Here is a 57671-nt window from a genome sequence, read left to right as displayed (position 1 = left end):
CACATGGTACGTAGATCCGCATGACTTGCAGATACGACGTCCGGTAAGACGCGCCATCAGCTTGTCACGATCTACCTTCAGGTTAATGACATGCTCCAGCTTTCTGCCAAGCCCGTTCAGCAGTTCTTCCAGCGCTTCCGCTTGCGAAAGGGTTCTTGGAAAACCGTCCAATAAAAAACCATTTTCGCAATCGGACTGCTGCAGGCGCTCACGAACAATGCCAACTGTAACATCATCAGGCACCAGGAGGCCTTTATCAATATACTCCTTCGCTTTCATTCCAACAGGAGTACCCTGCTTCATCGCCAGACGAAATGCATCGCCTGTCGAAATATGCGGAATGCCGAATTCATTAACGATAACCTCAGCTTGTGTCCCTTTACCTGCTCCAGGAGGCCCCATGAATAAAACGTTCATGTTTTTTTCACTCCCTCCTAGAATCTCCTTACAAGAAACAGCATAATAGGCGCCAGGAGAGCTAAAGTTCAAACTCGGCCTGGTACCTATCTACTATTTATTAATAAAGCCTTTATAGTGCCGCTTAATCAATTGTCCCTCAATCGTCTTCATCGTATCCAGTGCAACACCAATTACGATCAGAATCGAGGTTCCGCCGATTTGTACAGTCTTAGGCAGGTTAGCCAAAGCGCCCAAACCAACTGGAAGAATTGAAATCACAGCCAGGAACAGAGCTCCTGTCATTGTCAGACGCGTCAATACCCGTGTCAAATACGTTTGTGTCGCTTTACCCGGACGAATGCCCGGAATAAATCCGCCATTTTTCTTCATGTTCTCAGCAAGCTGCTGCGGGTTCATCTGCACGAAGGTGTAGAAGAACGTGAATCCGATAATCATCACAACATAAAGCACCATACCTAATGCATGGTCAATAGCGAGGTTCTGGCTCACCCAGCGTGCCCAGCCATGAGTTGACCAGAAGCTGGCAATGATAACCGGGAATTGCAGAAGCGAGACAGCAAAGATGACTGGAATAACGCCCGCCGAGTTAATCTTCAGCGGAATATGTGTATTCTGGCCACCATACATCTTATTGCCCACCACGCGCTTAGCATATTGCACTGGAATTTTACGAATCGCTTGTTGGATGTAAATTACACCAATAACGATAAGTACGCAGACCAATACGATTGCAATCGCCTTTACCACATTCATGAAGGTTTGTCCTTCAACGATAAATTCGGAGCGGGCAATACTCTGGATATGAGACGGGAACGCAGCGACGATCCCGGCAAAGATAATCAGCGAAATCCCGTTGCCGATCCCTTTGTCTGTAATCTGCTCACCAAGCCACATCAAGAACGAAGTACCTGCTGTCAACACGATAGCGATGACAAGATAACTCGCAAATGTTGCGTTAGGCACCATCTCAGTACCATACAAGCGGTTGAATCCGATCGAAGTCGCAAACGCTTGAATCAATGCCAGAACTACCGTACCGTAGCGGGTAATCTGGGCCATTTTCTTCTTGCCATACTCCCCTTGTTTCGCCCATTCCGCAAATTTCGGAATGACATCCATAGAGAGTAGTTGAACAATAATGGACGCCGTAATATACGGCATGATCCCGAGCGCAAAGATGGAGAAGTTCTTGAGAGCACCGCCCGAGAAGGTGTTCAGGAACCCGAACAAGTCGCTTCCTGCATTGTTGACCGTCTCAAACACCCGGGTATCAACACCCGGAACCGGAACGAAGGATCCGATCCGATAGATGATAAAGATAAACAATGTAAACAGAATACGTGTGCGCAGGTCCTTCACGTGCCAAATGTTCTTAATGGTTTTAAACATTAGATCACCTCGGTTTTACCGCCGGCAGCCTCGATTTTCTCTACCGCAGATTGAGAGAACTTATTAGCTTTAACCGTCAATTTGACAGTAACTTCACCGTTGCCAAGAATCTTGATGCCGCTTTTAGCGTTTTTCACGATACCTTGATCCATCAACAGTTCAGGAGTAACCTCTGTACCCGCCGCAAAGCTGTTAAGTTCCTCGATGTTCACAATCGCATACTCTTTCCGCGTCGGATTGATAAATCCGCGTTTTGGCAAGCGACGATACAACGGGTTTTGACCGCCTTCGAAGCCCGGACGAACACCACCGCCGGAACGAGCGTTTTGACCTTTGTGACCACGCGAAGATGTTTTACCCATACCGCTACCAGTACCGCGGCCAACGCGTTTGCGTTCGTGACGGGAACCAGCAGCTGAGGAAAGCTCATGTAACTTCATCGTTCGTTGCACCTCCTTATTTATTGTTGGCATTAGCCCATAACGTTAACCCGCTTTATGCGGGTCAGTTAGTACTGAATGCAGTTATCGCTTCAGATTACTCCGCAATCTCTTGAACCTTAACCAGATGGCTTACTTGGTTAACCATGCCACGAATAGCAGGATTATCAGTATGAACCACGGTTTGGTTAATTTTGCGAAGTCCCAATGTTTTCACGGTAGTACGTTGGTTCTCCGGACGTCCGATCAAACTACGCACGAGGGTAATTTGCAATTTAGCCATGAGAATTCCCTCCTTAACCGAGTAGTTCTTCGACGGATTTACCGCGTAATTTCGCAACATCTTCAGCGCGTTTCAGACGGGAAAGACCCTCCAAAGTCGCGTTGACCATGTTGATGGAATTCGAAGAACCTAAAGATTTTGTAAGAATGTCGCCTACGCCTGCAAGTTCGAGAACCGCACGAACAGGACCACCGGCGATAACTCCTGTACCTTCTGATGCTGGTTTCAACAGAACGCTACCAGCGCCAAAACGTCCAGTTACCAAGTGAGGGATTGTAGTCCCTACGATTGGTACGTAGATAAGATTTTTCTTCGCATCGTCAATACCTTTGCGAATCGCATCTGGAACCTCGCCAGCTTTACCGATACCAGCACCAACCCAGCCTTTGCCGTCACCGACAACTACCAGTGCGCTAAAGCTAAAACGACGTCCGCCTTTAACTACTTTAGCAACACGGTTAATGTGTACTACTCTTTCAGTCAGTTCTAAAGTGTTCGGATCTACACGCAAGTGATTTACCTCCTTTTATAAATATTTTAGAATTCAAGACCTGCTTCACGAGCTGCTTCTGCCAAAGCTTGAATTCGTCCATGATACAAGTAACCGCCGCGGTCGAATACCACAACTTTCTTGCCTTGCTCTTGTGCACGCTTAGCGATCATTTCTCCAACTTTACGTGCGGATTCAACGTTAGCGCCGTTTTTGATTTCACCGTTCAGTTCTTTTTCAACTGTCGAAGCGGATACGATCGTTACACCAGCCACATCATCGATCAATTGAGCATAGATGTGTTTGGAGGAACGGAATACGTTCAGTCTTGGACGTTCAGCCGTACCAGTCACTTTTTTACGTACACGCAGATGTCTTTTCAGACGTGCTTTATTCTTATCGCCTTTAGTGATCATGACTTTCATTTCACTCCCTTCGGTTTACCTTCAAACCATTTCGATTATGCTACCCTCAGGCAAGCACAATAAGAAGAAACATTATTTCTTCTTACCAGCTTTACCTTCTTTACGAATAATACGTTCGCCTTCGTACTTAATACCTTTACCTTTGTAAGGCTCAGGTGCACGTACAGCACGAACTTTCGCAGCATATTCGCCTACGCGTTCTTTGCTGATCCCTTTAACGATGATCTTTGTGTTGGCAGGGACTTCAAATTCGATTCCTGCTTCCGGAGTGATTTCTACCGGATGGGAGTAACCCACGTTGAGTACCAGTTTCTCGCCGGATTTGCTTGCGCGGTATCCGACACCAACTAGTTCAAGAGTTTTGGAATAACCTTCAGTTACCCCGCTCACCATGTTGCTCACTACACTGCGAGTAGTACCGTGCAGAGAACGATGCAATTTATTATCAGAAGGACGTTCTACGAGGATTTGGTTGTCTTCAACCGTTACCTTAATGTCCTTATGAATCTCACGAGTCAAAGTGCCTTTAGGGCCCTTCACTGTAATGACGCTATTATTAAGTGTGACATCCACACCACTAGGTACTGTAATTGGTTTGCGACCAATACGTGACATTTGCTGCACCTCCTTGTTTTGTGACGTTAATTACCAAACGTAGCAGAGAACTTCTCCGCCGGCTTTCGCTTGACGAGCTTCCTTGTCGGTCATAACTCCCTTGGAAGTAGAGATAATCGCGATACCCAAGCCGCCGAGAACGCGAGGAACTTCGTTGCTCTTTGTATAGACGCGAAGACCTGGTTTACTGATTCTTTTCAAACCAGTAATAACGCGCTCGTTGTTGGATCCGTATTTCAAGAAAACACGAATGATCCCTTGTTTATTATCATCGATATACTCCGCATCACGGATGAAACCTTCGCGTTTCAAGATCTCAGCGATTTGTTTCTTGATCGTGGATGCAGGCATTTCCACCGTCTCGTGACGAACTGTGTTCGCATTACGAATACGTGTAAGCATATCTGCAATTGGATCTGAAATGTTCATTCATGAAACCTCCTTCCCGTTGTTGATGGTTTACCAGCTTGCCTTCTTAACGCCAGGGATCTGGCCTTTATATGCTAATTCGCGGAAGCAAATTCTGCAGATTTTAAACTTTTGCAATACTGAGTGTGGACGACCACAACGTTCGCAGCGAGTATAAGCCCGCACTTTGAATTTTGGCGCACGTTGTTGTTTAACTTTCATTGAAGTTTTTGCCACTGAACCTGACACCTCCTAAATAATTTCGGAGCTGTTATGCCATTTATTATTTAACAAATGGCATTCCGAGCCCTGTAAGCAGCTCGCGGGACTCTTCGTCCGTTTTAGCTGTTGTAACGATAACGATATCCATACCACGTACTTTGTCTACTTTGTCATACTCGATCTCAGGGAAGATCAATTGTTCCTTAAGACCAAGTGTGTAGTTACCGCGTCCATCAAACGCTTTGTTCGATACGCCGTGGAAGTCACGAACGCGTGGAAGCGTTACGTTGAACAATTTGTCGAGGAAATAATACATGCGTTCGCCGCGAAGAGTTACCTTCACACCGATTGGCATGTTCTCACGGAGTTTGAAACCAGCGATGGATTTCTTAGCGCGAGTGATTACTGGCTTTTGACCAGCGATAAGTTGCATATCATTAACTGCAGAGTCAAGCACCTTCGAGTTAGCAACAGCATCACCAACACCCATGTTGATAACTACTTTCTCAACTTTCGGCACTTGCATCACTGTAGAGTAGTTGAATTTTTGAATCAAAGCAGGTGTTACTTCGTTCAAATAGCGTTCTTTTAATCTAGCTGCCATGAATCATGGACCTCCTTTCTTATCATTCCTGGATTAATCGATCACTTCACCGGACTTCTTAGCTACACGAACCTTCTTGCCGTTGTCCAATACTTTGTAACCGATACGAGTTACTTTTCCGCTCTTAGGATCAACGTGCATTACGTTCGATACATGAATCGGAGCTTCCTTCTCGATAATGCCGCCTTGTGGATTCAATTGGTTCGGCTTTTGGTGTTTCTTCACCATGTTCACGCCTTCCACAAGAACGCGGTTCTCACGAGGATAAGCGGCGATGACGCGGCCTTTTTTGCCTTTGTCTTTACCGGAGATCACGATAACCGTGTCATCCTTCTTAACATGAAGCTTATTGTTGTGGGATTCCAAAATCTTTTTCAATCTAGGCATCTATTTACACCTCCTGTTTCGCACAGCTTAACGTACCACTGGGATACGCTATCTTTATTAGATAACTTCCGGAGCCAAGGAAACGATTTTCATAAAGTCTTTATCGCGAAGTTCGCGGGCAACTGGTCCAAAAATACGAGTACCACGTGGGCTCTTGTCTTCTTTAACAACTACCGCTGCGTTCTCATCAAACGCGATGTAAGAACCGTCTTTACGACGTACGGAACGTTTTGTACGAACAACAACCGCTCTGACTACATCACCTTTTTTGACAACGCCGCCTGGTGTTGCTTGTTTCACAGAACAAACGATCAAATCGCCAATTTGTGCTGTGCGACGACCAGTACCACCCAAAACGCGAATGCACATCAGTTCCTTCGCGCCAGAGTTATCAGCCACATTCAAACGTGTAAATGGTTGAATCATCGTTATATCCTCCCTTCAATCGAAACTACGGTGCTATTAAATAACAATTGCTTTTTCGACAACTTCAACGAGTCTCCAGCGCTTGTCTTTAGACAACGGACGTGTTTCAGCAATTTTAACAGTATCACCGATTTTAGCTGTGTTATTTTCATCATGCGCTTTAAATTTCTTCGTATATTTCATGCGTTTATGATAAAGGTCATGTTTCTTGTAGGTTTCTACTGCTACAACAATGGTCTTATCCATTTTGTCGCTTACGACTTTACCAATTTGCACTTTACGGGCGTTACGTTCGCTCATGGTTAGCCTCCTTCCTGAACATTCGCGCTTGGTCCGAGCCAGGCGCAATATTAGCTAATCCCAAGTTCTCTTTGACGTAATACGGTTTTAGCACGAGCTATTTCCTTACGCACATCACGGATCCGAGTCGGGTTATCAAGCTGGCCAGTAGCCAATTGAAAACGGAGGTTAAAGAGTTCTTCTTTAAATCCTGCAACTTTTTGTTCAATCTCAGCAGTGGTTAAGTTGCGAAGTTCATTAGCTTTCATTTGCTTCACCACCCAATTCTTCACGTTTCACAAACTTAGTCTTGATTGGCAGTTTGTGAGCGGCAAGACGCATAGCTTCACGAGCAATTTCCTCCGATACACCGGCAAGTTCAAACATGATCTTACCCGGTTTCACAACTGCAACCCACTTCTCTACGTTACCTTTACCGCTACCCATCCGAACTTCAAGAGGCTTTTGAGTAATCGGCTTGTCAGGGAAAATTTTAATCCATACTTTACCGCCCCGTTTGATATAACGCGTCATTGCAATACGCGCTGCTTCAATTTGACGGTTTGTAATCCAAGTTGGCTCAAGAGCTTGCAGACCGTATTCACCGAAGTTCAATTCAGTGCCGCCTTTTGCTTGGCCTCTCAGACTACCGCGTTGTTGCTTGCGGTGTTTTACACGTTTTGGTACCAACATGATTAGTTGCCTCCTTCCTGAGCAGCTGGTTGTTTCTTAGCCGTAGGAAGAACCTCTCCACGATAGATCCATACTTTCACGCCAATACGTCCATAAGTCGTATGTGCTTCTGCCGTACCGTAATCGATGTCGGCGCGGAGCGTATGAAGTGGAACAGTTCCTTCACTGTAGCCCTCTGTACGAGCAATTTCAGCACCGCCGAGACGACCGCTGACTGCTGTCTTAATCCCTTTCGCTCCTGAACGCATAGTTCTTTGGATTGCTTGCTTCAAAGCACGACGGAAAGAAACACGACGTTCCAATTGTTGTGCGATGCTCTCAGCAACGAGAATTGCGTCAAGATCAGGGTGTTTAATTTCAGAAATATTGATGTGAACCTTCTTGCCACCTGCGATCTTCGTAATTTCATTACGCAGATTTTCAACTTCCGAACCACCTTTACCGATAACCATACCTGGTTTCGCAGTGTGGATCGTCACATTCACACGATTAGCCGCTCTCTCGATTTCAATGCGAGATACTGCGGAGTCTTTCAATTTATTCTTCAGGTGTTCACGAATTTTAACGTCTTCAAGCAAGAGATCACCGAAATCTTTGCCTGCATACCATTTGGATTCCCAATCACGGATAATCCCTACTCGTAATCCGACCGGATTTACCTTTTGGCCCACACGTTTTCCCTCCTTATTTTTCGGATACCACCAAAGTAATGTGGCTTGTGCGTTTGTTGATCCGGCTAGCACGTCCCATTGCACGAGGGCGGAAACGTTTCATTGTCGGACCTTGGTTTACGTAAGCTTGCGTAATAACCAATTTATTTACATCCATAGAATAGTTGTGTTCAGCATTAGCAATCGCCGAATTCAGAAGCTTCTCCAAGATCGGGGATGCGCCCTTTGGAGTATGGCGGAGAATTGCGATCGCTTCGCCAACTTGCTTACCACGGATCAAGTCAACTACGAGTTGAGCTTTGCGGGGAGCAATGCGAACAGACTTTACATGTGCTTTAGCTTCCATGTGTTGTTACCTCCTCTCAAACGAAGAACTTATCGTTTAGCGTCTCGTTTTCTTGTCGTCATCCGTATGACCTTTGTAGGTACGGGTTGGAGCAAATTCACCAAGTTTATGTCCTACCATGTCCTCTGTTACGTATACAGGTACGTGTTTGCGTCCGTCGTATACACCAAAAGTATGGCCGATGAATTGTGGGAAAATTGTCGAACGGCGCGACCAAGTTTTAATAACCACTTTCTTGTTCGATGCGCTCGCTTCTTCCACCTTTTTCAACATATATCCGTCAATAAAAGGTCCTTTTTTAAGACTACGGCTCATTTAATATCCTCCCTTCATACTGCTTGTTTCGAACTATAATTCACTGCCGTGAAGTGATCCGCGAGGCGCGGATTACTTCGTGCGGCCACGAACGATATACTTATCAGATGCTTTGCCTTTTTTACGCGTCTTGTAACCAAGGGTTGGTTTGCCCCAAGGAGACAATGGCGATTTACGGCCGATCGGAGCACGACCTTCACCACCACCATGAGGGTGATCGTTAGGGTTCATAACAACACCGCGAACTTCAGGACGTTGGCCCTTCCAGCGATTGCGGCCCGCTTTACCGATCTTGATCAATTCATGGTCTGCATTACCTACAGAACCGATTGTAGCGCGGCAAACTTTAAGAATTTTACGCATTTCGCCAGAAGAAAGACGAACGGTTACGTATTTGTCTTCTTTACCGAGCAATTGAGCTTCAGTACCGGCAGCACGAACGAGTTGTCCGCCTTTACCTGGTTTCAGCTCGATGTTGTGGATAACTGTACCCACCGGGATGTTCTCAAGTGGAAGTGAGTTTCCGATTTTGATGTCGGAACCTACGCCAGACTCGATAACGTCGCCTACTTTAAGCCCTTGTGGAGCAATAATGTAGCGTTTTTCACCGTCAGCATAGTTGATCAAAGCGATGTTAGAAGTCCGGTTCGGGTCGTACTCGATAGTAGCAACGCGGCCTGGAATTCCATCTTTGTTCCGTTTGAAGTCGATGATACGATATTTACGTTTGTGTCCACCGCCATGGTGACGCACAGTAATTTTACCTTGGTTGTTGCGACCAGCTGTTTTGCTCAGTGGCGCAAGCAAGGATTTCTCCGGAGTATCTGTGGTGATTTCTTCGAATGTCGATACGGACATTCCACGTCTTGCCGGAGATGTCGGTTTATACTTTTTGATAGGCACTAGATTTCCCTCCTTACTTTAGACAATTTTATACCGATTCAAAAAATTCGAGCGGTTTGCTGTCCGGAGTCAAAGTCACGAACGCTTTCTTCCATTCCGGAGTATAACCGAAATGACGTCCATAACGTTTTGGCTTGCCAGGAACACGCAGAGTATTCACATTGCTCACTTTAACTTTGAAGATCTCTTCAACCGCTTTTTTAATTTCGGTCTTGTTGGCACGAATGTCGACTTCGAACACATATTTAAGTTCGTTCATGTAATCAGCAGTACGTTCTGTGATTACCGGACGCTTAATAATATCACGAGGATCTTTCATTACGCGAGCACCTCCTCTACCTTCTGAACTGCTTCCTTCGTAATGATCAGTTTGTCGTGCGAGAGCACGTCAAGAACATTAATGCCGTCAGCTGCTACAAATTTAACACCAGGGATATTACGAGCGGAAAGTGCTACATTGTCGTCATAGCTAGGAGCTACAACAAGCGCCTTGCGATCAACCTTCAGGTTGTTCAAGATGGCAGCAAATTCTTTAGTCTTAGGTGCATTCAAGCTCAAAGCATCAAGTACGATAATGTCCTGATCGATAACTTTAGCAGACAAAGCCGATTTGATCGCCAGACGACGAACTTTTTTCGGCAATTTGTAAGCATAGCTGCGTGGAGTCGGTCCGAATACGATACCGCCACCAACCCATTGCGGAGAACGGATCGAACCTTGACGGGCACGTCCTGTTCCTTTTTGCTTCCAAGGTTTACGACCACCGCCGCGAACTTCGGAGCGTCCTTTTACTTTATGGGTACCAAAGCGAAGGGAAGCGCGTTGCATAACAACAGCTTCATGAAGCACATGAGTGTTCGGTTCGATACCGAATACTGCATCGTTCAATTCTACCTCGCCAACTTGGCTACCGCTAACATTAAAAACTGCTACTTTTGGCATTTTTTGTTCCTCCTTTCTTCAGTTAATTATTTTTTGATGGTTTCTTTAACTTTTACGAAACTATTTTTAGGACCTGGGATCGAACCTTTAACGAGCAGTACATTACGTTCTGCATCAACCTTCACGATTTCAAGCTTCTGAATCGTTACAGTTTCGCTACCCATATGTCCTGGAAGACGTTTGCCTTTAGGAACACGGTTCGCTTGGATGGAACCCATAGAACCAGGTCTACGATGGTAACGGGAACCGTGAGCCATAGGGCCGCGGCTTTGTCCCCAGCGTTTAATTACGCCTTGGAAACCTTTACCCTTCGAAATACCTGTTACGTCAACAAATTCGCCCTCAGCAAAAATATCAACTTTGACCTCCTGGCCAACTTCATATCCTGCCAAGTCAACACCGCGAATTTCGCGAACGTAGCGCTTAGGCGTTGTATTTGCCTTTTTCGCATGACCAGCTTCCGGCTTAGTTACTCTGCTTTCTTTCTTATCGGAGTAGCCAAGTTGGATCGCTTCATAGCCATCGTTCTCTACGTCTTTCTTTTGCAGAACTACGTTAGAGCTTGCTTCAATAACTGTAACAGGAATGACATTACCTTCTGGGGTAAATACTTGAGTCATCCCGAGCTTTTTCCCTAAGATACCTTTCATGTTGACACCTCTTTTCCTCTTTCGTTTCCATTCAAAAATGGATATTACAATTTAATCTCGATATCTACACCGGACGGCAGGTCCAAGCGCATCAAGGCATCCACAGTTTGTGGAGTCGGGTTCACAATATCGATCAAGCGCTTATGAGTGCGCATTTCGAATTGTTCCCGGGAATCCTTGTACTTGTGTACCGCACGGAGAATAGTAATCACTTGTTTCTCGGTTGGAAGCGGAATCGGTCCAGATACACCAGCACCCGAACGTTTTGCCGTTTCAACGATTTTCTCTGCGGATTGATCAAGAATTCTGTGGTCGTAAGCTTTCAAACGAATACGAATTTTTTGCTTTGCCATTTTATTCCCTCCTTCTATCGCCCAATTTGAGATCGGACATACTCCATGGAAATTTTCCAACCACCTAACCCATGGCAAAGGGGCCGGGTGTGTCAGTAACCTCCCACTTCATCGCAACGTCACAGAACAACATTCATTATTATATAGAAAAGCTGTGCTCATTGCAAGCAAAATTTATTATATTTATCTTATTATTCTGAATCCTTTGATTTTGGGGATGACGCATTCGATGTGCCTTCCGTTCTGGCAGCCTGAGACATCAGTTCAAACCGATTTCTTCTATATATAAAGGAATGTTTAATTCGGATTTCCACAGTTGCAAGCTCATTCGAGCTGCGCTGCACAAACTCTATAATATGAAGAAACACATCTCTTCTTGAATCTGATGCTCATTTTCTGACCAAACCAACTGCTTACAACGCAACTGCAACAACCTCCATACTTTTGTTGTCATTCTTAAGGGCTGCTAAAGTTGGTTCATGATTTGTACAGCTATAAATCCGGCTTCCTCTGATAGCTTCTTGACCTCGTGGGCTACCATTCTAGATCCCCGCCCTTGTTCACCGCCACCCGCTGTTCTCGCTGCTCTCACGGTCACATCCTCCAACAGGCCATACATGCAAAAAGACTCGTTCCATAAGGAACGAGTCTCTAAGAAGCATAAGCTTAAATTATTTGCTGATGGATACAACAGCGCCGGATCCAACAGTACGTCCGCCTTCACGGATGGAGAAGCGAGTTCCTTCTTCAATCGCGATTGGGGAGATCAGGGAAACAGCAACTTCGATGTTGTCGCCAGGCATAACCATTTCAGTACCTTCTGGCAGGTTGATAACACCTGTAACGTCAGTTGTACGGAAATAGAATTGTGGACGGTAGCCAGTGAAGAAAGGCTTATGACGTCCGCCTTCTTCTTTAGTCAATACGTATACTTGAGCGGTAAACTCAGTATGCGGATTAACGGAAGCTGGCTTTGCCAATACTTGACCGCGTTCGATTTGGTTACGGTCAACACCACGGAGCAATGCACCGATGTTATCGCCTGCTTCAGCGGAATCAAGCAATTTACGGAACATTTCTACGCCAGTAACGACGGATTTCTTAGTTTCTTCGCGGATACCCACGATTTCGATTTCGTCGCCGACTTTAACAGTACCACGCTCTACACGGCCTGTAGCAACTGTACCACGGCCAGTGATGGAGAATACGTCCTCGACAGGCATAAGGAATGGCTTGTCAACTGGACGCTCTGGAAGCGGAATGTACTCGTCGATGATTTCAAACATTTCAACGATTTTCTTAGCCCAGTCGCCGTCTGGGTTCATGAGAGCTTCACGAGCGGAACCATGGATGATTGGAGTATCATCGCCTGGGAATTCATATTCGTTCAGCAAGTCACGAACTTCCATTTCAACCAATTCAAGAAGTTCAGCGTCTTCAACCATGTCGCATTTGTTCAAGAATACAACGATGTAAGGAACGCCTACGTTACGGGACAACAGGATGTGCTCGCGAGTTTGCGGCATTGGGCCGTCAGCTGCGGATACAACCAGGATTGCTCCGTCCATTTGAGCAGCACCAGTGATCATGTTTTTAACATAGTCGGCGTGCCCTGGGCAGTCAACGTGTGCATAGTGACGGTTAGGAGTTTCATATTCAACGTGGGAAGTGGAGATTGTGATACCACGTTCGCGCTCTTCTGGAGCTTTGTCGATTTGATCGAATGCTACAGCAGCACCGCCATAAGTTTTGGACAACACAGTTGTGATCGCTGCAGTCAGCGTAGTTTTACCATGGTCAACGTGACCAATTGTACCGATGTTAACATGCGGTTTTGTACGTTCGTATTTAGCCTTTGCCATTTTAAACATTTCCTCCTTAAAAATAAGATTAATATGTTGGACTAACCTGGGAGCAAATCCTTATTCAGGTCATCTACTCCCGGCTAGAAAATACAGAAAATTATTCTGCACCTTTGTGTTTCGATACGATCTCTTCGGAGATGTTACGAGGAACCTCTTCATAGTGAGACAATTCCATCGAGAACACGCCGCGTCCTTGCGTACCGGAACGAAGAGTTGTGGAGTAACCGAACATTTCGGAAAGAGGCACTTTCGCGCGGATGATTTGAGCGCCGCCACGTGAGTCCATACCTTCGATACGGCCACGACGGGAGTTCAGCATCCCCATAACATCACCCATGTACTCTTCCGGAACAGTAACTTCAACCTTCATGATTGGCTCAAGCAGAACCGGTTGTGCTTTTTCCTTAGCAGCCTTAAGCGCCATGGAACCAGCGATCTTAAACGCCATTTCACTGGAGTCAACGTCATGGTACGAACCGTCTACGATTGTAGCCTTCACGTCCACTACAGGGAAACCAGCGAGAACACCGTTCTTCATTGCTTCTTCGATACCTTGTTGAGCAGGTGCGATGTATTCTCTAGGAACCGAACCACCGACAATCTTGCTCTCGAATTGGTTGCCTGAACCTGCTTCAAGCGGCTCGAACTCAACCCATACGTGACCGTATTGACCACGACCACCGGATTGGCGAACGAATTTACCTTCAACACGCGCAGGAACCTTGAATGTTTCACGGTAAGCAACCTGTGGTTTACCCACATTGGTCTCTACCTTGAACTCACGGCGCATACGCTCGATGATGATATCGAGGTGAAGCTCACCCATACCAGCCAAGATCGTTTGACCTGTCTCTTCGTCCGTATGAGCACGAAGGGTAGGGTCTTCCTCAGTCAATTTACCGAGGGCAACGCTCATCTTGTCTTGGTCCGCTTTTGTCTTAGGTTCAACAGCGATTTCGATAACCGGATCAGGGAAGTTCATCGATTCCAGAATTACTGGAGACTTCTCATCACACAGTGTATCACCAGTTCCTGTGTCTTTCAAACCAACAGCTGCTGCGATATCACCAGCGTATACTTCGCTGATCTCTTTACGGCTGTTAGCATGCATTTGCAGGATCCGTCCAATACGTTCGCGCTTGTTCTTCGTTGCATTCAGTACATACGAACCGGATTGCAAAATACCGGAGTATACACGGAAGAACGTAAGCTTACCAACGTAAGGGTCTGTCATAATCTTAAATGCAAGCGCGGAGAACGGCTCTTCATCAGAAGAATGACGTTCAACCTCGGTACCGTCATCCAAGTGACCTTGAATGCTTGGTACATCGACCGGCGCAGGCAAGTAGTCTACGACTGCATCAAGCATAAGCTGGATGCCTTTGTTGCGATAAGAGGAACCGCACACAACCGGGAAGATCTTAACTTCTACTACACCTTTACGAAGAGCTGCTTTCAGTTCTTCAACAGTGATTTCTTCACCTTCAAGGTATTTCATAGTCAATTCTTCATCAAGTTCTGCAACCTTCTCAACCAATTCTGCACGAAGTTCTTCAACTTTCGCTGCATAATCCGCAGGAATTTCAGTTTCCTCGATATTTTGACCTAAGTCATCTTTGTACATATATGCTTTTTGAGCGATCAAGTCGATAATACCGACAAAATCATTCTCAGCACCGATAGGCAATTGGATAGCTACTGCGTTTGCTTGCAAACGCTCGCGCATATCGTTAACTACGTTAAGATAATCTGCGCCGATAATATCCATTTTATTGACATAAGCGATACGAGGAACGCTATATTTGTCAGCCTGTCTCCAAACCGTTTCAGACTGAGGCTCTACGCCTTCCTTCGCACTGAACACGCCTACTGCCCCGTCCAATACACGCAGGGAACGTTCAACTTCTACTGTGAAGTCAACGTGTCCCGGGGTATCGATGATATTTACGCGGTGCCCCTTCCAAGCAGCGGTCGTAGCAGCGGACGTAATTGTAATTCCGCGCTCTTGTTCCTGCTCCATCCAGTCCATCGTCGCGGAGCCTTCATGAGTCTCCCCAATCTTATGGTTAATACCGGTGTAGAACAAGATACGTTCCGTCGTGGTAGTTTTACCGGCGTCAATATGCGCCATGATCCCGATGTTACGTGTATTTTTCAAGGAGAACTCTCTTGCCATGCAATTTTTCTCCCTTCAAAATAGAAGTTTATTATTAGTTGCTGAATCCTACCAACGATAGTGTGCGAACGCTTTGTTCGCTTCAGCCATTTTATGCGTGTCTTCGCGTTTCTTAACGGAAGCACCCGTGTTGTTGGAAGCATCGATAATCTCTGCTGCCAAACGCTCTTCCATAGTCTTCTCGCCGCGGTTGCGGGAGTAGTTTACGAGCCAACGTAATCCTAAGGAAGTACGTCTTTCCGGTTTAACTTCGATCGGCACTTGGTAGTTAGCACCACCTACACGGCGAGCTTTAACTTCCAGGACAGGCATGATATTCTTAATCGCTGCTTCAAACACTTCCATCGGGTCATTCCCCGTACGTTCTTGAATGATGTTGAACGAATTGTACAGAATGCTTTGTGCAACACCGCGCTTACCATCGATCATAATGCGGTTGATCAAGCGAGTAACAAGCTTGCTGTTATACACCGGATCCGGCAATACGTCTCTTTTTGTAACTGGACCTTTGCGTGGCATAGTTATCCCCCTTTCATTATTAGTCCAAACCTATTTTTCGGAAATATTATTTCTTAGCTTTTGGACGTTTAGCACCATACTTGGAACGAGCTTGCATCCGGTTGTTAACACCAGCGGTATCAAGCGCACCGCGCACGATGTGATAACGTACCCCCGGAAGGTCTTTTACCCGTCCACCACGAATCAAAACAACGCTGTGTTCTTGCAAGTTGTGACCGATCCCTGGAATGTAAGCCGTCACCTCAACACGGTTCGTCAAACGAACACGGGCATATTTACGAAGTGCGGAGTTCGGTTTCTTAGGAGTCATCGTACCTACACGAGTACAAACACCACGTTTTTGTGGGGAACTAAGATCGGTAGCTTCACGTTTAAGAGCGTTATAACCTCTTTGCAATGCTGGCGATTTAGATTTGTACACCTTGTCTTGACGTCCTTTACGGACTAATTGGTTAATTGTTGGCATGTTGTTGCCACCCCCTTCCTCGATTCTTTAACATTCTTTACAAACCTTTTTGTTAAGCCCACAGACCCAGGCGGTTCATAAAAGAACAAATGAAAAGTTTTTGCCGTTAAGGTATCCCTTCAGCAAAAACATTCCTATCAAACTATGGTTTTACAACCGCAGCCATTGCCGCACCAACTTCAATCCCGCAGGCTTTGCCGAGATTTTGCATCGTATCCACCAAAGTGACCTTGACCGCATGTTGAGTGCATAGCGCAATGATCTTCGATTTCAAACGTGGATCTGCATCTTCAGCTACATATACTTCCTCGGCTCGTCCAAGCTCGACGATACGCATCGTTTGCTTGGTACCGATTTTAACATGAGCATCCTGTAATCCTTTATCATAAGACATATCATCGTCCTCCAAAGTACAGGGAATTCCGTACTCACGCACTACGATATATTATCATTCTCGTTAGGCGATGTCAAGCAATTTGTATCAATGTTTTTCTTAGCTGATTTTCTTCTCTTAGAACACGATAACCCGCTTCTCTTCCGTAAATATAAATCGTGATCCGAACGGAATGATTCCGCCCGGATCACGCGTGTTAGTTCTACTACTCTACAGATACAGTTTCCAGATTTTCCTCATTCGCCTCGTTGCCTTCCGGCTCATCGAATTGAATACTGCGATACTGGTTCATACCAGTACCTGCCGGAATCAGCTTACCGATGATGACATTCTCTTTCAGGCCGAGCAGTTTATCCACTTTGCCCTTGATTGCCGCATCAGTAAGGACGCGAGTTGTCTCCTGGAAGGATGCTGCCGACAAGAAGGAATCCGTCTCAAGCGAAGCCTTGGTGATCCCCAGTAATACCGGTTTGGCCACGGCAGGCTCTTGACCAGACAAGATCGCTTCTTTGTTGGCTTTCTCATATTCATGCAGGTCGACGAATGAACCTGGCAAGAGGGTAGTATCGCCAGAATCGACAATACGGATCTTGCGAAGCATTTGTCTAACCATAACTTCAATGTGCTTATCGTTGATTTCTACGCCCTGGTTACGATATACGCGTTGTACTTCCTGCAGAATGTAGTTCTGTACGCCGCGAATACCTTTAATACGCAGAATTTCCTTCGGGTCAATCGAACCGTCGGTCAGTTCATCCCCAGCTTCAATATGCTGTCCTTCGCTTACGCGCAGACGGGAACCGTAAGTAACCGAATAGGTTTTGGTTTCTGCTTCGCCATCCACTTCGATCTCACGGCGATCCTTAGCTTCGCGAATTTCTTTCACGACGCCATCGATTTCACTGATCGTAGCTTGCCCTTTCGGATTCCGTGCTTCGAAGAGCTCCTGAATACGCGGCAAACCTTGTGTAATATCGTCGCCGGCAACACCACCGGTATGGAAAGTACGCATGGTAAGCTGGGTCCCTGGTTCACCGATGGATTGAGCAGCGATAATACCAACCGCTTCACCAATCTCAACGTGTTTGCCAGTAGCCAGGTTACGACCATAACATTTCTTACATACTCCATGACGAGCGCGGCAGCTAAGCACCGAACGGATTTGCAGCTTCGTAACACCTGCATTGACGATCGCATTCGCCTTATCACTATCGATCAGCTCATTGCGGTGAACGATAATCTCACCGGATTCCGGATGTTTGATCGTCTCGAAGGAGTAACGTCCTTCAATACGGTCATACAGGTTCTCGATGATCTCCTTGCCGTCTTCAATCCGGCTAACCGTGATTCCTTTGTCGGTTCCGCAATCATCCTCGCGAACGATTACGTCCTGCGCAACGTCAACGAGACGACGTGTCAGATAACCTGAGTCAGCGGTACGAAGTGCGGTATCGGCCAGACCTTTACGCGCACCGTGTGTGGAGATAAAGTACTCCAAGACCGTCAGACCTTCACGGAAGTTCGCTTTAATTGGCAGTTCATAAATTCGGCCGGATGGCGTAGCCATGAGACCCCGCATACCACCGAGCTGGGTGATCTGCGATTTATTCCCCCGCGCCTTAGAGTCAACCATGAGCATGATCGAGTTGAAGCGATCCATGGATTTCATCAGGACATCGGTAATTTGGTCCTTGGCCTTCGACCAGATATCGATAACACGGTCATACCGTTCTTCATCGGTAATCAAGCCGCGGCGATATTGATTGGTAATCACTTGTACTTTATCTTCAGACTCACGCATAATGTCCTGTTTCGCATCAGGCACGACAACGTCGGCAACCGCGATACTAACACCTGCGCGCGTCGAGTAAGTAAAGCCGGTTTGTTTGATTCTGTCGAGAATTATCGAAGTTTCCGTCGTCTGATAAATCTCAAAGCAACGGCCGATAATTTCCCCAAGATATTCCTTACCTACCCCGCTCATCAACTTCTCACCCATGAGACGCTCTTGAACATTGGCACCCTTCTCATGGATGAAGTAATGATCTGGAGTTCCCTCAAGCAGATTAGTACGAGTTGCCTCGTTAATATACGGGAAGCTGGCCGGGAAGATTTCGTTGAAGATAATCTTACCTACCGTCGTAATCAACAATGCACTTTGTTGTTTTTCAGTAAATGAAGTCTTGTTCAGCGCTTTAGCCGGAATCGCTACACGAGCGTGCAGGGATGCCGTACCGCGTTGATATGCCGAGACTGCCTCATTCACAGAAGACAGAAGCATACCGGTACCTTTGGCTTCCTTGTCATCTACAGTCAGATAGTAGGAGCCGAGAACCATATCCTGAGAAGGCGTTACAACCGGCTTACCGTCTTTCGGGTTCAGGATGTTGCCTGAGGCGAGCATCAGAATCCGGGCTTCCGCTTGAGCTTCTGCGGACAACGGAACGTGCACAGCCATCTGGTCACCGTCGAAGTCGGCGTTATATGCCGTACATACGAGTGGGTGAAGACGAATAGCGCGTCCTTCAACAAGAATCGGTTCAAACGCTTGGATACCGAGACGGTGAAGCGTAGGCGCACGGTTAAGCAGAACCGGATGTTCCTTAATGACTTCTTCGAGCACATCCCAAACCTCTGGGCTAACGCGTTCTACTTTGCGTTTTGCACTCTTGATATTATGAGCCAGGCCTTTGTTAACCAGCTCTTTCATAACAAATGGCTTGAACAGCTCCAATGCCATTTCCTTCGGCAGACCACATTGATACATCTTCAGATAAGGTCCTACGACGATAACGGAACGACCGGAATAGTCAACCCGTTTACCGAGCAGGTTCTGACGGAAACGACCCTGTTTACCTTTGAGCATATGGCTCAAGGATTTCAACGGACGGTTGCCCGGACCGGTTACAGGACGGCCACGGCGGCCGTTGTCGATCAGGGCGTCAACCGCTTCTTGCAGCATCCGCTTCTCGTTCTGAACGATGATATCCGGAGCGCCAAGATCAAGCAGACGCTTCAAACGGTTGTTACGGTTAATAACACGGCGATACAGATCGTTCAAGTCCGATGTGGCGAAACGTCCGCCATCGAGTTGAACCATTGGACGAAGCTCCGGCGGAATGACCGGAAGCACGTCAAGAATCATCCATTCCGGCTTATTGCCGGAGTTGCGGAATGCTTCGATAACCTCAAGGCGTTTGATCGCCCGGTTACGACGTTGTCCTTGCGCTGTACGCAGTTCTTCCTTGAGGAAGTCCATTTCCTTCTCGATATCGAGATCCTGCAGCAATTCCTTAACTGCTTCCGCACCCATGCCGGCTTGGAATCCATAGCCATATTTCTCACGGTAGCTACGGTATTCTTTCTCGGACAACAGCTGCTTTTTCTCCAGTGGAGTCTCCCCTGGATCGGTAACAACATAGGATGCAAAATAAATGATCTCTTCGAGAGAGCGTGGCGACATATCGAGTGCCAAGCCCATACGGCTTGGAATCCCTTTGAAATACCAAATATGGGACACCGGAGCGGCCAGTTCAATATGACCCATCCGCTCGCGACGAACCTTCGCTCTCGTTACTTCAACGCCGCAGCGATCGCAGACGACGCCTTTGTAACGAACTCTTTTATATTTACCGCAATGACATTCCCAGTCCTTGGTTGGGCCGAAGATCTTCTCGCAGAAGAGCCCTTCCTTCTCCGGTTTTAATGTCCGATAGTTAATTGTTTCAGGTTTTTTAACTTCTCCGCGGGACCAAGAACGAATTTTCTCTGGGGAAGCAAGCCCGATTTTCATATACTCGAAGTTGTTGACATCCAACAAGGAGCATCCCTCCTTAACAAGGTTTATCACCATTGACGGCAAGCCGCCAAAAACTTTATTCTACTCCGACTTCAGCGCCTTCCAGGTTAAGGCTCAGCTTATCCCCTGTTGCATCATCTTCATCATCAAGTTCCTTCATTTCGATCTCTTGCTCGTCCTCGGACAGGATCTTAACATCCATACCCAAGCTTTGAAGCTCCTTGATCAAAACTTTGAATGATTCTGGCACACCAGGTTCCGGTACGTTCTCGCCTTTGACGATAGACTCGTAAGTCTTCACCCGGCCGACCACGTCATCGGATTTGACAGTCAGGATTTCCTGCAGCGTATAAGCTGCACCGTAAGCTTCCAGCGCCCACACTTCCATCTCACCGAAGCGTTGTCCACCGAATTGAGCTTTACCGCCGAGCGGCTGCTGCGTAACCAGTGAGTAAGGACCGGTTGAACGGGCATGGATCTTATCGTCAACCATGTGCGCCAGCTTGATCATATGCATGACGCCAACGGTAACTTCACGTTCGAATTCTTCACCTGTACGTCCGTCATACAAGATCGTCTTACCATTGCGCTGCATTCCCGCTTCTTCCATCGTATCGAAGACGTCATACTCATTGGCGCCGTCAAATACAGGAGTAGCCACGTGAATACCGAGCTGGAGAGCAGCCATGCCCAGATGCACTTCAAGCACCTGACCGATGTTCATCCGTGAAGGAACGCCGAGCGGGTTAAGCACAACCTGTACAGGCGTACCGTCCGGCATAAACGGCATATCTTCCTCCGGCAAGATACGAGCTACGACACCCTTATTACCATGGCGTCCTGCCATCTTGTCACCCTCGGAAATTTTACGTTTTTGGGCAATATATACACGAACGAGTTGATTCACTCCCGGTGGAAGCTCATCGCCGTTCTCACGAGTAAATACCTTCACGTCTACAACGATACCATCCGTACCGTGAGGAACACGCAGCGAAGTGTCGCGGACTTCGCGAGCCTTCTCACCGAAAATGGCATGCAGCAAGCGTTCTTCCGCAGTCAGTTCGGTTACACCCTTCGGAGTAACTTTACCAACCAGGATATCGCCTGCGCCGATCTCGGCACCTACGCGGATAATACCACGCTCATCCAAATTGCGGAGCGCTTCTTCGCCGACGTTTGGAATATCACGTGTAATCTCTTCCGGTCCCAGCTTCGTATCGCGAGCTTCGGACTCATATTCTTCAATATGAATCGAAGTGTAGACATCTTCTTTGACAAGCTTCTCGCTAAGGAGGATCGCATCCTCATAGTTGTAGCCTTCCCATGTCATGAAGGCAACGACCACGTTGCGTCCAAGCGCCAATTCGCCCATTTCTGTCGAAGGACCGTCGGCAAGGATATCGCCTTTCTTGATCACATCGCCGCGCTTAACAATTGGACGCTGATTGATGCATGTCCCTTGGTTCGAACGCATAAATTTGTGTAATTTATGTTTAACAAGGTCGCCTTTGACTTCCTTGCCATCCACCATCTCAACGCGACGCAGCCAAATTTCATTCGCTGCCGAGCGTTCAATAATTCCGTCGTATTTGGACACGATACATACACCGGAGTCTTTCGCCGACTTATGCTCCATACCAGTACCAACAAGCGGTGCTTTAGGAATCAGAAGCGGAACAGCCTGCCGCTGCATGTTCGAACCCATCAGCGCACGGTTCGAGTCATCGTTCTCCAGGAACGGAATCAACGCCGTAGCGACGGATACGACCTGTTTTGGAGAGATGTCCATGTAGTCCACCCGGTCACTTGGCATCGTCAAGATGTTATCGGATTGTTTATTGTAACGAACGATAACATTTTCATCTTTGAATCTGTTATCTTCCGTAAGTTCTGCGTTGGCCTGAGCAATAACATAGTTATCCTCTTCATCTGCAGTCAAATAAGAGATTTGCTCCGTAACTTCGCCTGTCTTCGGATCAACCCAACGATACGGAGCTTCAATGAAGCCGTACTCGTTAATGCGGGCGAAAGTAGACAAGGAGTTAATCAGACCAATGTTCGGACCTTCCGGGGTCTCGATTGGACACATCCGGCCATAGTGAGAGTGGTGAACGTCACGCACTTCCATGCCGGCACGTTCCCGTGTCAGACCGCCCGGGCCGAGCGCTGACAGACGACGCTTATGCGTCAACTCTGCAAGCGGGTTCGTCTGATCCATAAACTGCGACAACTGGGAGCTTCCGAAGAACTCCTTAATCGAAGCAATTACCGGACGAATATTAATCAATGCCTGCGGCGTAATCAGGTTCGCGTCCTGAATCGACATTCTCTCGCGTACAACGCGTTCCATTCGGGACAAACCGATCCGGAACTGGTTCTGCAAGAGCTCGCCTACCGAACGAAGTCTGCGGTTGCCGAGATGGTCAATATCATCCGTGCTGCCGATGCCATGAAGCAAGTTCAAGAAGTAACTGATCGACGAGATGATATCCGCTGGCGTAATGTGTTTCACCGATTTATCGATGTTGCGGTTGGCGATCACTTTGACCACCTTGCCATCTTCGATCGGCGAGAATACTTCAATGACCTGCAGAGGAACATCATCCGCATCAAGAACACCATTCGCTACATGATAATCCTTGAAGCCTACTCCGTTCTCGAGATAGGTCAGAATTTCATCAAGCAAACGGCGATCTACCATTTGGCCCGCTTCAGCAATAATCTCACCTGTCGAAGTATCAATCAAAGACTCAGCGAGGCGATGATTGAACAGACGGTTCTTGATATGAAGCTTTTTATTGATTTTGTAACGGCCTACGTTGGCCAGATCGTAACGTTTTGGATCGAAGAAACGCGCCACCAGCAAGCTCTTCGCATTATCTAGCGTAGGCGGTTCACCCGGACGAAGACGCTCGTAAATCTCGATCAGGGCCTTCTCCGTAGAGTCGGTGTTATCCTTATCGAGTGTGTTGCGAATATATTCATCATTACCTAGCAAATCGAGAATCTCGGCGTCCGTACCAAAGCCAAGAGCACGAAGCAGTACGGTTACTGGAATTTTACGAGTACGGTCAATCCGGACATAAACGATGTCCTTCGCGTCCGTCTCCAGCTCCAGCCATGCGCCGCGGTTCGGGATTACTGTAGCGGTATAGGCTTTTTTGCCGTTCTTATCTACTTTAGTACTGAAATAGACGCTAGGAGAGCGAACCAACTGGCTGACAATTACCCGTTCCGCACCATTAATAATGAACGTACCGGTTTCCGTCATCAGCGGGAAATCTCCCATGAATACTTCCTGCTCTTTGACTTCGCCCGTTTCCTTATTAATGAGCCGGACTTTGACCCGAAGCGGCGCTGCATATGTTACATCGCGTTCCTTTGCATCATCTACCGTATACTTCGGTTCGCCGAGACTATAATCGATAAATTCCAATACCAAATTACCCGTGAAATCCTGAATTGGAGAGATGTCCTGAAACATTTCCCGCAGCCCTTCTTCAAGGAACCACTCATAGGATTTCTGTTGGATTTCAATCAGGTTTGGAACTTCGAGTACCTCGTTAATTCGTGCATAACTTCGCCGAGTGCGTCGACCATATTGAACAAGATGTCCTGCCAACTTATACTCACCCCTTATGTCTACTCACTTTAAAAATCATTGCGAACCCGTGTTTGTACCTTTATAATAGGTTCTAACGGATTCATCCACAAATAAAGAAAAGCCCTTATCGAACACTTTCGAAAAAAGAGCGTCATTATCTGTGTCATCACTGTCCTAATGGCTCCGTATCAGTAGATTTACCCAAAATGTACATAATATACGTAGAACTATGCGGTTTTATGCATTGTCTTCGTAAAAAACTCTTGACATTTCAGTAAACTAAAGACATAAAGAGCATTCTAATACTGACATTTTATAATAATATCACAATGGAAATGTCAAGTCAAACATTATTTTGGCTTTTTTATGCTTGAAACAGCATATACGATGGATTATTAATTAAGTTGCCATCGTCATTAATCTAACGGAACTGGGCGCCTCTATTACCTCAAATCTGACACTTGCAGATTATAACGGAACTAGCAGGGCTTTATTTCGTGTTCCTACCGAGAAAATTCAAGCCATTTGACCAAATAGGGTATCCCACTTCCCTTAGAAAATAAAGCTCTTTGATTCCAGCCCAATAAGAGCATCTACTTCCGTTAGAGGAAGCCCGTTGCTATTAGATCTCTTACTTGATCGCCCGATAAATACGATAGCCTTTATCCTTCGTAACTTCCTCAATCTGAGTGAACAACGATTCCAGCTTCTGCTTTGCCGAAGGTGCGCCTTGCTTCTTCTGAATGACGATCCATAAAGAACCTCCTGAACGAAGCCGCTCATAAGCCCCTTCAAAAATGGAGTGCACCACTTCTTTTCCAGCACGGATCGGCGGATTCGTCAGGATGACATCGAACTGTGATGTTGCATCCAAAGCAGCGAACAAATCACTCTCCAGAATCGTGACATTCTCGATTTTGTTGTTTTGCGCATTTTCACGCGCCAATTCCACCGCCCGGCCATTTACATCTATCATCGTCACATGACCTTGACTAGCCAGCTTCGCCGCCGTTAACCCAATCGGGCCATATCCACATCCCACATCCAGCACTTCTGCGCTTACCGGAACCTCCATCGCTTCGATCAAAGTACGGCTGCCGTAATCGACGCCCCCTTTGGCAAACACACCGGCATCGCTGACAAAACGCAGCTTATAACCGTGCAATTCCGCTTCCCAGTTTCTCCGGTCATGCGCTGTAGTAGGGCGACTGGTATAGTAATGATCAGACATTCTAACAGTTCCTCCGTAACGTCGTTTCCTTATGTCTCTCGACATCATCTTCCTAGTTTAGCCAATATACTGCAAAAATCAACGTTCTCCCATCCGGGTCAAAGGTCGAATTTCTCTATTCTATCTTTTGCTCGCCCTCTATTTTTGAGTCTGGGGTTCCCTTGCGATCCGGGCGGAAGAACAATTCACCCGAACTCTTTCATCCGGAATATGATTCAGCTTCCCTCCCCAGTGCAATGGCCCGAAGAGCAGAGAGAGCACCAGGTTCAAAAATTAAAAGTATTCAAAAACAAACCCCCTGAATCAAGTTCAAGGGGTTTGCCATAGAAGAAACGATTATTTTACTTCTACAGTTGCGCCTGCTTCTTCCAATTTTGCTTTTACAGCTTCTGCGTCTTCTTTGCTTACTTTTTCTTTCAATGGTTTTGGTGCGTTGTCAACGAGTTCTTTAGCTTCTTTCAAGCCAAGACCAGTGATTTCGCGAACCACTTTGATTACGTTGATCTTGGATGCACCAGCATTATTCAAGATTACGTCAAACTCGCTTTGTTCAGCAGCTTCAGCACCGCCAACAGCGCCACCTACAACAGCTACTGGAGCTGCAGCAGTTACGCCGAATTCTTCTTCAATTGCTTTTACAAGATCGTTCAGTTCAAGAACAGTCATGCCTTTAATGGCTTCCAAGATTGCTTCTTTACTCATGATAGAACCTCCGTATATTTTTATTTTATTGAATTTTCGTTAGTTAACTAACTTGGGGTAGAAGATTAAGCGCTTGCTGCGCCTTCTTCTTTCTCTGCAACGGCTTTGACTGCCAATGCAAAGTTGCGTACAGGTGCTTGAAGCACGCTGAGGAGCATCGAAAGGAGACCTTCGCGGGACGGAAGTTCCGCGAGCGCTTTGATTTGGTCTGCGCCAACAACACGGCCTTCAACCACGCCACCTTTCACTTTAAGCGCATCATTCTTCTTAGCGAAATCGTTAAGAATTTTAGCTGGAGCTACTGCGTCTTCTACACTAAAAGCGATGGCTGTAGGACCAGTCAACACTTCGTCTAGTTCAGTAAGCTCGGCAGCTGCTGTTGCACGGCGAACAAGCGTATTCTTAAGCACTTGGAATTCCACGCCAGCTTCACGAAGCTGTTTGCGAAGTTCCGTCACTTGAGCAACGTTAAGTCCGCGGTAGTCAGCAACTACGGTAGTTGCGCTCTCACGCAGCTTCGAAGTAACCACATCAACGGCTTCTTGTTTTGCTTGAATCACTTTAGCGTTTGCCACACTGAACACCTCCTATAAGTTTGGGTAGAGGCTCTTCTCTTCATGAAAAAAGCCTCCGTAGAATTACGAAGGCTTGATAAGTCATCATAGATTGACGCTCTATCAGAACACCTCGGTAGGAAATTAAGCCTTGCGGCACCTACTGTCTACGGTAAACATATTCAAATTCAGATCCCATCTTAGAACAACTCAATCAGTTTACCAAGAGATTCACCTGAAGTCAATCCCGTTCTCTCTATTACGAGAGTGGCATTACTTGTAAGAAGCTGTACTAACATGAGCACTTGGGCCCATCGTCGAGGAAATCGCGATGTTCTTCAAGTATACGCCTTTGGCAGCAGCCGGTTTAGCACGGTTCAGTGCATCAACAAGAGCTTTAAGGTTTTCGTTCAATTGCTCTGCAGTAAAGGAAACTTTACCAACTGGCGCATGAATTTGACCTTGTTTGTCAAGACGATACTCAATTTTACCCGCTTTGATTTCTTGAACCGCTTTGGCAACGTCAAAAGTAACGGTACCTGCTTTAGGGTTAGGCATAAGGCCTTTACCACCGAGCAGACGGCCCAATTTACCAACTTCGCTCATCATATCCGGTGTCGCTACGCAGACATCGAATTCGAACCAGCCTTGTTGGATTTTGTTGATCATATCTTGATCGCCAACGAAATCTGCTCCAGCAACTTCCGCTTCCTTCGCTTTTTCACCTTTGGCGAATACCAATACGCGTTGTGTTTTACCTGTGCCATGCGGCAAGACAACAACACCACGAACGGCTTGGTCTTGTTTACGAGGGTCAACGCCCAAACGAACTGCTACTTCAACGGTTTCGTCGAACTTTGCAGTCGCAGCCTTTTTCACCAATTCAACAGCTTCCAAAGGCTCATAAAATGCTTCGCTATCAATCAGCTTAGCAGCTTCCAGGTATTTCTTACCATGTTTAGCCATGAATTTGTCCTCCTTTTGTGGTATTAGCGGAAAATCCTCCCACTAGGGATGAATTGTCATATAACAACTCCATATGGTCAATTCATCCTTGGATGAAAATAGTCGATATTCTCATCCGCCTCCAAGAATTAATCTTGGATTGTGATGCCCATACTGCGAGCAGTACCTTCAACCATGCGCATAGCCGATTCAACGGATGCTGCGTTAAGGTCAGGCATTTTTTGCTCCGCAATTTGACGAACAACGTCGCGTTTAACGGTAGCAACCTTCTTCTTGTTTGGCTCACCGGAACCCTTCTCGATCTTCGCTGCTACACGAAGCAATACTGCTGCCGGTGGAGTCTTGGTAATAAATGTAAAGGAACGGTCTTCGAACACCGAGATTTCTACTGGAATAATCAAACCAGCTTGATCAGCGGTACGAGCGTTAAATTCCTTACAGAATGCCATGATGTTGACACCTGCTTGACCAAGCGCCGGACCTACCGGAGGCGCAGGATTCGCTTTCCCTGCAGGAATTTGCAGTTTCACCACTTTAATTACTTTCTTTGCCATGTGAGACACCTCCTTGCCCTAATAGTGGTAGACGGAGCGTTAGCCCCTCCCACGTGAAACCCTAAGAAACCTATATCTTTTCCACTTGATTGTAATCAAGTTCAAGCGGGGTTTCTCGACCAAACATGTTGACATGAACCTTCAGCTTGCTCTTGTCGACGAGAATTTCTTCAATACTGCCGACAAAGTTAGCAAACGGACCAACTTTGATGCGTACGGATTCTTTAAGATCGAATTCTACAACCGGCTTCGGTTCTTCCATGCCCATATGCTGCAAAATCTGATCCGCTTCCTCAGGAAGCAGAGGTGTTGGCTTGGAGCCCGATCCTGTAGATCCAACAAATCCAGTTACACCCGGCGTGTTGCGAACAACATACCAGGAATCGTCAGTCTGGATCATTTCCACCAAGACATATCCGGGGTAAACTTTGCGCATGACGGTTTTCTTCTTGCCATCCTTGTTCACCACTTCTTCTTCCATCGGAACAAGAACGCGGAATATCTTGTCTTCCATGCCCATTGACTCGACGCGCTTTTCCAAATTGGCTTTGACTTTGTTCTCATACCCGGAATAGGTATGAACGACGTACCATCTTTTTTCCATATCAAGCCACCTAAGGACCCTTCTTAAATTATCGCTTCGATCACAGCAGAAATGCCGATATCAAGTACCCAAAAATAAACAGCGACAACTACTATTGTACCTAGCACAACAAGCGTATAATTCGTCAGCTCTTTACGATTAGGCCAGCGAACCTTTTTAAGCTCAGCCCAGCTTTCAGAGAAAAAAGAAATCAACGACTTGAAACTCCGTTTCATGCGCGACTGCACCTCCAAAGACTATCTGGTTTCGCGATGAGGAACTTGCTCGTTACAAAACTTGCAATATTTCTTCATCTCCATGCGGTCCGGGTGGTTACGCTTGTTTTTTGTTGTCGTGTAGTTTCTTTGTTTGCAGTTCGTACAAGCCAACGTAATAATTACCCGCATGATGTGCACCTCCCGAAGACATTCTTCAACTGAGAAGTCTCATAAATTAGCCCAAACCCGCAAAAGTGAATTTAGGCCTACCTAAAACACTTTATCATATGGCTTTTTCTGTGTCAACGAGTGGTTCGGTCCTGTTAAGCGATTAAATTTAGTATTGGTCACTGTTCTGGAAGATAAACCCGATCAGGCCTACTAAAAAAGGGCGGCTAAACATCTAGCCTCCCTTTATCTTCCAAACTACCAAGATCCATCGCCTAAAGAATTATTAAATTCCAACATCGCGAATTTCCAAATAGCGTTCTAATTTTCGTTTTACTCTTTGCAGAGCATTGTCGATCGATTTGACATGACGGTCTAAATCCACCGCGATCTCCTGATACGAACGGCCATCAAGATATAACATGAGAACTTTACGTTCCAGGTCGCTAAGTATTTCAGACATCTTATCCTCCAGGCCCACGAATTCCTCCTGGTTGATAATCAGTTCCTCAGGGTCGCATACCTGCGAGCCGCAGATAATGTCCAGCAGCGTCCTGTCCGAATCCTCATCGTATATCGGCTTGTCCAAAGAGACATATGAGTTAAGCGGAATATGCTTCTGCCGTGTAGCCGTCTTGATCGCAGTAATGATCTGACGTGTAATACACAGCTCGGCAAACGCCTTGAACGAAGCAAGCTTATCACCCCGAAAGTCCCGGATTGACTTATAAAGACCTATCATTCCTTCCTGAATGATATCTTCTCTGTCGGCACCGATCAAAAAATAGGATCTGGCTTTAGCTCGAACAAAACTGCGATACTTGTTGATCAAGTATTCCAACGCTTCACTGTCGCCATTCTGAACGGCTTCGACAATGTCCTCATCACTTTGGATTTCATAGTCAAACATAACCCATCTCTCGAGGTTGACACTCACTATAAATCCCTCCGGCTGCAACGCACGGTGCCCCGTCACTCATTCAAGTAATACGAACAGTATATACGAAGGTGCATGATAGCGTCAACAACAAAAGTGCCAAAAGATGTAAAGATAAACAATGTCAAGGGTATAAAGGCGAAAAAATGATAACGTTTTATTCTCTTCGCCATCGTTCGAACATTTTCCGCAATTCCGGACTCAGCTTGGAGTCGATTGTATTGCGGCTAATGCTGTTGCTCCGCTCCGCAATCTTGGTCTGAACTTCCTTCTCGCTCTGTTCGATCTGAATCAGCAATTCACGCGCCGATACGCGCAGCGCACCCTGGCCAAAAATCACATGCTGCTCTACCATATCACTCGTCGCAACATAGATCTGCCGTCTGGGTCTCGCATACTCGTGACAGAGCCGTTCGATACATTCATCAGCAGTCTCCTTCTCCTTGGTGAAGTGGACCTCCACCTGATTCTGAATGAAGGATTTGCCTAGTCCGGGCACGCGATAAGCATCAAAAACAACGATAACCTGCCTGCCAGAGAAGGCTTGGAAATCGGCCAAGCGCTCCAGCAGGGAATCGCGCGCTGCCTCTAAATCGCTCTTGGACAATGCGGCCAGGTCGGGCCAACCACCGATCATATTGTATCCGTCTACCAGAAGGACATCGCGCTTGTCGCGCATAGGCGCTATCCTTCGGCGCGGCGAATGCGCATGACTTCATACATCATCACTCCGGCAGCAACCGAAGCGTTCAGAGAATTAAGGCGTCCGTTCATCGGCAGCTTGAGCAATACATCGCAGGTCTCGCGTACCAAGCGCCCCATCCCTTTGTTCTCATTCCCGATGACAATCGCCACGGGTCCACCCAATATTTTGCCGCCCCTATATATATCTTCCTTCGCTTCAACATCGGTTCCGACGATCCATACCCCTGCTTCCTTCAGCTGTTCCATGGTCTGTACGAGGTTGGTTACTCTGGCAACAGGAACATATTCGACAGCACCGGCCGATGTTCTCGATACCGTAGCTGTGACTGCAACGGAGCGACGCTTCGGAATAATGACCCCATGAACTCCCGTACATTCGGCAGTACGCAGAATCGAGCCCAGATTGTGCGGGTCCTCGAGCTCATCGAGAATGAGCAGGAACGGTGCCTCCCCTTGCTCAGCGGCCTTGGCAAGTAGATCCTCAACCTCGGCATAGGCATACGGGGCCGCCTGAGCTACTACGCCTTGATGCTGCACACCCGGTACCATCGTATCAAGCTTGCGCTTATCGACAAATTGCACGACAATGCCCTGGGCTTTGGCCTCGGCAATAATCGGCTGGGTTAAGTGCTTCTGGGCGCCCTCTGCGATCCATATCTTGTTGATTGTTCGTCCGGCTCTAAGCGCCTCCATTAGGGAGTGCTTACCGGCAATCCATTCTTGATCCTCCATCATTATGTCCTCCCAAGGAGCGCATGGCTCCCGTATATTCATCCGTTGTAACGAAACCGGATATCGCTATTTGCATCAAAAAAGGTCCTTTATCAATCTAACGAAACCAGGTATCGCTATTAAGGTCAATCTAAGCCTTAACCCCCGAATTTCATCAAAATAGCGATACGATGTTTCGTTAGTGTTTAATTCCTCTGCTTTTTGTGGAAATAACGATATGGTGTTCCGTTGGATTCCGTTAGATTCATTTCAAACTTTATCGTTCTTCCTCTAGCAGCTTGAAGCCTTCTGAGATCAGCCCACGCAGGCGGTCATGTGCCCCGGTGTAGTATAAATACCCAACCAGGCTCTCGAGAGCCGTCGCTTGACGGTAATCGATAACGTTAGCATTCTTCGGCACGGTGCCGGACTTGGCATTGCGGCCCTGGCGAACGATATCCTTCTCTTCTTCAGTGAGCTCGGGTTCAAGCAGAGCAAGCAATCTGGCCTGCGCCTTGGCCGATACATATTGGGTGGACTGGCCGTGTAAATGATGCGGCCGTAAATTAGGCTTGGCCATTACATGCTGGCGCACAGCTACCTCAAATACCGCATCGCCAATATAGGCGAGCGCCAACGGCGGAAGCAGCCTGACCGGTTTGGCCGGCTGCTCCGGGAACCAGAGCGGCGCAGGCGAAGCTAAGCCCCCCGCGTCTGCAAATGGTTCTTGCTTCACGCTATTTACCTCGCTGTTGGAATCTGTCATTTACGACGCCACCTCATACCCTGCGGCGTGTCCTCCAGGATGATTCCCTGCGCATCCAGCAGATCGCGGATCTCATCGGCCCGCGTCCAATTTTTTGCTTTGCGCGCTTCTGTACGCTCTGCGATCAATGCCTCGATCTCATCGTCCAGAAGCTCTGCCTCCGCTTCAACGGCAATGCGCAAAACCAAGTTCATTTCCTTGAACAATTGATAGGCCGCTTCCAGATCTGCACGTCTCACATCGCTCTGCTGCAGCAGGCCATTCACTTCGCTTGCCCAGTCAAACATCGCTGTGATCGCGTCGGCAGTATTAAAATCATCCTGCATCTTTGTATGGAATGCCGCTGAAATTCCCGCCAGCTTCTGCGCTAACGACTCCGAAATTCGCAGCTCTGAGCTTTGCTCTTCCGCACTGTTCAATCGATAGAGCAAATTGCTCGCCGCGTTGGAAATCCGCTCCACACTGCGCTCCGCCTGATCCATAATCTCCGCGGAGAAATTCACCTGATTGCGATAATGAGTCGATAGGATGGCATAGCGAATGGCTTCCGGCCTGTACTGGGCCAGCAAATCCTTAACCAGAACTCCGTTGCCAAGCGACTTCGACATCTTCTCGCCATCGATATTAACATAACCATTATGCATCCAATAATTAGCCAAAGGCTTACCCGTCATTGCCTCAGATTGCGCAACTTCGCATTCATGGTGCGGGAATTCCAAATCCTGTCCGCCACCATGAATATCCAGCGTATCGCCAAGCAAGAGCCGGGACATCGCCGAGCATTCGATATGCCAGCCCGGGCGACCTTGGCCCCACGGGCTCTCCCAATGAATCTCACCCGGTTTGGCTGCTTTCCATAATACGAAATCAACCGGACTTTCCTTACGAGCATCGACATCGATACGAATACCGAACTGCAGCTCCTCGATATTTTGTCCGGATAACTTGCCGTAATCGGCAAATTTGCTTGTACGGAAGAAGACGTCCCCGCCTTTTTCATAGGCAAAGCCTTTGCGCTCCAGCTCATGAATGAAATTAATGATCGTCTCCATATTCTCAGTAACCCTCGGGTTCGCAGTAGCACGCGGAATGCGCAGACCCTCCAGATCGGCATAAAACGCCTCGATGAACATGCTTGCCACTTCAGGCACAGGCAGCTTCATTTCCTCCGCTTTGCGAATCAGCTTGTCGTCTACATCCGTAAAGTTCACGACGTAGTTCACATCATACTTCTGGTTCTCCAGATAACTGCGGACCACATCAAAAAAAATAGCCGGCCTGGCATTCCCGATGTGGATATAACCGTATACGGTCGGTCCGCATACATACATTTTAACTTTTCCCGGCTCCTGAGGAACGAACTTCTCCTTCGTACGGGTTAATGTGTTATAAATTTGCAGTGCCATGCTCTCTATCCTTTCGTATCCTGAATATATACATGAATCGCTTATTGCTCCGCTCTTGATTCGTTCGGCATATGTTGCCGCAGCGTCTTGATCTCAGCCCGTAATTGTTCAATCTCCTGCTGCATCGCCCGCATCGCATCTACCACTGGATCGGGCAATTGATGATTCAGGCGATCCAGTCGTTTGCCGTCCTGACGGACCACCTTGCCTGGAATCCCGACCACCGTGCTGCCTGGAGGCACCTCCTTGAGTACAACCGAGTTGGCGCCGATATTCGCCTGGTCGCCTACCTTGAAGGAACCGAGCACCTTCGCACCCGAACCGATAACGACGTTGCTGCCGATCGTCGGATGTCGTTTGCCCTTCTCTTTGCCGCTCCCCCCCAAGGTCACTCCCTGATAGATAACCACATCATCCCCGATTTCGCAAGTCTCGCCAATGACAACTCCCATGCCGTGGTCAATGAACAATCGCTTGCCGATTGTGGCTCCGGGGTGGATCTCTATCCCGGTAAAGAAGCGGCTGATCTGCGATACGGTTCTAGCTGCTGTAAACCAGCGATGTCGGTAGAAGAAGTGAGCAACTCTATGGCTCCATATCGCATGCAGGCCGGAATAGGTAAAGACGACCTCGAACCAGCTCCGTGCAGCCGGGTCATTCTCGAACACCGCCTGAATGTCGGATTTGATTGTGTTAAACATAGCTTCCCCTCTTTTCCTTACGGATCCATCGCGACTGCTGTCCATGCAGTGAGTTTCTCAGGACTAATCAAATTCAGGTGAAGGCAACCGAGTATAAATGTGATCAACATAATAGCATTGCCGGCTTCCCCGAATGTAAAAAAGCGCCCCTGCAGCTTAGAGCTGCAGAGACGCTTCATGCGTGGTTCCACTCTGCTTCGGGTAAGGCGGTCTTCCACAACGCCATAATCCATGACGCTTGAAATCCGGACCCTCTCCCCTTTATGGAGATCCTTAACGCGGATAAAACGGCAGTACCTACCGGCCTCGTGGACCCTTCGATTCTGCAGCTCCCGGGTGCATTTCCGCCGCGCGAGATCGAGATAACTTCCAGCCCAAGGCGATGAATACCGCCTCACGGTTACCTTCTCTGTTCAATTCGCATTCTTGCGTACTTCTCCCGATCTATGCCGATCACTTACAAAGTTTCCTTTGCAAATAAGTTATACATCCACTTCATTTTCTGTGCTGATATTTACTCTATCTTACCCGAAAGGGACTAAAACTGACAATATCTTTATAAAGGCAATTCACCAGGGTCAAAAACGTGCAGTCCCATCCGAGTACCCTGGCTTCATGCAGCTGAGGCGTTTTGAGAACGCACATCCGAAGCCTTGGCTTCGGTGCCGATAACTTTACTTGTGAACTCTGATCAAAATGACAGCTTAAATCCGTGATTGCAGAAGCTCCTTCACGCGTTCCTGTCCAAGCAGATAGATCGTCTGGTTCAAATCACGGCCATGCATTTGTCCGGTCAGGGCAATACGGATTGGCATGAACAATCCTTTTCCTTTGACACCCGTCTCTTTTTGAACCGCTTTAATAGAAGCGGCGATGTTCTCGACGGTGAATTCATCCATCGCCTCGATCTTGGCCAGAAATGCGCTCAGTACCGTAGGTACCTGTGATTCAGTCAACACAGCCGCTGCTTCCCCATCCTCAATCGTTACCTCCGTACGGAAGAACATCTCCGACAGCTCAACGATATCAGATGCGGCCACCATCTGCTCCTGATACAGAGCAACCAGCTTCTTCGCCCATGCTTCCTGCTCGGCAGTCAGCTCTGCCGGCAGTCGTGCGGCCTCCTGCAGATGCGGGATAGCCATCGCAGCGATCCTTTCAGGATCCGCGTTCTTGATATAATAATTATTCAAGTGAGCCAGCTTCTGCTTATCGAATACCGCGGGACTGCGAGAGAGACGATTCTCATCAAAGATGGAGATCAATTCTTCCTTCGAGAAGATCTCCTGCTCCCCTTCCGGAGACCAGCCGAGCAAGGCGATGAAGTTGAACATCGCTTCCGGCAAGTAGCCGAGCTTATCGTACTGTTCCATAAACTGAATTACCGATTCATCCCGTTTACTCAGCTTCTTATGGTTGTCACCAACGATCAAGGTCATATGTCCGAAGCGCGGCGGCTCCCATCCGAGGGCCTCATATATCATCAGCTGACGCGGAGTATTGGAGACATGATCCTCCCCGCGAAGCACATGTGTAATCTCCATCAGATGATCATCCAGGGCTACGGCGAAATTATAGGTTGGAATTCCATCCTTCTTCAGAATGACAAAATCGCCGCTAACGTCGGATTCAAACGTGATCGGTCCTTTCACAAGATCATCGAACGTGTAGGTTCTTCCTTCCGGAACGCGGAAGCGGATGCTGCAGCCACGCCCCTCAGCTTCATAGGCTGCGATCTGCTCCGCACTCAGATGGCGACACTTCCCGGAATAGCGCGGAGTCTCGCCGCGAGCCGTCTGCTCCTCGCGCTCTTTCTCCAGCTCCTCTTCCGTACAGTAACAACGATAAGCCAAGCCGCGGTCCAGCAGATCCTGCCAGTGGGTCTTGTAAATATCAAGCCTTTCCGTCTGCCGATACGGGCCATAATTACCGCCTACATCAACGCTCTCATCCCAGTCCATACCGAGCCATTTAAGGTATTTGAATTGGTCTTCTTCTCCGCCAGCAATATTCCGCTTCACATCGGTATCTTCAATACGAACGATGAATTTCCCGCCATGATGTTTGGCAAACAAATAATTGAACAAAGCCGTTCTGGCATTGCCAATATGTAAATGTCCTGTCGGACTCGGCGCATAACGCACGCGAACTTCCGTCATTCCAATCCCCTCCGATTCGTGTAAATAAATACTGCTAACTGTCGGAACTGGCTATATATTAGAATTAGTCAGTTTAATAATAAGTTAACCCTACAACCTCAAGATGATAGCATATCCTTCATCAGACATACAATACATTGTGCCGCAATTCCTTCGCCGCGGCCTGTGAAACCCAGCTTTTCCGTCGTCGTAGCCTTTACGTTGATCTGTTCGGGTCTCGCGCCCAGCGCTCCGGCAATAATCTCCACCATCTGCGGAATATATGGCGCCATTTTCGGGCGCTCCGCGATGATCGTCGCATCCAGATTGCCGAGACGGTAACCGCGATCCTGCGCCATCTTCCAGACCCGTCTCAGCAGCTCAAGACTGTCCGCATCCTTATAGGCCGGATCGGTATCCGGGAAGTGCCGCCCAATATCACCCAGCGCAAGCGCACCCAGAATTGCATCGCTAATCGTATGCAGCAGCACATCGGCGTCGGAATGTCCAAGCAACCCTTTCTCATAAGGAATCGTTACCCCGCCGATAATGCAAGGTCTACCCTCCACTAATTGATGCACGTCGAATCCTTGTCCTACAGCTATCATATTTGCTCTCTCCCCCATTCAAATTGTTCAAAACGTTCGCTTTAGATTTGGATCACACAGCAACACTGAAAGCTTATTTGACAGCGAATCTGGAATTCAGCCGGACCTAAGCATATGCTTACGAAGTCAGGTTCCGCAGATAACATCTCGGCTGCTTATGTACAGAATGCATATACTCCGTTTCCCGGCCTCTAGCTTCACCCAAAAGCTTCTTAGTGCTGAAACTATACTTTTTGAACACAAAAAAGTAAGCTCCATCGTGTTGAAAAGCGGCCTTTTGAACTCTTGCTTTAGTTATGTTGCAATATAAATTCGGCGTAATCCAAATCCTCCGGCGTGGTGATCTTGATGTTCCGATATCCCCCTTCAACCACTTTAACAGGTAAGCCGAGACGCTCCAGCAGCATCGCATCATCTGTACCGATGAAGCCATTCCGCTCGGCCTGTTCATGAGCATCAAGCAGCTGTGAACAGCGAAAAGCTTGCGGGGTCTGAATCGCCCACAAGCTCCGGCGCTCAAGCGTAGCGGTCACCTGTCCCTGCTCATCGACCTGCTTGATCGTATCCTTTACAGGCGCAGCAAGAACGGACGCACCATAATCAACGGCTGCTTTAATACAGGCCGTGATCTGCTCCTCCGTCACAAAAGGGCGTACGCCGTCATGAACCAGCACATAAGGGCCTTCGATCTGCCGAAGTCCCAAATATACCGACTCTTGACGCTCCGCGCCGCCCGGAATAACCTTTATTTGAGTTGCGATTCCATACTCATCGATCCAGCTTTTGCAGCGTTCAACATCCTGCTCACCGGTCACAAGTACAATTTCTTGAATCGAAGGGTGCCGGTCAAACCTTTCCAAGGTATGAATGATGATCGGTTTGTTCTGCAGTAATAAATACTGCTTACTCTCCTTCGTCCCCATACGAGCTCCCCGACCGGCCGCCACTACGATAGCCCCCACTTGTGGGCTTGTCCCAGTATTCATGCGCTTTTGCCTCACCCTGATCAGAATTATGCAAATAGAGGTAGTTCAAAAAGTCTGCTTCAGAATAAGAAAACCAACCGAAGATGATCGACCGCGATGCAAATATAGGTTATCTCAATCACGGAGTAACCCGCCTTTTTGAACATACATATATAGATGCCCCCAACCAAGCTGCAGGGGCATCCTCACATTTATTCTCATCATACCGAATTTACTGGGCTTTTTCCAACAGTTTCGGCTTGGCAAAGATCATTCGTCCCGCAGAGGTCTGCAATACGCTGGTAACTAGCACCTCCGTGATGCTGCCGATAAAATCCCGCCCACCTTCAACGACGATCATCGTTCCATCATCCAGATAGGCCACGCCTTGTCCATGCTCCTTGCCATCCTTGATGACCTGTACCATAATCTCTTCGCCTGGTAGAACAACCGGCTTAACCGCATTGGCCAGATCATTAATATTCAGCACAGATACCCCCTGAAGCTCGCATACCTTATTTAAGTTAAAATCATTAGTAACGACTTTGCCCTGAAGCACTTTAGCCAGTTTGACCAGCTTGCTGTCCACTTCGGAGATTTCTTCGAAATCCCCTTCATAGATCATAACCTTCACGTCCAGCTCTTTCTGAATCTTATTCAAAATATCCAGACCGCGGCGGCCGCGATTACGCTTGAGCAGATCTGAAGAATCCGCGATATGCTGAAGCTCCTCAAGTACAAATCCCGGGATCACAATCGTTCCCTCAATAAAACCCGTCTTACAAATATCCGCGATACGTCCATCGATAATGACGCTGGTATCCAATATTTTATGATGCTCCAGCTTTTCTTCTTCCTGTACAGCACTTCCCCATTGCCCCGATTTCCACAGAGCGGACAGTTCATCCTTCTTCTCCAGAGCAACATACAGTCCTATGTAGCCAAATAGGGTCGAAGCCGCCAATTGAGCAAATACCTCTAGCGAACCCAACCAGGACAATACCGGGTAGAGCAGTAATGAAAGAAGAAGTCCTGCAGTTAATCCGAGCGTTCCAGCCGCCATCTTATTCATAGGAATTTCCGTCAACCAAGTAATCAGACGCCCAATTTGTGTAGCAAACGTCTCTGCAACAAGCGAGTACATGAATAAAAAAAGACAAGCGCCAGCCACTGCCAAAATAAGCTGTTCTGCAACCATCGGCATGTCAGCGAACCAGGAACGCAACGGTTCCGGGAAAACTCCGGCGAGTCCTGTAGCGGTATATCCGAACCAGGCACCAGCCAGACCGGACAGAATCAGTAAACTTTTCTTAAGCATGTCCTTCTCTTCACCTCCAAAAATTGTATACTCTCTTTATCCAGTATGATCCAATTTTTCACAGTGTAATCCAGAGAGAAAGACTTTTTTTCCTCATTTTTCCGTTTGCCTGCTGCTTGCGAGGATTATATAATTTGCCTCCCCAACCCGTTATTATGGGATTTCTGGTTGATTAGTGAGGAAAATGTGGCATATAATGGACTCAATTCATAATATTGAGGTGGATGGAAAATGAGCGCACCAAGCCTTCATTCTTTTCAAGATCAAGTTTCTGAACTGTTGCTCCGTCACCGCAGTTTGCTGGACGTTATGTCCAAGATGGGACAAACTAATGCCGCAGCGACCCGTTCCGTAACCAAGGCGATTACCGAATGCGGCTGCATCGAGCTGCATGCCACCAAGCAGGATTTTGAGCCTGGTATGAATTTGCAGGATGCCAAAGAGACGATCAGCAAGCATGTTCAGGGCGAGCTATGCGAGAATTGCCGGGATGTGATTACGAATGAGCTTGGTAGAAGCCTGTTCTACATGTCTGCTTTGTGCAATTTGCTTGGCATCGATATGGAAGAAATTTTGGAACGCGAATCGCAAAAATGCGCAACTTTGGGATTGTTCAACATGTCTTGAACCATTGTCATTTCAAGAGCTGGCTGACAGCACAGGGGTGCGGGCCACGAAAAAAAGGCATCATCTACCGCCGAAGCGGCAAGATGAATGCCTTTTTATTTATACATATTTATAACATACGCTATTTCGACCGGAATACCTTATCGGCATCCTCGTCATGATGTTTATTCCGACGAAGCAATCTGTCGAAATTCTGCTTAAGCCCGTACCCGGCATAAAGAACCAACGGAATAAAAACCAGCTTGGAAATTTGCTCCGGGAAGAAAACCGCAACGATGATAGCAATAATAATGACAACGGGAGCATAGGCAATAGCTTTCTTAGGTATACCAACTTTCTTGAAGTTCGGATACTTCACCGAGCTGACCATCAAATACGACAATAGAAGCATCGTGACAATAAAATATGGGGCTCTGATGTTGTTATGAAATAAAGCCAATGTTGCGACGACTCCGCCTGCTGCTGGAATCGGCAATCCGATGAAATATCCCGGGATTCCGGACTGAACATTAAAGCGGGCAAGTCTAAGCGCACCGCACATCGGAAATATAGCTGTAACCGTCCAAGCCAGACCAGGCTGGATATTCTGGAAAGAAATAATATACATAATGAGTGCGGGAGCTACCCCAAATGAGATCACATCGGATAAAGAGTCGAGTTCCTTGCCAAAATCGCTCTGGGCATTCAAAGCTCTGGCAACACGCCCATCCAAACCGTCCATCAACATCGCCACGATAATCATGATGGAAGCCAGGCTGTATCTCCCGGTCATCGCCAGCATAATAGCGATCATTCCCATGAACAGGTTGCTCAGCGTAAAAAGGTTTGGGATTGATTTTGTAACCATCTCTTCACCTCTTATATTTATTCCCCTTAATCATCACTTCATGATAGGGGAATTATATTTGCCTGTCAATGAACACTTGTTCCTGTATTCGCTTCAATCCTTCTTTAATGGCACGCGCCCTTGCTTCCCCAATACCGTCAACCTCATCGAGCTCTTCAATGGACGCCATTAGTATTTCCGGCAGCTCGCGGAATCGTTCAACCAAATTATGAATGATGACATTGGGCAGACGAGGGATTTTGTTCAATACGCGATAACCACGTGGCGATATAATCTCCTCCGAAGTCGCCGCTGCGGAAGGAAAACCGAGCAGACGGGTGATGTGAACATCGTCCAAGAGCTCATCGTCACTCGATCGCTTCAGCCCCAGAATAATCTCACGGATCGCATCGTCGCTATCGTCCTTGGCATAATCTTTATAGAGCAGCCAGGCTTCCTCCTCCATATTGCTGACCAGCTCTTCCATTTGCATGCTAATCAGTCGGCCTTCAATCCCCAGCTCATTAATAAAACGCTTGATCTCCAGCTTAATGCGGATAACCATCTCCACACGCTGCATCACATTTACCACTTCGGGAATCGTCACTAGTTCTTCGAACTCTGATGCAGACAGATTCGTTAAAGCCTGATTGAGCACCGCCCTGTATTTCTCCAGCGTCTGGATTGCCTGGTTTGCCTTGGTCAGAATTTCACCGCTCTCCTTCAGCGCGTACCGCAGTCCTCCCTGGTACAAAGTAATGATATTGCGGCGCTGTGAGATCGATACGACCAGCTTGCCCGTCTGTTTAGCAACCCGTTCCGCCGTTCTGTGGCGTATCCCGGTCTCCGACGAGGCAATGGATGAATCAGGAATCAGCTGTGTATTTGCATATAATATTCGTTTTAAATCCTCACTAAGAATGATGGCTCCATCCATCTTGGCCAATTCGTACAGATAGTTAGGAGAAAAATCGCAATTGATGGAAAACCCGCCTTCTACAACCTCCATGACTTCGGGGCTATAGCCGACAACGATTAAACCGCCGGTCTTCGCACGCAGCACATTTTCCAACCCATCCCGAAAGGAAGTGCCCGGAGCCACGAGCTTCAGCAAATCATTCATTTTCTCTGCCTGAGTTGTTTCTTTCATTATTGTGCCCCCTAATCTAATGCAACAGCAAGCGCATCTGCAACGGTATTTACACCGATTAATTCGATCTCTTTGGGTCCCTGCCAGCCCTTCAGGCTCTTCTCAGGCAAGATCACCCGTTTGAAGCCTAGCTTCGCCGCCTCCTTCACTCTCTGTTCGACGCGTGAGACCGCTCTGACTTCCCCTGTAAGCCCGACTTCCCCAAAGACGACATCATAGGGCTTCGTAGGCACATCGCGGAAGCTGGAGGCTAAACTGACGGCAATCGCCAGGTCTACGGCAGGCTCATCAAGCTTCACTCCGCCGGCCAGATTTACATAGGCGTCCTGGTTCTGCAGGAACATGCCCATTCGCTTCTCCAGCACGGCAATAATCAGATTCATCCGGTTATGATCCACACCCGTAGCCATTCTACGCGGGGAAGGGAATAAAGTTGACGCAACAAGAGCCTGAAGCTCAACCAGCATCGGTCTGGTTCCTTCCATACTGGCCACGACGGTAGAACCCGCAACACCAAGCGGGCGTTCGGAGAGGAACAGCTCCGAAGGGTTGAGAACTTCCTCTAAACCAGCCTCATTCATTTCAAAGATACCCATCTCATTGGTGGAGCCAAAACGATTCTTAACCGCACGAAGCAATCGGTATGAATGATGACGCTCGCCCTCAAAATAGAGCACGCAATCGACCATATGTTCCAGCATGCGCGGTCCGGCAATAGCCCCCTCCTTTGTAACATGTCCGACCAATACCGTAGCGATTCCCTGCCCTTTGGCAACCCGCATGAACCGGGCCGTACATTCCCGCACTTGGGAGACGCTTCCGGGCGCGCTGGTGACCTCCGGCATATATACGGTCTGAATGGAGTCGATAACGAGGAAATCCGGCTTAACTTCATCGATCGCTTCCTCGATTCCATCAATACTGCTCTCGCACATAACGTAGAGATTCGGGGATAATGCGCCGAGCCTCTCTGCCCGCAGCTTCGTCTGACGAACCGATTCTTCTCCGGAGACATAGAGCACTTTCCGGCCAGAGTTAGCCATCTCGTTCGAGGTTTGCAGTAGCAATGTCGATTTGCCGATTCCAGGATCCCCGCCAACCAGCACCAGGGAACCAGGGACGATCCCTCCGCCCAGCACTCGGTTAAGCTCTCCAATCCCGGTAAGGATTCGCGGCTCTCGGCCACTCTCTATATTTATGATCGGAAGTGGCTTTTCTTTCGTATGAAATATGCCGGAGGACATCCCCTGCGTCTTGACCACTTTCTCCGTTTCTTCCACCATGCTGTTCCATGCCCCACAACCAGGACATTTTCCGTACCATTTCGGTGATTCATAGCCGCAATCGGTACAGAAGAACTTTGTCTTTACTTTTGCCATTAATCTCTCCTTCTTACTTTCGCAATATTTAACAAACCTTGCAGGTTGCACCACAAAGCTAATAATCAAAGTTTATCATTGTTATCGATTTGGCGTAAAGTTTTGTGTGCAAACAATTTTCGTTAACTCCTGAAAAAACATGTAAGTATTCTTGAAAAGAAATTAAATGAAGAAAATTATGTATCACTTTTTGTGTGTAAAAAAGCAGCTTCCAAAGCAAACCTGCTCTGGAAGCTGCTTTTATTATGTTCATCGGCAATCTAGCCGCTCTAATGAAGAGATTCAGGTGGAATATTAGACAAAGCCCAACAATTTATGCCATTTTTACAAAATCTCCGGTCTTCTTGACGCTTAATTCGCCATTTTCTTCATCGATCGTGAGCGAATCGCCCTTCTTCACCTTACCGGTCAGCAATTCCTCAGACAGCCGGTCTTCGATATGCTTCTGAATCGCCCGGCGCAATGGACGAGCACCATAAGTCGGATCATAGCCCTCTTTTGCCAGAAACGCCTTCGCTTTGTCTGTCAGCACGAAGTCAACATCGAAGTCGTTCAGCCGTTTCCGCAATTCTTCGGACATCAGCGTTACGATCTCTCCAATATGCTTCTCTTCGAGAGAATGGAACACGATGATCTCGTCGATCCGGTTCAGGAACTCAGGACGGAAGCCCTTCTTCAGTTCTTCCATGACCTTGGACTTCATGTTATCGTAATCGGCACCTGCGTCGGTTACGGCAGTGAAGCCCATTTTTGTATTGCGGCGGATCGCTTCTGCTCCGACATTGGAGGTCAAAATGATCAGCGTGTTGCGGAAGTCGACAACCCGGCCTTTGGAATCGGTCAGTCGTCCATCCTCAAGCACTTGCAGCAGGATATTGAATACTTCCGGATGCGCCTTCTCGATCTCATCAAGCAGCACTACCGAATAGGGCTTGCGCCGTACTTTCTCGGTCAGCTGACCGCCTTCTTCATAACCGACGTACCCTGGAGGCGCGCCGACCAGACGAGCGGTGGAATGCTTCTCCATATACTCCGACATATCGATACGGATAACCGCATTCTCATCGCCGAACATCGCTTCAGCCAAAGCGCGGGCCAATTCGGTCTTACCTACACCTGTTGGTCCAAGGAAAATGAAGGAGCCCATAGGACGCTTCGGATCCTTGAGTCCGGCACGCGCCCGGCGGATAGCCCGGCTGACTGCCTTAACGGCTTCATCCTGACCGATAACACGCTCATGCAGGATCGACTCCATATTCATGAGACGCTCGGTCTCTTCTTCTTTCAGCTTGTTGACCGGGATTCCTGTCCAGCTGGCCACCACCTCGGCGATATCCTCCGGAGTCACCTCAGAATCCATGCGCCCTTGCTTTTCTTTCCACTGGTTCTTCGTGACATCCAGCTCTTCGCGAATCTTCTGTTCGGTATCACGCAGGGCAGCCGCTTTTTCAAATTCCTGACTTTGCACAGCGGCGTCCTTCTCCTTGCGGATATCCTCCAGACGGCTCTCCAGCTGCTTCAAATTAGGCGGTACCGTATATGTGCTCAATCTCACCTTGGAGCCCGCCTCATCGATCAAGTCGATCGCTTTGTCCGGCAAGAAGCGGTCCTGAATGTAACGATCGGACAATTTAACGGCTTGCTCGATCGCTTCATCTGTAATTTTTACACGGTGATGCGCTTCATAGCGATCGCGAAGGCCGTGCAAAATTTGAATTGTCTCCTCCGCAGAAGGCTCATCGACCGTTATCGGTTGGAAACGGCGTTCCAGAGCCGCATCCTTCTCAATATACTTGCGGTATTCATCCAGCGTAGTTGCCCCGATGCATTGCAGCTCACCACGTGCCAGCGCCGGCTTCAGAATATTGGAAGCATCGATGGCGCCTTCGGCTCCACCAGCACCAATCAGCGTATGCAACTCGTCTATAAACAAGATGATATTACCGGCTTGGCGAATCTCGTCCATAATCTTCTTCAAACGGTCCTCGAATTCACCGCGGTACTTCGTACCCGCTACGACAGAACCCATATCAAGAGTCATGACGCGCTTATCGCGCAATGTCTCAGGAATTTCGTTATTTACGATCTTTTGAGCCAAGCCTTCGGCAACCGCGGTCTTACCAACACCAGGTTCACCGATGAGGACCGGATTGTTCTTCGTCCGCCGGCTCAATACCTGGATAACGCGTTCGATCTCTTTGCTGCGTCCGATTACCGGGTCGAGGTTTCCCTCTTTGGCGGTAGCGGTCAAGTCGCGAGCAAGGCTATCCAACGTTGGCGTGTTCACATTAACAGGTGCGCCATGATGGCTCGATACAGCTTCGCTGCTGCCAAGCAGCTGCAACACTTGCTGACGTGCTTTATTCAAGCTGATGCCCAAATTGTTAAGTACTCGTGCAGCTACGCCTTCGCCTTCACGGATCAATCCCAGCAGGATATGCTCGGTCCCCACATAGGTATGGCCCAACTTGCGCGCCTCATCCATCGACAGTTCGATAACTTTCTTGGCACGCGGCGTATAGGCAATATTAATCGGCTGTTCCTGACCGCGACCAATCAAGGCTTCAACTTCATCTTGTATTTTCTCCAAACCGAGGCCAAGGCCGATAAGAGCTTTAGCTGCAATGCCTTCGCCTTCACGGATCAATCCCAGTAGAATATGCTCCGTACCGATATTGTTATGCCCGAGTCTGACCGCCTCATCCTGAGCCAAGGCCAGTACCTTCTGGGCGCGTTCTGTAAATCTACCAAACATCATATTCCATTACACCTCCAAATTAAATCTATTCTGCCGCTTATGATCATGATGTAACACCGAGAGCTTAATCGACATCGAATCTTGAATTCAGCCAGGCCCACGGTGCTCATGTACAAACTGCGTACGCTCCACTCCTTAAGCTTAGCTTCATCCAACCTTTCCGGTGCTGAAAAGCGGCTTTTTGCCCGTAAAATAACGCCTATTTTATTGCAAATTATCCTTCAAATGCTCGCGTATCACCTTGGCGCGGTATATATCCCGCTCTCCTGGGGACATATTTCCCCCCTGCCTCTTCTGCAAGAAGCCTGGCTGCGTCATAACGTTCAATTCATTTAAAGCATGGAATGGCACGTTCACGAAACCAAGATCCACACCGAGTCGAACGTCAGATAAACGCTGCGCCGCCTCCTTCGAATCGATGATTTCGGAATAGGATAATATTCCATATGAACGCATTATACGATCCATAATACGGATTCGCGAGTCAGAAAGCAATTTTTCTCTGGCTACTTTTTCATGTTCAATAATTTGTACTACGACACCATACAGGTTGTCAATAATCTCGGATTCGTTCTGTCCCAGCGTAATCTGATTGGAGATTTGGAACAGGTTGCCGACGGTCTCGCTACCTTCGCCATAAATCCCGCGCACAGCCAGGCCGACCTGAGATACAGCCGACAGAATCCGCCCGATCTGACTCGTAAGAGCCAGCGCAGGAAGATGGATCATCACGGAAGCCCTCAGCCCTGTACCGACATTTGTCGGACAGCTGGTCAAGTAACCGCGCTTGTCATCAAACGCATAATCGACATGATCCTCGAAGATATCGTCAACCGCCGACGCTTTCTCCCAGGCCTCTTTGACCTGAAGTCCCGGATACAGGCATTGAATCCTCAAGTGATCCTCTTCATTCACCATGATGCTCAAGCTCTCATCATCGCTTATGAACGCCGCGCCATTCCGGGATTCAGTAACCAGGCTCGGACTGATCAGATGCTTCTCCACCAAAACCTGCTTATCCAGATCATCCAGGTCATCCAGCTCGATGGGATGAAGTTTCCCGAACGGCTGCATCCGCTCATCGCTGAGCACCTGTTCGAACTGGCTCAGCACCTCCTCCGATTGCTGATTCGTAGCCAATATAGGAAAGGGATATTCAACCAGGTTACGGGCGATCCGCACCCGGGTGCTAATTACGATATTCGATTCATTCCCATCACGATTCATCCACTCGCTAAGCGGCTGCTCTGTAAATTGAAGATTTCCCATCGCAATTCCTCCTTACTCTGCGGAAATGTTCTTCTCAAGTTCACGGATCTGATCGCGCAGTGCCGCTGCTTCTTCGAACTGTTCGTGAAGAACCCGGTATTGCAGTTCCCGGCGGAGATCATCCAGCTTACGCTTCATATGGATATGCCCGCCAACCCGTCTTGGCACCTTACCGACATGTGTCGTACTGCCATGAACCTTTCTTAATAGAGGGTCCAGACGATCATTGAAATATTGATAGCAGGAGCTGCACCCGAACCGGCCCAGCTTGCTGAATTGAGAATAGGTCAACCCGCATTTCTCACAGCGCAGGTTCTCCGCCGGCTTTACACCCGAAGCCTGACTGGAAGTCGCAGGACTGAAGTCGAGCAGACCGGATAACAGATTATGAATCGAGAAGCCTCCCGCCGTTCCAGGAATTAATTCTCCCTTCTCGCGGGCACATGCTTCACAAATATGAAATTCTGTCTTTTCCCCATTCACGATTTTCGTAAAATGGAGCGTAGCAGGACGTTTACCGCATTCTTGGCATTGCATGATTGGAATCCCTCCTTAACTGGATAGACTCATTAACCTAACAAAGAAATCAACATCGCCTTCATCATTTGCGCCCGGATCTGATCGCGGTATGGCAGCTTCACCATCAGCACTTCCCGAGATATAGCCGCCTTCATTAGTGCTGCTTCCCTTCGGGTGAGGAACCTTGCTTCCTCCAGTTGATAGATCAGTCCCTCTGCCGCCGTCTGGCCCATTTCATCACCGATCGTATGCTGCAGATGAGTATGCAAGCTAACCGGACCGGGGAGCTCGATGCGGCGGATACGAATATAACCTCCTCCGCCTCTCTTGCTCTCCACCAGATAACCCTTCTCCAGCGTAAAGCGCGTGCTGATGACGTAGTTAATCTGGGATGGAACACAGGAGAACCTGTCTGCCAGATCATTACGCTGTATCTCTACAGCGCCCTCCGGACTCTCTTGCAAAATGCTCTTAAGGTGCTTTTCGATAATATCGGAAATATTACGCATCACCCATCCTCCATTGCTCATTACTCCAACATACAGCCAATATTGGATAACCCATATACCTATTATTAACCGTACTGTTCGGTTTGAATATCAGAGGGTGCTTCCAATTTAATACCACAGGCCTTAAAGGCAGTTCAAAAAGTCACTTTATCATAACTAGCCGTATGTTGACTTTGACTTTCTTTGACTTTGATTTTATTATAGCACAATTTTTGAATTTGCCAATGGGGTGTTCAGACGATCCTCATAATAAAAAGGACACTCCGGCATGAAGTGCCCTTAATAAAGGTATCTTGAACATTTTCTTGGACTAATAACCGCTGTTTGTTATCCCTCAAGGAAGCTTTTGCGATAAAGGTTTGGCGGCATGCCGACAACCTTCTTGAAGGAGGTGCTGAAATAATGCTGTGAATCGTAACCTGTCTTCTCGGCGATCTCATGCATCGTCAGCTTCGTCCCCACCAGCAGGCGGATGGCCATCGTCGTTCGTACATGAGTTAGCATGCCGATGAAGGACTGGCCTGATTCCTGTTTGAAAATGCGGCTCAAATACACGGATGATACGCCAAGCTCATCTGCAACGTACTCTAAAGTCAGCTCGGGATCGCTATACCGCTGCTCGATCATTTCCCGCGCTTTTCTGACGAAATCAGACATACGCGCCTCCCGGTTGACCATCGTTTTGGCTGCTGTGTATAGCTCCGGTAAATTGGCATTCCCCTCGTTCAGCTGAAAACTGACCAGCACAGCCAGTTCCAGATATTTCTCACAGGCCTCAGTAATTCGAGCGCCCATCGCGGTGTCCTCGCTTTCCCAGACCAATACGACGATCATCCCGGTCTGATCGCGGAAATGGACATAATCCTCGGCATCGCTCGTCTCCTCAATCAATTCGTCGATCACGTTCTCGATCGCGAACAGCAAAAGCTGCCGATCCTTCTCGGACATGAATGCCTTCCCCTTGGACTGTTCCGGCCAGCGCACGATCCCGACCATATCGGGCAGTCTCTCCGGCATTTGCAAGAAGGCTAGCTGCCCAGCAATTTCATCCTCGCTTACATCGCCTTCGATCCATTCCAGGCAGAAGCGTTCCCGCAGCAGCGACACATTCTTGTCGAGCTGCTTTGAAGCCATATCGAGTATTTTCTCATTGGTGGACTCCACGTCCAGCTTCCTGGAGACGCCCGACAGCACTTCCCTTAATTGTCCTGGATTAACAGGCTTCAAAATATAGTCGTCAACGCTGAGCTTGATCGCTCTTTTGGCGTAGTCAAATTCATCATGTCCGGTAATAATAATCACTTTGCACCCGGGAAGCTGATCACGAAGCTTGCTGATCAAAGTCAAGCCATCCATAATCGGCATACTGAGGTCAACGATAAGAATATTCACCTGCTCCCGCAGGGCTAGTTCCAGCGCTTCTTCTCCATCCTCGGCCTCACCGACAACCTGCAGATTCAATCTATCCCAATCTATCGAGCTCCTGATTCCCTCGCGGATAATAAACTCATCATCAGCTATAATGACCTTCCACTTCATCCCTCTACTCCTCCCGATGCATAATAGGATGACGAATCGTCACGATCGTCCCGCTTTTCCATTGACTATCTATTGATATGCCATAAGGCTCTCCATAGCTGAGGCGGATCCGCTCCTGCACATTCCTGAGTCCATAGCTCTTAAGAGGCCCTCTCTCTTCCTCGCCTTTCTCTTGCGGTGTGGGCTGCATGTAATCGGTCTTGCCAACCTGATCGAGCTGTGTGCGCAGCAGGTCCAGCTTACCCTCAGTCATGCCGTTGCCATCATCCTCAATCCGAATGACAACCATTCCTTCCTCAGCCGTTGCCCGGATCGATATAAAACCTGATCCGCGCCGCTCCTTAATGCCGTGATAGATGGCATTCTCCACAACAGGCTGCAGGATTAACTTAATGACGAACAAATTCATTAATTCCGGCTCAATTTCGATACTATAGTTCAGCTTGTCTTTATAGCGAGTCTTCTGAATCATCAGATAACTGCGGATATGTTCAAATTCATCAGCAAGCGGAATAATTTCTTTGCCCCGACTTAGCCCGATCCTGAACAGACGAGATAAAGATTCAACGACTTCTGTTGCCTCATAAGCTCCGTCTTTTCTGGCCAGCCACTGGATTGTATCCAGTGTATTATAAAGAAAATGCGGTTGAATGTGAGCCTGCAAACTGCGCAGCTCCGCTTCCCGCTTCAAACGCTGCTCCTCATTGACCTGCCTTAGCAGACGTTTGATCTGCGCAAGCATCTGGTTGAAGCTATTGCCAAGCATGCCGATTTCATCACGGCGTTTGCCGTTATAACGAATGCTCATATTGCCATTCTCCACTTTATGCATGAATGACGACAGCTGGATAATCGGACGGGAGATCGAATAGGACAAATAATAGGAAGCCGCGATTCCCAGCAAGCTGACGAGAAATACAAAAGAGACGATATACAGATTAATCTCATTGATCCCCTGGATCCTGTCCTGCATCGGAAAGACACCAACCGTCGTCCAGCCCGTAAAGGATGATTTTTGATAAATATACTGTATCGGCTTGCCATCTACTTTTTCTGCAAAATCCCCGGCATTGTCCGTTAAAATTCGTTCCCGCTCAAGCTGGTCAACAATGGAGTTTTTAGGAGCATAAAGTGCGTCTCCTTTGTCATCCATCACGATCAGATACCCTGACTTGCCGAGTCTGACATCACGGACCACCTCGGCAATCAGCCGCGATTTGAAATCGATCAGCACGACACCCTGCACAGCCTGAGTCTCCGGATCAAGCACTGCGCGAACGAAGGAGACAACCTCCTCATCCTTGTAATTCGCATGACTGGTTACATTTCTTTTGACCGGATGTCCAACAAGCTTGAAGATTCCCTTCGCCTTTACGGCATCCTGATACCAGTTCTCCTCCGTCAAGTTCCGGCTGGTACGTGCATACATCTCGTTGCTTAAATACTCTCCCTTATGGTTAACGACCATAATCCCAGCGATCTCGGAGTGAAGTGTCGTAAAGCCCTGGAGGAATTTCAGCGTGTTGTAGCGCTCCTGTTCCCCGGGAAAGGCCAAGGTGCCTTCCGCAAAGAACCTTCCTATCTCCGGATTAAAGGAAATCAGATACGATACGTTCTGCATATTGCTGGCGTGATAATCGAGTGATTTATTCACATTGCCAATCAACTGGGATGTCTGCCCGTTGACCTGCTCTTCGATGGTGTAACTGGTAGCCCATGAAATTAACAGCCCCAGGCAGAGCGCCGGAAAAATGCTAATTAGCAAAATATGCAGGATCAGCTTGTCGCGAATCGACCAGTTATCAAATTGCAGCCATTTGGTTCGCATGCTTGTTCTCCTCCCAATCCCAAACGACGATGTTGTGGTTATTTAGCATAGAAGTGTTCGACATTGGATTTGGTTACAACGGATATTCCGGTATCCACATAGGTCGGAAGTGGAGGGACCTGTGCCTGCTGCCAATCCGCAACCGGCTCGACCAGCGAATTGTTCAAATGAAACAGCTGCATCAGTGCCCAGTAACCCATATTCCAGGTGCCTTGAGCCATCGTCGCGGATATAACGCCCTGCTTGATCAAATCCAGCGTTCCTTTATTGGTGTCAAAGCTGATAACCTGAATGTCGCTGCGGTTGTTATTCATTAGCGCATTGCCTACGCCGATCCCCCCAACGGCTTCCGTGACGAAAATTCCCTTCAGATCCGGATATCTTAGCAGCAGCTCCTCCGTTCTGTTCTCGGAGACGACCTGATCCCCCTTGTCCTCAACGATCTCTACGACTTTAAGATGGGGATGCTGTTCCTTAAGCGTCTCGGTGAATCCAGTAACACGCTGTTGTTGATTTAATTGATTCTGTTGGGTGAGAATAGCTACAATTCCCGACTCTCCAATCAGTTCATCCATCTTATGGGCTGCTACGACTCCAGCATTATAGTTATCCGTACTCAAGAAAGAGTAGGCCTTGCTATTAGGGACATTGGAATCGAACAGCACAACCGGTATACCTGAAGAGACTGCCTTATCGATAACGTTAATCAGCGCCTCCGAGTTAATAGCCGAGACGGCAATTCCCGCAGGCTTCTTGGCGATGACCTGCTCAAGCACGGTGACTTCCTCATGCTCGTCATATTGAGTAGCACCCCGATACTCCACGGTTACTCCCAACGCCTCCGCTGCATCCTCGAAGCCCTTCAGCGTATTTTTCCAATACTCATTGCCGGCGAGGTAGTTCACCATTACATACTTCTCATCCGATTCTCCCCGAAGTCCGACGGCCACTTCCATCGGATCAGATGTCCCGCGGGTATAAGCCGAGTACAAATAGATCAAGAAAAGACTGATCAAAACAATATATAAAATAACTAGTTTCTTCACTGCTTCCCCCTCCGGCTTTATCAAGGTAGTCCGTTTACCTGTTGGCTTGACCCCTTTCAATTATACTTCGTTCGGCCAGAAATAAAGCGCTATCTTCGTATGGGATAGAAAAACCGCACCCTCAATCAGATCATTGATCGCGGTACGGTGACAACTCTATTTTGCTTCGGTTATGCCGCTGTTTTATTTTTATTGTAAATATCGAAGGCGACGGCCAGCAGCAGAACAAGCCCCTTAATTCCTTGTTGATAATCGATACCCAGTCCGATCAACGACATTCCGTTGTTCATCACACCCATAACGAGGCCACCGATCATCGCGCCGATCACAGTACCGACACCCCCCGACGCCGAAGCCCCGCCGATAAAGCAGGCCGCAATCGCATCAAGCTCGAAGTTGACGCCCGCCTTGGGAGTAGCGGCGTTCAAACGCGCGGTAAAGATCAGCCCGGCAAGAGCTGCCATAACGCCCATATTTACAAATACCCAGAAGGTCATCTTCTTCGTCTTTACGCCTGACAGTCGGGCCGCCTTCTCATTGCCGCCCACGGCATAAATATGGCGTCCCATAACCGTCTTACGCATCACGAAGGTGTATAAAGCAACCAAGGCAAACAGGATAACAAGCACATTCGGAATTCCGTTATAAGCAGATAGTACAAAGGTGAATAAATTAATAATGATAACTATAAAAGCTACTTTGGCGATAAATAACGGCAGGGACAGCACTTCAAATTTATAGCGCGACTGAGTAATCCGACCTCTCCATTCCATAAAGAGATACAGTAGAGACAGCACAGCGCCAAGCAGCAGAGTCAGCATATGAACATTCCAACTGCCGGGAAAATCGGGAATGAAGCCCGAGCTAATGCTGCGGAATCCGCCGGGGAATGGGCCGATTGATTGACCGCCCAGCACCAGCATCGTAAGTCCGCGGAACAACAGCATCCCTGCCAGGGTAACGATAAAGGACGGAATGCCGACTGCAGCGACCCAGAAGCCCTGCCAAGCGCCAATCAGCGCCCCCATCAGCAGACATAACAGCATGGCGAGTGGAAGGGGTATGTGGTAATTGACCATCATGACGGCCGCCATGGCCCCGATGAACGCTGCGATCGAGCCAACGGACAGATCGATATGTCCCGTGATGATCACCAGCAGCATGCCGATTACTAGAATCAGAATGTAGCTGTTCTGCAATACCAGATTCGTAATATTCAGAGGCTTAAGCAAAGTACCGTCCGACAAAATTTGAAATAGTCCCATAATTAGCACAAGGACCAAGAACATTCCATATTGTCGTACATTGTTGCGCAGCAGTTTAGTTATGGTGCTCATCTTGGATCTTCCCCCTACTCTTGGTCATCAATTTCATCAATGCTTCCTGCGTCGCATCCTCTCTTCCGATCTCCCCGGTAAATCTTCCTTCGCTCATCACATAGATCCGGTCACACATACCAAGCAGCTCCGGCAATTCGGAGGATATCATCAGGATGCCTTTGCCGGAATCGGCAAGCTCGCCTATAATCGAATAAATCTCATATTTCGCGCCTACATCAATCCCTCGTGTAGGCTCATCCAGGATCAGCAGGTCTGGCCCTGAGAAGATCCATTTGCTAAGCACTACCTTCTGCTGATTGCCCCCGCTTAAATTGCCGGTCTTCTGCAGAATGCTTGGGGCCTTAATGTTCAGTTTCTTGCGGAAATCCTCAGCCACGATGATCTCCTGGTTATCGTTAATGACAAACCCTTTCGAGATCTTGTTCATTGCCGCAAGTGTCGTATTGCGCTTGATATCATCATTCAGAATCAGGCCATACTCCTTGCGGTCCTCGGTCACATAGGCAATACCTTCCTTAATGGCTTGGGTAATACTCTTCAAATGAAGCTGCTTCCCGTCTTTACGGATCTCGCCGCTAATGCGCCGGCCATACGATTGCCCGAACAGGCTCATCGCCAGTTCCGTCCGCCCTGAGCCCATCAGCCCGGCAATACCAACGATCTCGCCGCGGCGCACTTCAAAGCTGCAGTTATCGATCACTTTGCGATCGCCCAGCACGGGATGGTATACGTTCCAATTTTTCACCTCGAAAAATAGGTCGCCCAGCTTCGGTGTATGCTCCGGATAACGGTTCGTCAGCTCGCGTCCAACCATGCCTTTGATAATCCTATCTTCTGTCACGTTGTCCTTTTTCATATCCAATGTCTCTATCGATTTGCCGTCACGCAGAATCGTGATCGAGTCAGCGACCTGAGTAATTTCATTGAGCTTATGAGAAATCAGTACCGAGGTGATCCCCTGTTTCTTGAATTCCAGCAGCAGGTTTAACAGATTCTCGCTATCATCCTCATTCAGCGCTGCCGTGGGCTCATCGAGGATAAGCAGCTTTACCTGCTTGGAAATGGCCTTGGCGATCTCCACCAGCTGTTGCTTCCCGACACCAATCTCCGCGATTGGCGTATTCGGCGATTCATTCAGACCGACCAGCTGCAGCAGCTCTCTCGTTCGAACGATCGTCTCGTTCCAATTGATCATCCCTCTTCTTGTCTGCTCATTTCCGATAAATATATTTTCTGCAATCGTTAATTGAGGAACTAACGCCAGCTCCTGATGGATAATGACGATCCCTTTGTTCTCACTCTGCTTAATGTCCTTAAATTCGCACACTTCGCCTTTGAACAGGATGTCACCCTCATAAGTACCGTGGGGATATACACCGCTTAGTACCTTCATCAGCGTCGACTTGCCGGCGCCATTCTCACCGATCAGCGCGTGTATCTCACCCTCCTGCACACGAAGGTTTACATTCCCGAGCGCCTTAACACCGGGGAAGGTTTTGGTAATCTTCCTCATTTCCAAAATTGCTGCCGTCAATGGTGCTGCACCCCGCTTTCGGAAATATCGTTATAAATGATTTAGCGACAGCCATGAAGCAGGCCGTCACTAAATCATTCGGAGATGATTCTACTTCATGTCAGATACAGAACTTGTAAGTTATCCGTTGAGGCTGGCGAAATTCTATATCGTAAGAAAGCCTACTTTTGCATCGCAGCCGCTCATTCTTGAATAGGTTCTATCCGGTCTTCTTATCAAAAGTGAACCTTATTGAGTTGCCTTGGCTACTTTAGTTGATCTTCAGTGTAGTAACCCGAATCAACCAAAATTGTCTTATAGTTGTCTTTGTCTACAATAACGGGCTCCAATAAATAGGAAGGAACCACCTTCTCGCCATTGTCATACGTCGTTGTATCGTTAACCTCTGCCTCTTCTCCCTTCATGATGCTCTGCACCATGGTGACGACTTTCTTTGCTAAAGCGCGCGTATCCTTAAAGACAGTTGAGGTCTGCTCGCCAGCAATAATTGATTTTACAGAAGCAAGCTCGGCGTCTTGACCCGTCAGAATTGGCATTGGCTTATTTGCTGAACCATAACCCACACCCTTCAGAGAAGAGATTACCCCAATGCTAATCGCGTCATTTGGTGCCAGAACAGCGTCTACCGTAGCATCCGCGTAGTTGGCGCTTAGCAGGTTATCCATCCGCGCTTGCGCTGTAGCACCATCCCAGCGCATTGTGGAAATTTTATCCATCGTGGTCTGTCCGCTACGAACAACAAGCTTGCCGCTATCGATATAAGGCTGTAGTACAGACATCGCTCCATCGTAGAAGAAGTAAGCATTGTTATCATCCGGCGATCCCCCGAACAACTCGATATTGAACAGACCTTTGCCATCCTTAAGACCCAGTTTGTCAACCATATAGTTCGCTTGCAGCTCGCCAACCTTGAAATTGTCGAATGTAGCGTAGAAGCTCACATGCTTGCTTTTCTTGATCAGCCGGTCATAAGCAATGACATCGATATTTGCCTCAGCTGCTTTATCCAGTACATCGGTCAATGATTCTCCATCGATCGGAGCAATAACAATGACCTTAACCCCCTTGGTAATCATGTTCTCGACTTGGGAGACCTGATTCTCAACAACATCCTCCGCATACTGCAAATCAACCCCATAACCGATACTCTCGAATTCCTTCTTCATGTTGGCGCCATCGCTGACCCAGCGCTCCAATGTCTTGGACGGCATCGCAATCCCGATCGTCCCGTTCTCCCCACTGCTGTTCTTGCCCTCTCCGCTGTTTCCGCACGCTGCCAGAACCATAATTAAAGCGGTTACAACTAACAACGATAGTCCCTTTCTCATCAATTGATACGCCCCTTTTCCATGCTATTTGTATTCCTATCTCTATCTTAAGGAAAGCTGCCGCGCAGGTCTTTTGACGTATTCAACTTGTTTTTATAAAAATTCAAAGTAAAGGGGGATCTGGATAGGGGCGGTCGATAATGGAAAGCAGGATAAACAGGACGTAAGATCCCGTGGTTAAATAGGCTAAGAAACACGTACAAGTTTGAGAGAGTGCAGATAAAATAACTGCAAAAATGCATTAATTTCTGCTGAAATGTGTTCATAACCCTATAAAAAAAACTGCATTTCTGCAGTTGTTGTTGATGGACGATTCATTATCCAAAATATATATAGCTGTGCGTTAAAGTCACTATTGCTATGTAACAGTTGTAAAGGAATTAGATGTAGAATCTGGGGCCTGTGGATATCTATTTAGCGAAATCACCAAAACAAAAAAGTCGCTACACTTTACTGTGGATAATAAATTTGAAGTGAAGTCTGTATTGACCTGTTTATGTGGATAGAATTATATATCATTGATATATCAACTGAATATGTGAATAAGACTGTGCATAGTTCATGCTGAATTGATATATTTGTCAGTTGGGTTGGTAAATAGCTGTTGAATACAGAGGGAAATGTGAACAACTGTGTACAATTTGAGGATAACCCCCAGATTAACGTTGATCTCCATCGTTAGTTATCCACTTGGGGATAAAAAA

Annotated in this window: 64 protein-coding genes and 1 other annotated feature (1 of these 65 cut by a window edge); of the genes, 1 reads left to right on the top strand and 63 read right to left on the bottom strand. The window is 47.8% G+C overall.

The genetic code is table 11. From position 1 onward, the window contains the following. The 50 genes from BN1360_RS06725 to BN1360_RS06490 form a co-directional block, all read right to left on the bottom strand. On the bottom strand, positions 1 to 417 hold the 5' portion of the coding sequence (locus tag BN1360_RS06725) for an adenylate kinase (protein ID WP_068779119.1). It extends 234 nt beyond the left edge of the window; 417 of the gene's 651 nt are visible here — the first part of the coding sequence; it begins with the start codon at positions 415 to 417; its stop codon lies beyond the left edge, outside the window. 93 nt (positions 418 to 510) lie between these two features. Next, the gene (gene secY / locus BN1360_RS06720; RefSeq protein WP_068779118.1) at positions 511 to 1809 is read right to left on the bottom strand and encodes a preprotein translocase subunit SecY; all 1299 of its coding nucleotides are present in this window, start codon (positions 1807 to 1809) and stop codon (positions 511 to 513) included. Continuing rightward, positions 1809 to 2249 (bottom strand): 50S ribosomal protein L15, encoded by a 441-nt coding sequence (rplO, locus tag BN1360_RS06715; protein WP_068779117.1) that lies wholly within the window; start codon positions 2247 to 2249, stop codon positions 1809 to 1811. Before rplO ends, secY begins: the two co-directional genes overlap by 1 nt. A 97-nt stretch (positions 2250 to 2346) precedes the next feature. Next, positions 2347 to 2532 (bottom strand): 50S ribosomal protein L30, encoded by a 186-nt coding sequence (rpmD, locus tag BN1360_RS06710; RefSeq protein ID WP_068779116.1) that lies wholly within the window; start codon positions 2530 to 2532, stop codon positions 2347 to 2349. A gap of 13 nt (positions 2533 to 2545) precedes the next feature. Continuing rightward, positions 2546 to 3043 (bottom strand): 30S ribosomal protein S5, encoded by a 498-nt coding sequence (gene rpsE, locus BN1360_RS06705; RefSeq protein ID WP_068779115.1) that lies wholly within the window; start codon positions 3041 to 3043, stop codon positions 2546 to 2548. A gap of 26 nt (positions 3044 to 3069) precedes the next feature. Continuing rightward, positions 3070 to 3438: a 50S ribosomal protein L18 gene (rplR, locus tag BN1360_RS06700; RefSeq protein WP_068779114.1), complete on the bottom strand. Its 369-nt coding sequence runs from the start codon at positions 3436 to 3438 to the stop codon at positions 3070 to 3072. A gap of 81 nt (positions 3439 to 3519) precedes the next feature. Further along, a complete protein-coding gene (rplF, locus tag BN1360_RS06695) occupies positions 3520 to 4062 on the bottom strand; it encodes a 50S ribosomal protein L6 (protein WP_068779113.1) in 543 nt (180 codons plus the stop codon). 30 nt (positions 4063 to 4092) lie between these two features. After that, positions 4093 to 4491 (bottom strand): 30S ribosomal protein S8, encoded by a 399-nt coding sequence (gene rpsH / locus BN1360_RS06690; RefSeq protein ID WP_068779112.1) that lies wholly within the window; start codon positions 4489 to 4491, stop codon positions 4093 to 4095. Positions 4492 to 4521: 30 nt separating this feature from the next. Beyond that, the gene (locus BN1360_RS06685; protein WP_010348808.1) at positions 4522 to 4707 is read right to left on the bottom strand and encodes a type Z 30S ribosomal protein S14; all 186 of its coding nucleotides are present in this window, start codon (positions 4705 to 4707) and stop codon (positions 4522 to 4524) included. A 46-nt stretch (positions 4708 to 4753) separates the two neighbouring features. After that, on the bottom strand, positions 4754 to 5296 hold the full coding sequence (gene rplE, locus BN1360_RS06680) for a 50S ribosomal protein L5 (protein ID WP_068779111.1): 543 nt from the start codon (positions 5294 to 5296) through the stop codon (positions 4754 to 4756). Positions 5297 to 5329: 33 nt separating this feature from the next. Next, a complete protein-coding gene (gene rplX / locus BN1360_RS06675; RefSeq protein ID WP_018753983.1) occupies positions 5330 to 5683 on the bottom strand; it encodes a 50S ribosomal protein L24 in 354 nt (117 codons plus the stop codon). Positions 5684 to 5740: 57 nt separating this feature from the next. Continuing rightward, positions 5741 to 6109, bottom strand: a complete 369-nt coding sequence (gene rplN / locus BN1360_RS06670) for a 50S ribosomal protein L14 (protein WP_068779110.1) — start codon at positions 6107 to 6109, stop codon at positions 5741 to 5743. Between the two features lie 36 nt (positions 6110 to 6145). Further along, the gene (rpsQ, locus tag BN1360_RS06665; protein ID WP_068779109.1) at positions 6146 to 6409 is read right to left on the bottom strand and encodes a 30S ribosomal protein S17; all 264 of its coding nucleotides are present in this window, start codon (positions 6407 to 6409) and stop codon (positions 6146 to 6148) included. Positions 6410 to 6459: 50 nt separating this feature from the next. Further along, on the bottom strand, positions 6460 to 6657 hold the full coding sequence (gene rpmC, locus BN1360_RS06660; RefSeq protein ID WP_068779108.1) for a 50S ribosomal protein L29: 198 nt from the start codon (positions 6655 to 6657) through the stop codon (positions 6460 to 6462). Beyond that, entirely contained in the window at positions 6647 to 7081 is a 435-nt protein-coding gene (rplP, locus tag BN1360_RS06655) for a 50S ribosomal protein L16 (RefSeq protein WP_019635775.1), read from the bottom strand. Before rplP ends, rpmC begins: the two co-directional genes overlap by 11 nt. Before the next feature lie 2 nt (positions 7082 to 7083). Continuing rightward, a complete protein-coding gene (gene rpsC / locus BN1360_RS06650; protein ID WP_068779107.1) occupies positions 7084 to 7752 on the bottom strand; it encodes a 30S ribosomal protein S3 in 669 nt (222 codons plus the stop codon). A 13-nt stretch (positions 7753 to 7765) separates the two neighbouring features. Next, positions 7766 to 8098, bottom strand: coding sequence for a 50S ribosomal protein L22 (rplV, locus tag BN1360_RS06645; protein WP_068779106.1), 333 nt, complete (start codon positions 8096 to 8098; stop codon positions 7766 to 7768). 36 nt (positions 8099 to 8134) lie between these two features. Then, complete coding sequence (rpsS, locus tag BN1360_RS06640; RefSeq protein ID WP_068779105.1) at positions 8135 to 8413, bottom strand: 30S ribosomal protein S19; 279 nt, start codon at positions 8411 to 8413, stop codon at positions 8135 to 8137. A 72-nt stretch (positions 8414 to 8485) separates the two neighbouring features. Further along, entirely contained in the window at positions 8486 to 9316 is an 831-nt protein-coding gene (gene rplB / locus BN1360_RS06635) for a 50S ribosomal protein L2 (protein WP_068779104.1), read from the bottom strand. A 28-nt stretch (positions 9317 to 9344) separates the two neighbouring features. Then, positions 9345 to 9635, bottom strand: coding sequence for a 50S ribosomal protein L23 (gene rplW / locus BN1360_RS06630; RefSeq protein ID WP_068779103.1), 291 nt, complete (start codon positions 9633 to 9635; stop codon positions 9345 to 9347). Then, on the bottom strand, positions 9635 to 10258 hold the full coding sequence (rplD, locus tag BN1360_RS06625; RefSeq protein ID WP_068779102.1) for a 50S ribosomal protein L4: 624 nt from the start codon (positions 10256 to 10258) through the stop codon (positions 9635 to 9637). The genes rplW and rplD overlap by 1 nt, the downstream gene beginning before the upstream one ends. Positions 10259 to 10284: 26 nt before the next feature. Beyond that, entirely contained in the window at positions 10285 to 10908 is a 624-nt protein-coding gene (gene rplC / locus BN1360_RS06620; RefSeq protein WP_068779101.1) for a 50S ribosomal protein L3, read from the bottom strand. A gap of 44 nt (positions 10909 to 10952) precedes the next feature. Next, positions 10953 to 11261, bottom strand: coding sequence for a 30S ribosomal protein S10 (gene rpsJ / locus BN1360_RS06615; RefSeq protein WP_006676490.1), 309 nt, complete (start codon positions 11259 to 11261; stop codon positions 10953 to 10955). Between the two features lie 466 nt (positions 11262 to 11727). Continuing rightward, positions 11728 to 11853, bottom strand: coding sequence for a hypothetical protein (locus BN1360_RS26190; RefSeq protein WP_256872519.1), 126 nt, complete (start codon positions 11851 to 11853; stop codon positions 11728 to 11730). A gap of 79 nt (positions 11854 to 11932) precedes the next feature. Then, positions 11933 to 13123 (bottom strand): elongation factor Tu, encoded by a 1191-nt coding sequence (gene tuf, locus BN1360_RS06610; RefSeq protein ID WP_068779100.1) that lies wholly within the window; start codon positions 13121 to 13123, stop codon positions 11933 to 11935. 100 nt (positions 13124 to 13223) lie between these two features. Continuing rightward, positions 13224 to 15302 carry an elongation factor G gene (gene fusA / locus BN1360_RS06605; RefSeq protein WP_068779099.1) on the bottom strand — a complete coding sequence of 693 codons (2079 nt, stop codon included), beginning with the start codon at positions 15300 to 15302 and terminating at the stop codon, positions 13224 to 13226. A gap of 48 nt (positions 15303 to 15350) precedes the next feature. Further along, positions 15351 to 15821, bottom strand: a complete 471-nt coding sequence (gene rpsG / locus BN1360_RS06600) for a 30S ribosomal protein S7 (RefSeq protein WP_068779098.1) — start codon at positions 15819 to 15821, stop codon at positions 15351 to 15353. Between the two features lie 46 nt (positions 15822 to 15867). Next, entirely contained in the window at positions 15868 to 16287 is a 420-nt protein-coding gene (rpsL, locus tag BN1360_RS06595) for a 30S ribosomal protein S12 (RefSeq protein WP_068779097.1), read from the bottom strand. 142 nt (positions 16288 to 16429) lie between these two features. Then, complete coding sequence (locus BN1360_RS06590) at positions 16430 to 16681, bottom strand: ribosomal L7Ae/L30e/S12e/Gadd45 family protein (RefSeq protein WP_068779096.1); 252 nt, start codon at positions 16679 to 16681, stop codon at positions 16430 to 16432. Between the two features lie 205 nt (positions 16682 to 16886). Continuing rightward, positions 16887 to 20501 carry a DNA-directed RNA polymerase subunit beta' gene (gene rpoC / locus BN1360_RS06585; protein ID WP_068779095.1) on the bottom strand — a complete coding sequence of 1205 codons (3615 nt, stop codon included), beginning with the start codon at positions 20499 to 20501 and terminating at the stop codon, positions 16887 to 16889. 55 nt (positions 20502 to 20556) lie between these two features. Continuing rightward, positions 20557 to 24102, bottom strand: a complete 3546-nt coding sequence (gene rpoB, locus BN1360_RS06580; RefSeq protein ID WP_068779094.1) for a DNA-directed RNA polymerase subunit beta — start codon at positions 24100 to 24102, stop codon at positions 20557 to 20559. Positions 24103 to 24715: 613 nt separating this feature from the next. After that, positions 24716 to 25315, bottom strand: coding sequence for a class I SAM-dependent methyltransferase (locus BN1360_RS06575; protein WP_068779093.1), 600 nt, complete (start codon positions 25313 to 25315; stop codon positions 24716 to 24718). Positions 25316 to 25651: 336 nt separating this feature from the next. After that, positions 25652 to 26017 (bottom strand): 50S ribosomal protein L7/L12, encoded by a 366-nt coding sequence (gene rplL / locus BN1360_RS06570; protein WP_068779092.1) that lies wholly within the window; start codon positions 26015 to 26017, stop codon positions 25652 to 25654. Between the two features lie 65 nt (positions 26018 to 26082). After that, positions 26083 to 26592 carry a 50S ribosomal protein L10 gene (rplJ, locus tag BN1360_RS06565; RefSeq protein ID WP_068779091.1) on the bottom strand — a complete coding sequence of 170 codons (510 nt, stop codon included), beginning with the start codon at positions 26590 to 26592 and terminating at the stop codon, positions 26083 to 26085. Positions 26593 to 26628: 36 nt separating this feature from the next. Then, positions 26629 to 26762, bottom strand: a sequence feature (ribosomal protein L10 leader region). An 82-nt stretch (positions 26763 to 26844) separates the two neighbouring features. Further along, positions 26845 to 27537, bottom strand: coding sequence for a 50S ribosomal protein L1 (gene rplA / locus BN1360_RS06560; RefSeq protein ID WP_068779090.1), 693 nt, complete (start codon positions 27535 to 27537; stop codon positions 26845 to 26847). A 128-nt stretch (positions 27538 to 27665) separates the two neighbouring features. Continuing rightward, positions 27666 to 28091: a 50S ribosomal protein L11 gene (rplK, locus tag BN1360_RS06555; protein ID WP_044482537.1), complete on the bottom strand. Its 426-nt coding sequence runs from the start codon at positions 28089 to 28091 to the stop codon at positions 27666 to 27668. Between the two features lie 70 nt (positions 28092 to 28161). Next, on the bottom strand, positions 28162 to 28695 hold the full coding sequence (gene nusG / locus BN1360_RS06550; RefSeq protein ID WP_068779089.1) for a transcription termination/antitermination protein NusG: 534 nt from the start codon (positions 28693 to 28695) through the stop codon (positions 28162 to 28164). Positions 28696 to 28718: 23 nt separating this feature from the next. After that, positions 28719 to 28910, bottom strand: coding sequence for a preprotein translocase subunit SecE (gene secE, locus BN1360_RS06545; protein WP_068779088.1), 192 nt, complete (start codon positions 28908 to 28910; stop codon positions 28719 to 28721). A 21-nt stretch (positions 28911 to 28931) separates the two neighbouring features. Then, positions 28932 to 29081, bottom strand: a complete 150-nt coding sequence (gene rpmG / locus BN1360_RS06540; protein WP_009226622.1) for a 50S ribosomal protein L33 — start codon at positions 29079 to 29081, stop codon at positions 28932 to 28934. A gap of 265 nt (positions 29082 to 29346) precedes the next feature. Next, positions 29347 to 29970: an RNA polymerase sporulation sigma factor SigH gene (gene sigH / locus BN1360_RS06535; RefSeq protein ID WP_218653073.1), complete on the bottom strand. Its 624-nt coding sequence runs from the start codon at positions 29968 to 29970 to the stop codon at positions 29347 to 29349. Positions 29971 to 30154: 184 nt separating this feature from the next. Continuing rightward, complete coding sequence (locus tag BN1360_RS06530; RefSeq protein ID WP_068779086.1) at positions 30155 to 30676, bottom strand: NYN domain-containing protein; 522 nt, start codon at positions 30674 to 30676, stop codon at positions 30155 to 30157. Positions 30677 to 30681: 5 nt separating this feature from the next. Then, the gene (gene rlmB, locus BN1360_RS06525; RefSeq protein ID WP_068779085.1) at positions 30682 to 31434 is read right to left on the bottom strand and encodes a 23S rRNA (guanosine(2251)-2'-O)-methyltransferase RlmB; all 753 of its coding nucleotides are present in this window, start codon (positions 31432 to 31434) and stop codon (positions 30682 to 30684) included. A 256-nt stretch (positions 31435 to 31690) separates the two neighbouring features. Beyond that, complete coding sequence (locus BN1360_RS06520; RefSeq protein WP_082789963.1) at positions 31691 to 32179, bottom strand: Mini-ribonuclease 3; 489 nt, start codon at positions 32177 to 32179, stop codon at positions 31691 to 31693. Beyond that, positions 32176 to 33585 (bottom strand): cysteine--tRNA ligase, encoded by a 1410-nt coding sequence (cysS, locus tag BN1360_RS06515; protein WP_068779084.1) that lies wholly within the window; start codon positions 33583 to 33585, stop codon positions 32176 to 32178. Before cysS ends, BN1360_RS06520 begins: the two co-directional genes overlap by 4 nt. Before the next feature lie 41 nt (positions 33586 to 33626). Continuing rightward, on the bottom strand, positions 33627 to 34286 hold the full coding sequence (gene cysE, locus BN1360_RS06510) for a serine O-acetyltransferase (RefSeq protein WP_068779083.1): 660 nt from the start codon (positions 34284 to 34286) through the stop codon (positions 33627 to 33629). 17 nt (positions 34287 to 34303) lie between these two features. Further along, the gene (locus BN1360_RS25880; protein WP_068779082.1) at positions 34304 to 34519 is read right to left on the bottom strand and encodes a hypothetical protein; all 216 of its coding nucleotides are present in this window, start codon (positions 34517 to 34519) and stop codon (positions 34304 to 34306) included. A 471-nt stretch (positions 34520 to 34990) separates the two neighbouring features. Beyond that, positions 34991 to 36445 (bottom strand): glutamate--tRNA ligase, encoded by a 1455-nt coding sequence (gene gltX, locus BN1360_RS06505; RefSeq protein WP_068779081.1) that lies wholly within the window; start codon positions 36443 to 36445, stop codon positions 34991 to 34993. Positions 36446 to 36543: 98 nt separating this feature from the next. Beyond that, the gene (ispF, locus tag BN1360_RS06500; RefSeq protein ID WP_068779080.1) at positions 36544 to 37032 is read right to left on the bottom strand and encodes a 2-C-methyl-D-erythritol 2,4-cyclodiphosphate synthase; all 489 of its coding nucleotides are present in this window, start codon (positions 37030 to 37032) and stop codon (positions 36544 to 36546) included. A 290-nt stretch (positions 37033 to 37322) separates the two neighbouring features. Then, positions 37323 to 38018 (bottom strand): 2-C-methyl-D-erythritol 4-phosphate cytidylyltransferase, encoded by a 696-nt coding sequence (gene ispD / locus BN1360_RS06495; protein WP_068779079.1) that lies wholly within the window; start codon positions 38016 to 38018, stop codon positions 37323 to 37325. A gap of 211 nt (positions 38019 to 38229) precedes the next feature. Beyond that, positions 38230 to 39315 carry a PIN/TRAM domain-containing protein gene (locus BN1360_RS06490; RefSeq protein WP_068779078.1) on the bottom strand — a complete coding sequence of 362 codons (1086 nt, stop codon included), beginning with the start codon at positions 39313 to 39315 and terminating at the stop codon, positions 38230 to 38232. Between the two features lie 231 nt (positions 39316 to 39546). Here BN1360_RS06490 and BN1360_RS06485 point away from each other — a divergent pair, with 231 nt between their 5' ends. After that, entirely contained in the window at positions 39547 to 39942 is a 396-nt protein-coding gene (locus BN1360_RS06485; protein ID WP_068779077.1) for a nucleoside triphosphate pyrophosphohydrolase family protein, read from the top strand. Between the two features lie 121 nt (positions 39943 to 40063). Here BN1360_RS06485 and pssA read toward each other — a convergent pair whose 3' ends face one another. The 13 genes from pssA to chvE form a co-directional block, all read right to left on the bottom strand. Further along, positions 40064 to 40789, bottom strand: coding sequence for a CDP-diacylglycerol--serine O-phosphatidyltransferase (gene pssA, locus BN1360_RS06480; RefSeq protein ID WP_068779076.1), 726 nt, complete (start codon positions 40787 to 40789; stop codon positions 40064 to 40066). Between the two features lie 52 nt (positions 40790 to 40841). After that, positions 40842 to 41918, bottom strand: coding sequence for a DNA integrity scanning diadenylate cyclase DisA (disA, locus tag BN1360_RS06475; RefSeq protein ID WP_068779075.1), 1077 nt, complete (start codon positions 41916 to 41918; stop codon positions 40842 to 40844). Between the two features lie 11 nt (positions 41919 to 41929). Beyond that, complete coding sequence (gene radA, locus BN1360_RS06470) at positions 41930 to 43297, bottom strand: DNA repair protein RadA (RefSeq protein WP_068779074.1); 1368 nt, start codon at positions 43295 to 43297, stop codon at positions 41930 to 41932. A gap of 313 nt (positions 43298 to 43610) precedes the next feature. After that, complete coding sequence (clpC, locus tag BN1360_RS06465; RefSeq protein ID WP_068779073.1) at positions 43611 to 46055, bottom strand: ATP-dependent protease ATP-binding subunit ClpC; 2445 nt, start codon at positions 46053 to 46055, stop codon at positions 43611 to 43613. Positions 46056 to 46259: 204 nt separating this feature from the next. Continuing rightward, complete coding sequence (locus tag BN1360_RS06460; protein WP_068779072.1) at positions 46260 to 47324, bottom strand: protein-arginine kinase McsB; 1065 nt, start codon at positions 47322 to 47324, stop codon at positions 46260 to 46262. A gap of 12 nt (positions 47325 to 47336) precedes the next feature. Beyond that, positions 47337 to 47861: a protein-arginine kinase activator protein McsA gene (locus BN1360_RS06455; protein ID WP_068779071.1), complete on the bottom strand. Its 525-nt coding sequence runs from the start codon at positions 47859 to 47861 to the stop codon at positions 47337 to 47339. Between the two features lie 32 nt (positions 47862 to 47893). Further along, on the bottom strand, positions 47894 to 48352 hold the full coding sequence (locus BN1360_RS06450) for a CtsR family transcriptional regulator (RefSeq protein ID WP_068779070.1): 459 nt from the start codon (positions 48350 to 48352) through the stop codon (positions 47894 to 47896). A gap of 327 nt (positions 48353 to 48679) precedes the next feature. After that, complete coding sequence (locus BN1360_RS06445) at positions 48680 to 49891, bottom strand: response regulator transcription factor (RefSeq protein ID WP_068779069.1); 1212 nt, start codon at positions 49889 to 49891, stop codon at positions 48680 to 48682. Between the two features lie 4 nt (positions 49892 to 49895). Next, positions 49896 to 51719, bottom strand: a complete 1824-nt coding sequence (locus BN1360_RS06440; RefSeq protein WP_068779068.1) for a cache domain-containing sensor histidine kinase — start codon at positions 51717 to 51719, stop codon at positions 49896 to 49898. 38 nt (positions 51720 to 51757) lie between these two features. Beyond that, positions 51758 to 52765, bottom strand: coding sequence for a substrate-binding domain-containing protein (locus tag BN1360_RS06435; protein WP_068779067.1), 1008 nt, complete (start codon positions 52763 to 52765; stop codon positions 51758 to 51760). Positions 52766 to 52935: 170 nt separating this feature from the next. Then, positions 52936 to 54102, bottom strand: a complete 1167-nt coding sequence (gene mmsB, locus BN1360_RS06430) for a multiple monosaccharide ABC transporter permease (RefSeq protein ID WP_068779066.1) — start codon at positions 54100 to 54102, stop codon at positions 52936 to 52938. Then, positions 54086 to 55639, bottom strand: coding sequence for a multiple monosaccharide ABC transporter ATP-binding protein (gene mmsA, locus BN1360_RS06425; RefSeq protein ID WP_068779065.1), 1554 nt, complete (start codon positions 55637 to 55639; stop codon positions 54086 to 54088). The genes mmsB and mmsA overlap by 17 nt, the downstream gene beginning before the upstream one ends. Positions 55640 to 55884: 245 nt before the next feature. Then, entirely contained in the window at positions 55885 to 56967 is a 1083-nt protein-coding gene (chvE, locus tag BN1360_RS06420) for a multiple monosaccharide ABC transporter substrate-binding protein (protein ID WP_068779064.1), read from the bottom strand. Between the last annotated feature and the right edge of the window lie 704 nt (positions 56968 to 57671).

Source organism: Paenibacillus sp. GM2 (genome assembly GCF_900069005.2).
GTDB lineage: Bacteria > Bacillota > Bacilli > Paenibacillales > Paenibacillaceae > Fontibacillus.
This window is presented reverse-complemented; position numbering and strand designations above follow the sequence as displayed.

What these genes read in the sequence shown, in the direction of transcription:
- secY (WP_068779118.1), bottom strand. Translation starts at nt 1,809, where the DNA reads ATGTTTAAAACCATTAAGAACATTTGGCACGTGAAGGACCTGCGCACA.
- rplO (WP_068779117.1), bottom strand. Translation starts at nt 2,249, where the DNA reads ATGAAGTTACATGAGCTTTCCTCAGCTGCTGGTTCCCGTCACGAACGC.
- rpmD (WP_068779116.1), bottom strand. Translation starts at nt 2,532, where the DNA reads ATGGCTAAATTGCAAATTACCCTCGTGCGTAGTTTGATCGGACGTCCG.
- rplR (WP_068779114.1), bottom strand. Translation starts at nt 3,438, where the DNA reads ATGATCACTAAAGGCGATAAGAATAAAGCACGTCTGAAAAGACATCTG.
- rplF (WP_068779113.1), bottom strand. Translation starts at nt 4,062, where the DNA reads ATGTCACGTATTGGTCGCAAACCAATTACAGTACCTAGTGGTGTGGAT.
- rpsH (WP_068779112.1), bottom strand. Translation starts at nt 4,491, where the DNA reads ATGAACATTTCAGATCCAATTGCAGATATGCTTACACGTATTCGTAAT.
- rplE (WP_068779111.1), bottom strand. Translation starts at nt 5,296, where the DNA reads ATGGCAGCTAGATTAAAAGAACGCTATTTGAACGAAGTAACACCTGCT.
- rplX (WP_018753983.1), bottom strand. Translation starts at nt 5,683, where the DNA reads ATGCCTAGATTGAAAAAGATTTTGGAATCCCACAACAATAAGCTTCAT.
- rplN (WP_068779110.1), bottom strand. Translation starts at nt 6,109, where the DNA reads ATGATTCAACCATTTACACGTTTGAATGTGGCTGATAACTCTGGCGCG.
- rpsQ (WP_068779109.1), bottom strand. Translation starts at nt 6,409, where the DNA reads ATGAGCGAACGTAACGCCCGTAAAGTGCAAATTGGTAAAGTCGTAAGC.
- rpmC (WP_068779108.1), bottom strand. Translation starts at nt 6,657, where the DNA reads ATGAAAGCTAATGAACTTCGCAACTTAACCACTGCTGAGATTGAACAA.
- rplP (WP_019635775.1), bottom strand. Translation starts at nt 7,081, where the DNA reads ATGTTGGTACCAAAACGTGTAAAACACCGCAAGCAACAACGCGGTAGT.
- rplV (WP_068779106.1), bottom strand. Translation starts at nt 8,098, where the DNA reads ATGGAAGCTAAAGCACATGTAAAGTCTGTTCGCATTGCTCCCCGCAAA.
- rpsS (WP_068779105.1), bottom strand. Translation starts at nt 8,413, where the DNA reads ATGAGCCGTAGTCTTAAAAAAGGACCTTTTATTGACGGATATATGTTG.
- rplW (WP_068779103.1), bottom strand. Translation starts at nt 9,635, where the DNA reads ATGAAAGATCCTCGTGATATTATTAAGCGTCCGGTAATCACAGAACGT.
- rplD (WP_068779102.1), bottom strand. Translation starts at nt 10,258, where the DNA reads ATGCCAAAAGTAGCAGTTTTTAATGTTAGCGGTAGCCAAGTTGGCGAG.
- rplC (WP_068779101.1), bottom strand. Translation starts at nt 10,908, where the DNA reads ATGAAAGGTATCTTAGGGAAAAAGCTCGGGATGACTCAAGTATTTACC.
- rpsJ (WP_006676490.1), bottom strand. Translation starts at nt 11,261, where the DNA reads ATGGCAAAGCAAAAAATTCGTATTCGTTTGAAAGCTTACGACCACAGA.
- tuf (WP_068779100.1), bottom strand. Translation starts at nt 13,123, where the DNA reads ATGGCAAAGGCTAAATACGAACGTACAAAACCGCATGTTAACATCGGT.
- fusA (WP_068779099.1), bottom strand. Translation starts at nt 15,302, where the DNA reads ATGGCAAGAGAGTTCTCCTTGAAAAATACACGTAACATCGGGATCATG.
- rpsG (WP_068779098.1), bottom strand. Translation starts at nt 15,821, where the DNA reads ATGCCACGCAAAGGTCCAGTTACAAAAAGAGACGTATTGCCGGATCCG.
- rpsL (WP_068779097.1), bottom strand. Translation starts at nt 16,287, where the DNA reads ATGCCAACAATTAACCAATTAGTCCGTAAAGGACGTCAAGACAAGGTG.
- BN1360_RS06590 (WP_068779096.1), bottom strand. Translation starts at nt 16,681, where the DNA reads ATGTCTTATGATAAAGGATTACAGGATGCTCATGTTAAAATCGGTACC.
- BN1360_RS06575 (WP_068779093.1), bottom strand. Translation starts at nt 25,315, where the DNA reads ATGTCTGATCATTACTATACCAGTCGCCCTACTACAGCGCATGACCGG.
- rplL (WP_068779092.1), bottom strand. Translation starts at nt 26,017, where the DNA reads ATGAGTAAAGAAGCAATCTTGGAAGCCATTAAAGGCATGACTGTTCTT.
- rplA (WP_068779090.1), bottom strand. Translation starts at nt 27,537, where the DNA reads ATGGCTAAACATGGTAAGAAATACCTGGAAGCTGCTAAGCTGATTGAT.
- rplK (WP_044482537.1), bottom strand. Translation starts at nt 28,091, where the DNA reads ATGGCAAAGAAAGTAATTAAAGTGGTGAAACTGCAAATTCCTGCAGGG.
- nusG (WP_068779089.1), bottom strand. Translation starts at nt 28,695, where the DNA reads ATGGAAAAAAGATGGTACGTCGTTCATACCTATTCCGGGTATGAGAAC.
- secE (WP_068779088.1), bottom strand. Translation starts at nt 28,910, where the DNA reads ATGAAACGGAGTTTCAAGTCGTTGATTTCTTTTTTCTCTGAAAGCTGG.
- rpmG (WP_009226622.1), bottom strand. Translation starts at nt 29,081, where the DNA reads ATGCGGGTAATTATTACGTTGGCTTGTACGAACTGCAAACAAAGAAAC.
- sigH (WP_218653073.1), bottom strand. Translation starts at nt 29,970, where the DNA reads ATGTTTGACTATGAAATCCAAAGTGATGAGGACATTGTCGAAGCCGTT.
- BN1360_RS06530 (WP_068779086.1), bottom strand. Translation starts at nt 30,676, where the DNA reads ATGCGCGACAAGCGCGATGTCCTTCTGGTAGACGGATACAATATGATC.
- rlmB (WP_068779085.1), bottom strand. Translation starts at nt 31,434, where the DNA reads ATGGAGGATCAAGAATGGATTGCCGGTAAGCACTCCCTAATGGAGGCG.
- BN1360_RS06520 (WP_082789963.1), bottom strand. Translation starts at nt 32,179, where the DNA reads ATGACAGATTCCAACAGCGAGGTAAATAGCGTGAAGCAAGAACCATTT.
- cysS (WP_068779084.1), bottom strand. Translation starts at nt 33,585, where the DNA reads ATGGCACTGCAAATTTATAACACATTAACCCGTACGAAGGAGAAGTTC.
- cysE (WP_068779083.1), bottom strand. Translation starts at nt 34,286, where the DNA reads ATGTTTAACACAATCAAATCCGACATTCAGGCGGTGTTCGAGAATGAC.
- BN1360_RS25880 (WP_068779082.1), bottom strand. Translation starts at nt 34,519, where the DNA reads ATGGATTATGGCGTTGTGGAAGACCGCCTTACCCGAAGCAGAGTGGAA.
- gltX (WP_068779081.1), bottom strand. Translation starts at nt 36,445, where the DNA reads ATGACGGAAGTTCGCGTGCGTTATGCGCCGAGTCCGACAGGACATTTA.
- ispF (WP_068779080.1), bottom strand. Translation starts at nt 37,032, where the DNA reads ATGATAGCTGTAGGACAAGGATTCGACGTGCATCAATTAGTGGAGGGT.
- ispD (WP_068779079.1), bottom strand. Translation starts at nt 38,018, where the DNA reads ATGAATACTGGGACAAGCCCACAAGTGGGGGCTATCGTAGTGGCGGCC.
- BN1360_RS06490 (WP_068779078.1), bottom strand. Translation starts at nt 39,315, where the DNA reads ATGCTTAAGAAAAGTTTACTGATTCTGTCCGGTCTGGCTGGTGCCTGG.
- BN1360_RS06485 (WP_068779077.1), top strand. Translation starts at nt 39,547, where the DNA reads ATGAGCGCACCAAGCCTTCATTCTTTTCAAGATCAAGTTTCTGAACTG.
- pssA (WP_068779076.1), bottom strand. Translation starts at nt 40,789, where the DNA reads ATGGTTACAAAATCAATCCCAAACCTTTTTACGCTGAGCAACCTGTTC.
- disA (WP_068779075.1), bottom strand. Translation starts at nt 41,918, where the DNA reads ATGAAAGAAACAACTCAGGCAGAGAAAATGAATGATTTGCTGAAGCTC.
- radA (WP_068779074.1), bottom strand. Translation starts at nt 43,297, where the DNA reads ATGGCAAAAGTAAAGACAAAGTTCTTCTGTACCGATTGCGGCTATGAA.
- clpC (WP_068779073.1), bottom strand. Translation starts at nt 46,055, where the DNA reads ATGATGTTTGGTAGATTTACAGAACGCGCCCAGAAGGTACTGGCCTTG.
- BN1360_RS06460 (WP_068779072.1), bottom strand. Translation starts at nt 47,324, where the DNA reads ATGGGAAATCTTCAATTTACAGAGCAGCCGCTTAGCGAGTGGATGAAT.
- BN1360_RS06455 (WP_068779071.1), bottom strand. Translation starts at nt 47,861, where the DNA reads ATGCAATGCCAAGAATGCGGTAAACGTCCTGCTACGCTCCATTTTACG.
- BN1360_RS06450 (WP_068779070.1), bottom strand. Translation starts at nt 48,352, where the DNA reads ATGCGTAATATTTCCGATATTATCGAAAAGCACCTTAAGAGCATTTTG.
- BN1360_RS06445 (WP_068779069.1), bottom strand. Translation starts at nt 49,891, where the DNA reads ATGAAGTGGAAGGTCATTATAGCTGATGATGAGTTTATTATCCGCGAG.
- BN1360_RS06440 (WP_068779068.1), bottom strand. Translation starts at nt 51,719, where the DNA reads ATGCGAACCAAATGGCTGCAATTTGATAACTGGTCGATTCGCGACAAG.
- mmsB (WP_068779066.1), bottom strand. Translation starts at nt 54,102, where the DNA reads ATGAGCACCATAACTAAACTGCTGCGCAACAATGTACGACAATATGGA.
- chvE (WP_068779064.1), bottom strand. Translation starts at nt 56,967, where the DNA reads ATGAGAAAGGGACTATCGTTGTTAGTTGTAACCGCTTTAATTATGGTT.